We start from the raw sequence: 55,090 nt of genomic DNA, 5'->3' as shown, positions 1-55,090 counted from the left end.
GTCTTGCAGGTTCACCATGGCCACCCGAAAGAAAAAACTGCTCTTCCTTGCCGCCTTCCTTGGCTGTCTGCTGCTGGCCAGCGTTCCCTTGTGGACTTTGCTGTTTTACTGATCTGTTTTGATCGCTTGCGCCTGCCTCGAAAAGGTATCAGGCGTTACTAAAAAAACTTCCATAATTCGCTCTTCTTTTCTGCCCCATGCGGGCCGACGCGTCTTGCCCCGGCATGATGTGCGGCTTTGCTGCGGCACCAGCTGAAGGCTTTTCCCGGATTCTCTTCTTCGCGCTGCGGCTGACGTCATTACTGCAGAGGAGGAGCGTATGCCACAAGCCTTCATCACCATCGGGGACAAGACCAGCCACGGCGGCACGGTCATCTCCGGCGATCTCACTTTCATGGTTCATGGCAAGCCGGTGGCACGCGTGGGCGATCAGACGGTCTGCCCTCGGTGTCAAGGGACCTTTGCCATCACTACCGGCGCAGGCGACATGTTCTCGCTTGGCGCAGCCGTGGCGCGCCACGGTGACCGCACCGCCTGTGGCGCCACACTCATCGCCAGCCAGGCTACCAGCACGCATGCCGAGGGTCGGATCGCCAGTCCGGAATTCATGGCCGCTGAGGCCGAGGTGGCCAAGGCCGGTGCCGGGAATACCGCATCGGTCGACTCCGGCATCTGCCTGAGCTGCATGCGCGATGCTGCCATCAGCGGCGCCACCCTGCTGGTGCGCAGCTGATGGCCGCCGACATCATGGTTTCTGGCCGAGCGTGCCGACCTGCAGCGCGTGCCGGGCCGCAGCGAGGTAATCCGGCGCATGCGCGAGGCCTATGAGCATGGTTTGTCGCTCGGCTTCGGTGCGCTTTCCCACCTGATCTACATGATGTATCTGTCGGCCGATTGGCCGGGTCTGTTCCGTCGTCCGGGCACCGTGCGCTATCTTCGCCGTCCGGGCGCCACGCCCGAACAAAGGCTCGATGACATGATCGCCGTCCTGCACAAGCTGGCTGCGCCGCAAGATGGGGAGGGCAAATCATGATCGCTCCCGTCGTGGCGGTACCGCTGCTCAGCAGCGAGATTCTTGGATGGATAGGGCTGGGTGCATCGGCGGCTGCAGCCGGTGCCGGAGCGGCCATTTACAGCAGTTCGCGCAGGGCTGAAGAGGCCAAGTCTTCTCCTTTGAGCCAGGCCGATGTGTTGAAGAAAGATCAGTCCTGCAAGCGCTGTCCGCCCGCAGCGGGGAGCCTGGTGCCACGCAACTGGCACATGTCTGAAGAGGCGCGGGCCTATCAGGCGCGCGTGACCGGGTTTGCGCCCTATACCGAGTGGGCCTTCGATGACATTGATTTCGATGGATTCCAGCTCGGCCCATGTCTTCTGCAAGAGGCCAAGGCACGGTATGCGCAGTTTTTTGACAGAAAGACGGGTGAGCCCAAGTTCTTCTATGGATTGAAGGGGTACCCGAATCTGTTGAAACAAGCCGCCGCGCAGAGTGCGACGGTATTGAAGTCCAGTCCTGCCCACTTGTGCTGGTACGTGCAGGATCATTTGGTCTTTCGTCATCTGAACGAGGTCTTTCCTGCCAACAAGCTCCCCATCCAACTTTTCCATAAGCCATGATCATGTATCTTGTCATCAACTTTGCCTTTGCTTCAACGCTCGCCGCCTTGCCTAGCGCATCCGAACATTTCTCCATACTATGGAAAGTCGCGCTTCTTTTGGACGCCGTGGGCATGCCGCTGGACGACTGGTGCCCTCCAGCTGATACGCCGGAAGATGCCCGGCGCATCCAGGCATTTGAAAGAGACGGTCCTACACGCGCTGCACTGGCCATTGTGGAAGAGGAGGAGCGCTGTGATCCTGCCAACGGCTTTCGTTATCTTGGTATCTGGAACGGCTATGAAGAAGAAGGCGGCTCCGCCATCTTGCTCGGATTGCAGCAGGCCGATGGACCCGGCAATTCCACTTTCCGCCTGCAGGCGCAGGGGGTGCCATCCTTGAGTCGGAAGGCCAATCTGATCAAGGTGCTGACGGGGCTCTCGTTGCAATGGCAGCCTCCCTTCATCGCTGTCGACCCTGACGGATATGGCATGCGCCACAAGGTCTTCGCCGATCGCCCCGGCGCCGGATGGCTGCTGTATCTGCCAGGCAGGATCACGCGCGCCCAAGTCCCCGAGGCGGCCGAGCTGCTGCCGGTATTGAACGAGGACGGACAGCAACGCGGCACCATCATCGTCTCAGTGGCGGGCGATGCGTTTGACGATGAAAACCCCGATCACATCCAGGCCGCCAACGCCATCGAAATTCGCCTCGCCGACCAGGACCTGTTGCCGCGCTACTCTGCCCTGTAAGGCCGGCGCAAAAAAAAATCCCCCGGGTCCGACGACCAGGGGGCCAACATCATTTCATCGCGATTCAGGCAGACACACACCAGGCGGCATCCACAGAGGAACCGTCCCGCTCGCTCAATACGGCAGCCGCCGGGGCGGCAGGCTGGCGCTGCGGGCCAGCGGATGATGCCGCCAGCGGGCTTCGGCCAACAGATAGATCCCCGTCGCCGATATCGCGACGACGACCAGGGTAGAGAGAACGGCAGTCAGCAGGAAGGTGGTGAACATGATGATCTCCTCAAGACGACTTCATCTTAGGAGAAAGCACCTTGCCTGGCTCTAGTGATTTTCCCTAGAACCCATTTCATAAATAGGCGTGAGATGCGTTCTGTCCAGAAAGGGCGCTGGCAAGGCGCGCGACGCGTCGTGTGGCGGTGCCACACGCAAGGAGCGCAACGCGGCCAGCGCCCTTTCTGGACAGAACCCGGAGGGAGCGGCCCGTTTGGGCGAATTGCTGCGTTACGAATTTGGGTCAAGACGCCCAGTCTTGACCCAAATTCGCGCCTTGCACTTCATCCCAAACGGGACTCGCTCGCACTCACGCCTATTTATGAAATGGGTTCTAGAAAACACACAAGCCGCTCAGGCAATCCCTGAGCGGCTTGCAGGCCGGCAATGCGGTCATGCTGCCAAGGCAGCGAGTCGCCGCATCAGCTCATCAATAACGTTCCAGCCAGTGCGCGTAAGGTGCCGGCAGCGTCCAGGAGGGGCGCTCCACGCCCAGTTCCTTGGCGGCCTGGTAAGTCCAGTGAGGATTGACCAGGTGCGAGCGGCCCACCATCACCAGATCGAGCTGGCCATCCTTGACGGCGCGCTCGGCCAGTTCCGGCGTGCCGAAGCCCCAGGCCGACGACACCGGCACGCCAGCTTCCTCGCGTACGCGCTTGGCGATCGGGCCGAGGAAGGCCGGCCCCCAGGGGATCTGCACTTCCGGGATCGTGAAGCCCATGGTCACGCTGATCATGTCCATGCCGATCTCCTTGAACTGGCGCACCACGCCGATGGAGTCAACCAGCGTCTGCTCGTCGCGGCCATCGTATTCCAGCACGCCGAAACGCACCGTCAGGGCCAGGTGTTCCGGCCACACTTCACGCACGGCACGCAGGGTTTCCAGCAGGAAGCGGGCACGGTTTTCCACGCTGCCGCCATAGATGTCGTCACGCTGGTTGGAATGCGCCGAGAAGAAACTCTGGCCCAGGTAGCCATGGGCGAAGTGCAGCTCCAGCCATTCGAAGCCGGCGTCGCGGGCGCGGATGGCGGCATCGACGAAGTTCTGGCGCACACGTGCGATGTCGTCCAGGCTCATGGCCTTGGGGACCTTGGGCAAGCCCTTGCCGAAAGCAATCGCGGAGGGCGCGATGGTGTCCCAGCCGCGCGCATCGCCGGCAGCGATATGGTCGTCGCCTTCCCAGGGACGATTGGCGCTGGCCTTGCGGCCGGCGTGGCCGATCTGGATGCCGGGTACGGCACCGGCTGCCTTGATGGCTTGCACGACGGGTACGAAGGCTTGCGCCAGCGCATCGGACCAGATGCCGGTGCAGCCCGGCGTGATGCGGCCTTCCGGCGCCACGGCGGTGGCTTCCACGATCACCAGGCCGGCACCGCCACGGGCGATGCTGGCGTAGTGCGACAGATGCCATTCGTTGGCCTTGCCATCCACTGCCATGTACTGGCACATGGGCGGGACGGCGATGCGGTTGCGCAGGTTCAGGTCCTTGAGCTTGAAGGGAGTAAAGAGAGCAGACATGGGTGGCTTCTTGTCAATGATGAAGATGAAATCAACAAGCGCTGCACTGGCACAGCACTCGCTTCGGTTGTTCGTAAATATTCGAACTATGGAAGGAGTATAACCCAGGGTGTATCATCTTGCAGATGCGTCCCTACAAACATCCCGAGATTGCCGAGTTCGTGCTGGAGCGCGTGCTCTACGCGCTGAGCGATTCGATCCGCCTGGAAATCGTGCGCCACCTGGCGCGCGTGGAATGTGCGACCTGCGGCGAGCTCGATGGCGGTCGTCCCAAGTCCACCGTCTCGCATCACTTCAAGGTCTTGCGCGAAGCCGGCCTGGTGCGCACCGAGAGCAATGGCACCACCCACATCAACACCTTGCGCAGCGCCGATATCGAGCAACGCTTTCCGGGTTTGCTGTCGGCCATCCTGGCCCAGCACGACAAGCTGCCGAGCCGCCGCAAGAAAGCGGCCTGAAGCTGGCCCATCCGCTCAGAGCTTGCCGGCCTTGACGTCGGCGTCCACTGCCACGAAGGCCGTGGCCATCGCATACTGTTCTGCCTCTACCGGGGTATTGCCGCGAAAGTCCTCGCACACTACGCGCCGGAAAGCGACCGGGTTGTCATTGCGATGCAGCTGGTAACTACCGACCCAGGTGCCGTCGATCTGCTCCCTGCTGCTGACCCGGATGAAATAGCCGTGATGCTCGGCCACGTCATTGTCGAGCTGGGTATCGATCATCGCCCGTGCGTAACCCACGCCGGCCACTTGTGCCGATGCCACCGAAGCGAAGGGATTGCCGCGCAGGCCGGGGGCCGGTTCGCCGTCGATCTGCACGGTGCAAAGGACGTCGCCATCGCGTTGCTGCGTGCAGGAGACGCTGATGTGCTTGCCGCGATAGGTGGCGCCATAAGTGGGGAGCATGCGTGCTTTCAAGAAGAAGTGCCTGGGCGCTATAGTGGCGCGATCGTTCATCGTGGTCAATCGTCGTGCGGCCGGCATGGCGTGAGCGCGGCGTAAAAAGGGCCCGCATGTTGCCATGCGAGCCTTCTCCTTCACAGCGGCAATTGGCGCAGGAAATCAGGACCCGTGCTTGGCGAGGCCTTCCCGCATCCGCTTCACTTCCTTCTCCGACACCGCCCCTGCCTGGTTGCTCCAGCCCTGGCGCACGAAGCTGGCCAGTTCTGCCGCTTCCTTGTCCGAGAGGCGATGCGCGAAGCCCGGCATGACCAGGATCGACGGTGCCTTCTCGGTGGAGGGCGTGCGCGCGCCAGCCAGGATCACGTGCAGCAATGCGCTGGGATTGTCGGCATTGACCACGGTCGCCCCATCGAGCACCGGGAAGATGCCCGGCGCGCCCTTGCCGTTGACGAAGTGGCAGGCCGCGCAATTGTCCAGGTACAAGCGCTCGCCCAGGCTCAGGTCCTTGGCGGCCGTGAGTTTCTTCGTGGTCGCCTCGACCCCTTGCGGGGTGACGCGACCGCTGCTGGCCGAGGCCACCGGCGAGAGCGTCTTCAGATACGCCGCGATGGACTGCAGGTCTTCCGGCTTCAGGTGCGCGGTGCTGTGTTCCACCACCAGGCTCATCTCGCCGGCCACCGAGGCGGTCTTGTTGCGGCCGGTCTGCAGGTAGTCGACGATGTCCTGTGCGCTCCAGTGTGGCATGCCGCGCAGCGACGGTACCGCCCAGCCGTTGAGGTCGCCGCCCGAGAGGAATTGCGCCTGGCTGCTGTCGCTGGCCTTCTCGTTCATGGCGAACCCGCGCGGGGTGTGGCAGCTGCCGCAGTGGCCCAGGCCCTCGACCAGATAGGCACCACGCTTGATCTCCGCGTTCCAGCCGTCCTGCTCCTTGAACGGCTTGTCATTGGCGAAGAAGACATTCCACAGCTTCATCCCCCAGCGGATGTTGAAGGGGAAGCTCATGCTGCTGGCCGGCGGCGTGGAGGCCACCGGCTTCACCCCTTGCATGAAGTAGGTGTAGAGGGCATGGATGTCCTCGTCACTGACCTTGGCATAGCTGGGGTAGGGCATGGCCGGATAGAGCTGCGTACCATCGGCACGCATGCCATGGCGCACGGCAGCGGCGAACTGCGCCTCGCTGTAGTTGCCGATGCCGTGTTCCTTGTCCGGCGTGATGTTGGTGGAGTAGATGATGCCGTGGCCGCTGTCAATGGCCAGCCCGCCCGAATAGGCCGGCTTGCCGGCGGCGCTGTGGCAGGCCATGCAGTCGCCGGTGCGGGCCAGGTACTGGCCGCGCGCCACCGCGTCCTGGTCGGCCGCGTGCGCCGGATTGAGCGCACCCAGCGTACCCAGCGCAGCCAGCGACAGGACCAGGGCGGCAAACGATGAAGTCAGTTTTTTCATGTTCTCTCCCCCCTTACACCTGGACCAGCGGGCCGGGGTTCTTCAGGTACTGCGTCTTGATGGCTTGCGCCGCCATGAGCGTGATGGCGCCGATGGTGTCGGTCGGATTGGCCTGGAAGTTCTGCGGGAAGGCATTGCCGCCGGGGACGAAGACGTTGTGTACATCCCAGGATTGCAGGTACTTGTTCAGGGCTGAGTCGCGCGGCGAATCACCCATGATGGCGCCGCCCACGTTGTGGGTGGAGACGTACTTGGTGATGTCCCAGTGCGAATCCAGGGCCAGGAAGCTTTCCGACATGTGATCGGGATTGAGCTCCTTGGCGATCTTGAGCACGATGTCGCGCAGGTAGCGCTGCAGCTTCAGTTCGTTCTGGCGCCAGTCGAAGGTCATGCGCAAGAGCGGCTGGCCCCAGGGGTCCTTGTAGTTCGGATCGAGGTCCAGGAAGTGGCCGCGATAGGACATGCAGGTGGTGGTGATGCTGATCTTCATGGAATGGTCGTACCAGTCGATCATGCCCTCCTTCCAGCCGCGCCCCCAGCTCGGCGTACCCGGTGGCAGCGCCGTGCCGATCGGCGCGCCCGAGGCTTGCGAGCTGTGGATCTTGGCGCCGCCGATGAAGCCCAGCTTGATGCCATCGTCGAAGTTGCCCGGGGAGATGTCGTTGAACATTTCGCCGCTGGCGCCGGCCGTGGCGAAGGAATTGAAGTGCTTGTCCTTGAAGAACAGCGTCGCGCCACCGTTGGAGAGGAAGGCATAGTTGCGGCCGATGACGCCGGTCTCGGTGATCGGGTCATAGGGCTTGCCGATCCCCGAGAGCAGCATCAGGCGCACGTTGGCAAACTGGAAGCCGGAGAGAATCACGATCTTGGCCGGCTGGAACACTTCCTTCATGTTCTCGTCGATGTAGGTCACCCCGCGCGCGGTCTTCTTGTCGGCGTGCAGATCCACGCGGATGACGTTGGCGTTCACCTTGTAGTCGAAGTTGGGCATGCGCTTGACCACATCCAGGATGGTGGTCTGCGGCGATGCCTTGGAGTAGTTCAGGCAGGGATACTTGCTGCAGAAGCCGCAGTAGTTGCAGGGGGCGATCTGCGCGCCATATGGATTGGTCCAGGCCTGCGAGACATTGGCCGAGGGGTTGGGGAAGGGGTGGTAACCCATCTTGCGCGCCACGTCGGCGAACAGGCTGCTGTTGTAGGTGTCGTGCAGCGGTGGCAGCGGATAGGGGTTCGAGCGCGGTCCTTCGAAGGGGTCACCGCCCGGCTGGATCTGGCCGCGCAGGTTGCCGGTCTTGCCCGACTGGCCGCACACCTTCTCGAAGAAATCGAAGTGCGGCTCGATCTCGTTCCAGGTGAAGGGGAAATCCTTGATGCGCATCTCCGGATCGAGCTGGCCGTGCTTGTAGGCCTGGTCGGCGTAGGTCTTGAGCTTGAGGTCGGTGGGCGTGGGACGGATCAATACCGCCGTCCAGTGCAGGCCCGAGCCGCCCACGCCGGTGCCGGGCGCAAAGGCGCCCCACTTGCGGGTCGGCAGCGCCTGTTGCGCGGTGTTGTAGCGCACCGTCAGGGCAGCATCGCGCGGCATGGCGAAGACTTTGTTGCGGGTTGCGTAGCCGTACTGGTCGGCTGGCTTGGGATAGGCGAAGTCCTCGGGCGGACGGTCCGGGCCGCGTTCGAGGGCGCGTACCTTCAGGCCGGCCTGGGCCAGTTCGATGGCCATGAGGGAGCCGGCCCAGCCGAGGCCGACGATGACGACGTCGACGTTGTCGTTGGTGATGTCAGGCATGGAGATCAATCAGTAAGAGGTTGCAGGCGAGGGCGTTGAGATGGCGGGCCGCGCGCATCAGGCGCGCTTGCCCGACAGGCTCACGGGGCCCAGCGGATATTTCACGTTGTGCTGGTCCACCCATTCGGTATAGGCCGCACGCGCGCCGGGGAAGCCGATGGCGACCCAGGCTTTCATGTCCTTGTTGCCGCCATACATGGGATCGGCCAGATAGCCGTTCTTGGTATCGCCCAGCAACTGACCAAAGAATTGCGATGGCTTCATCGCCTTTTCGCCCAGCGCGCCAAAATCGACAGCGTTCTTTTGCAGTGCCGTCAGCAGGGCATCCTTGTCCCTGGCGTCCAGCTGCTCGAAGCGCTTGCCGTGCTGCTGCTGGCTGAGTTGCTGGGTCAGGTCGATGCCGATGCGATAGACCTGCTGCGGTGTGTAGGGAATCTGGAAACCCAGCGTTGCAGGCGCGTCCGTCTGATGCGGACCTTGCTGGTAGATGTCGTTGCCCAGGCCGGCGTGCAGTTGCTGGTCGATGAAGACCGGCACATTGGTTTCCAGCGCGCCCGGTCCACGCCCTTCGGCGGGGATCAGGCGGTCGCAGGCGGCCAGGATGAAGAGCCATTGCGCGGCATTGAAGAACACCGGCTGGTAGTGCTGCAGCTCGATGCCTTCCAGGCCATCGGCCCGGGCCTGCTTGAGTATTGGCAGCGAGACTAGCGGCACTGCCGCTGCGGTGGCCGCAAGGACGGCACGCCGCGAGGGACTGAACTTGGTGGTCATGATGGGAGCAAAGTGGAGTGGGTGGAAAACAGGCTGCACAAGGCGCCGGAGTCTGCGCGCACCGTGCAGGACCGCGCCCGCCGCCACCGATGCCGCCCCCGCGCGCAGGCACCGGCAGCGCCGGAAGCGGCTTGCGCAAGGTGGGATGTCGGGGCAATGGAATCGGTCATGGGTCGCAATCTCAGAGTGGGTCAACTCGTCTCCGATCTTGCGTCCAGCCTGCGGGGCTGGCATTTCTTGTCATTCCCGGTCCTGGCCATCATCAATCAGGCAAGGCGGGCGCTCTATGGATGAGCGCACGCATTCTAACACTTCTAGTTGTCAGATGTCTTAAGACGCTGCCGCAGGGCAAGATCATCCCGTCGCCGTCTTCGGCTACACTGCTCACCCTGATCGTTGTTGCCGTTGAACTTCATAACCGAGACCTGAGACCCGAGACACCATGCAGATTCGCGACGCCACTCCCGCCGACATCCCCGCCATCACCCTGATCTTCAACGACGCCGTGGTCAACACCACCGCCATCTGGAGCGACACGCTGGTGGACGACAAGAACCGCCAGGACTGGCTCGCTGCGCGGCGCCAGCTGGGCTATCCGGTACTGGTGGCCGTGGAGGATGACAAAGTGCTGGGTTATGCCAGCTTCGGTGACTGGCGGCCCTTCGATGGCTTCCGTCATTCGGTGGAGCATTCGGTCTATGTCCACAAGGATCATCGTGGCGCCGGACTGGGCATCGCCTTGATGGAGGCCCTGATCCCGCGTGCCCGCGCTGTCGGCAAGCACGTCATGGTGGCCGCCATCGATGCCAGCAATGTCGGCTCCATCGCCTTGCACAAGAAGCTGGGTTTCGAGCAGGTCGGCCACATGCCGCAGGTCGGTACCAAGTTCGGCAAGTGGCTGGATCTGGTCTTCCTGCAGCTGACGCTGGACCAGCGTACCGATCCGGACCGCATCGGTCGCTGATGGCCGTGGCGTCAAACACCAAGGGCCGCATTGCAGCGGCCCTTGGTGTTGGTGCTCAGCGATGACAGGGGGAGGGGCGACTTCAGCCGTTGTGCTTTTCTCGCTCTTGCTTCTCGCCTTCGTGTTTCTCGTTGGAATGCTTGTCCTGTTCGTGCCTGGCGGGCTCGTGCCTGGGTTCGGCGTGGGCTTGCTGTGCATGCGCCGCCGCTTTTTGCTCGTGCTGCTGCTGTTGCGCGCGGTCTTCATGCCGCGCTGTTGCAGGGGAATGCGCCGGCAGCAGAGGATGCGCATTTTCGTGCTTCATCGCCTCTGCCTTTCTTTCTTCGGCCTGCTCACGTTCATGCGCGGCCAGCTGTTCCTTCTGCACGTGCTGCTCCTGCTGTTGCTGCTGTTCGCGCCGGGCCTGCTGCGCCGCTTCCTGATGCTGGCGGGCGGCCTGGTCCTGCACGGCTTGCTGGTGCGCAGCGGCCCGGTTGGTCAACTCCATTTTTTGCTGCGCGGGCTGCGCATGCGGTGAGGGCATCGCACCGGGGCGGGCGTCGCTGGTCGTGAAGTGCGGCATGCTCATGGCAGCGGGGGCTATCGCTTCGCGGTGATTGTCGATGCGGGTCTGGTTGTTGACATTGTGTTCGTCGACATTGCGCACGTTATTGACGTTACTGACGTTGTTCACATTGTTGTTCACCACCCGCGTATTGTTGACCGTCACATTGTTGTTGGTCACGCGATTGATCACCGTCGTCGAGCGGGAGACATAGGTGGTGTTCTTGTACACCACGGCTGGCCGCTGCCAGTTGCCCGAGGAGCCGCCGTCACCACCGGAACCGCCCCAGTGCATGCCCCAGTCATGCCAGCCCCAGCCGGCATGGTGGCTGACGGCTTCACCCACGAACACGCCCACACCGAAGGACAGGGCACCGACCACGACTTCATTGGCCACCGGGCTGGGTGGACGGTACGCATAGCCCGGATAGACCGGCACCGGCGGACCATAGACCACCGCCGGATTGTAGGCCGGCACATAGACCGTATCGGGCTGGCTGGATTCGATCACGATGGTCTGCGGCGGCGGCGGAATCACCGGAGCGCCGGCATAGACAGTGCGTGGCGCGGGCGCATTCTCCACGCGGACCGTCTCGCTGCTGCGTGCGGTACTCACCACCTTCAGCTGCGAGGACGTCTTGAGATTGCCGGCCTGCTGCGCGCGCAGACGCAGGGCCTGGATGGCATTGAACACATCGTTCGGGTCATTGACGAAGGCCTCGCCCAGCGAGCGGGTCCAGTCCACATTGGTGGCCATCTGCGAGAGCACCGCCGGGAACAGGGTGAGCGATTTCACGCTGACATCCCAGGGCTGCTTGTCCTCGGCCGCCTCCAGGATGTCGCCCTTGAGCGCGCCATTCTGACCCAGCCACTGGTTGGCCGCGACGATCTGGTCAGGGTAGGTGGCCCCGGCCAGCACCTGCGCCACCAGCTTGTCCGGGAAGAGAGCGATGGGCGCCACCATCTGCGAGAGTTGTTGGGCCGTGGGCGGCGTATAGGGTGGGGTGGCCGGCGCCGCCGGCGCGGCCGCTGCCGTGGACGGAGCGGCATCCTGCTTCTGGCAGGCGGAGAGGGCCAGCACTGCACCCAGCAGCGAGGCGGAGAGGATGATGGCGGAAGATCTGTTTCTTGTTGTCATGATGTAAGTCCTCGATGCGTAGCGCAGCAGGGAAACGACGTGGCGATAGTCTGGCTAACGGCACATCACGCTGCCCAGTTGACGTCGGAATTGTGATGGGATGTAACTGCGCGATGACTGGCTAGACGTCGTACAGTATTAGGATTCGAGCATGGGCCTGTTGAAAGGTTCGAAACGGATGATCCGGCAGTGCGCACATCGCGGCATGCGGGAAGCTGACAAAGTACTGACCGGAAGTCCGCACCACAAAAGCCCATGCGGGCGATAGCCCTTGTCAGCAATTTGCAAGAAAGCGGTGCGCCGTCCGGAAAATGAGCGCAGAGATTGATCGTCATGAAAAGAAAAAAACTTAGTTTTTCATGCGATGGAGAATGGCCTGACGATCATCCGAATCGATTTGCCAAGGCAAGATGTCGTCCAGATGCACACATGACATAAAATGATGGAATCACCACAAACCATGAGTTTGATTCAACATCATGCTGGACCGCATCCATCTCTCCATCGTGCAGGAAGTCGAGCGTCAGGGCTCGCTCACGGCTGCGGCCGGCGTACTGCATGTCACTCAATCTGCCCTGAGCCATAGCATGAAGAAGCTGGAGCAGCAGCTGGGCACCGACATCTGGCTGCGCGAAGGGCGCCACCTGCGTCTCACGCAGGCGGGCCAATACCTGCTGGCCGTGGCCAACCGCGTGCTGCCGCAACTGAGCCTGGCCGAGGAACGCCTGCGCCAGTTCGCCCAGGGCGAGCGCGGCGCGCTGCGCATCGGCATGGAATGTCACCCCTGTTACCAATGGCTGCTCAAGGTGGTGTCGCCCTATCTGGCTGCGTGGCCGGACGTGGATGTGGACGTGAAGCAGAAATTCCAGTTCGGTGGCATTGGCGCGTTGTTCGGTTACGAGATCGACCTGCTGGTCACGCCCGATCCGCTGGACAAGCCGGGCCTGGTCTTCGAGCCGGTGTTCGATTATGAACAGGTGCTGGTGGTGGCTGCCGATCATCCGCTGGCGCAGGCCGATTACGTCAAGCCCAGGCAGTTGAACAACGAAGTGCTGGTGACCTATCCGGTGTCGGTGGACCGACTGGACATCTATACCCAGTTCCTGGCGCCGGCAGGCGTCGTCCCCCGTCGTCACAAGACCATCGAGACGACCGACATCATGTTGCAGATGGTGGCCAGCGGACGCGGCGTGGCAGCGTTGCCGCGCTGGCTGGTACTGGAATACGCCGAGCAGATGGCGATCGTGCCGGTACGGCTGGGCAAGCACGGCATCGCCAAGCACATCTATCTGGGCGCGCGAGAAAGCGACGTGGAAACTGATTACCTGCGGGCTTTCATCGAAGAGGCGCGCCGGGCGCAGGCATGAGAGCTGCTCGGGCCGCACCGGCGTCAGGATGCCCGTTGCGTCACCACGCCTGTGGACAAGACAGGCCGGCCCAGGCGCAGTCCAGTCGCAAATTGCACAATGGCAGTCACCCGGCTATAGTCTGTTCCGGTTTGGAGACAGCATCCCCCATGATAAAAACGAAACGGTCCGCGAATGCACGCGTCGGTCCGGCCCGCTGCGGGCTGGCCGTGCTGTGCCTGCTCGCGCTGACGCTGTGGCTGGGATTGCTGCCGGCCCGCGCGCAGTCGCAGTCGTCGTCGCCGGTGCCGCCCGCCGGTGGCGGCGGGTCGCTGCAGGTGCTGCACTGGTGGACCTCGGCCAGCGAACGCGAGGCCATCAACGTGGTGGTCAATCAGCTGGCCAAACAGGATATCCAGTGGCGCGACGTGGCCATTCCGGGCGGTGCCGGCATGGGGGCGGCCAAGGTCTTGAAGAGCATGGTGCTGGCCAATCGTGCACCCGAAGTGACGCAGTTGAATGGCGTGGTCTTCGGTGAATGGGCCGATCTCGGTCTGTTGCTGGCGCTGGACAATGTGGCCGCGCAGGGCAACTGGGAAAAGCTGATGTTCCCTACGGTCTGGTCGCTGCTCAACAATCACGGTCACGTGGTCGCCGCGCCTCTGGGTATCCACCGCATCAACTCGCTGTTCTACAACACGGCCATCTTCAAGCGCTACAAGCTCACACCGCCCAAGACCTGGGATGATTTCGACCAGATCGTCAAGAAGCTCCAGGGCACCGGCATCGTCCCGCTGGCACAGAGCGCCGAAGCCTGGCAACTGGCGTCCCTGTTCGAGAACCTGACGCTGGCCGAGAGCGGCCCCGCCTATTACCGCCGCCTGTTCGTGGACATGAACCCGGACGCCTATCTCGATGCGCGCATGCTGCACATCCTCAAGCGCCTGCGCAGCCTGGCCGCAGCCATGCCGCAACCCCTGCGCGAGCGACCCTGGACCGAAATGGCGCGCAGCATGGTCAGCGGCGAGGCGGCCATGCTCATCATGGGGGACTGGGCCAAGGGCGAGCTCAATGCCTGGGGCATGGAGGTGGACCAGCAGTTCGGCTGTGCGCCGGCACCGGGCACGGGCGAGTTCCACCTCTACAGTACCGATACCCTGGCCATGTTCGCCGGCAACCATGCGCACCAGTCGATGCAGGAAACGCTGGCGCGGCTGACCATGTCGCCGGCGGTGCAGTCCGAATACAATAGAATCAAGGGCTCGATTTCCGTGTTGCGCGCAGCCGATCCGCACATGGACCGCTGCGCACGCGATTCCTGGCGCACCTTCAGCAAGGGCCCGGCCTGGCAGGCCCCCAGCCTGGTGCATCGCATGGCCACCGACGATACGACCAAGGACGCCATCGTGGCCGAGGTGCAGCGCTTCTTCCTCGACCGCAACATCAGCGAAGAACAGACCCAGAAACGACTTGCGGCGATTGCGCGTACACTCGCCCGCAATCGTAACGATTAAGAATTTCGGAGATGGAGCAGCAACATGACGCGCAAGATATTGATCGTCGACGATGACCTGAAGACCCGTACCCTCTTGAAAGCCTATCTGGAGAAGAACCAGTACGAAGTCCGCCTGGCCGAGGATGGCGCGGCCTTCCTGAGCGAATTCCAGCGCTTTGCCGATGAGCTCTCGCTGGTCATCCTCGACGTGATGCTGCCCGACACCGACGGCTTCGCTCTGTGCAAGGCGGTGCGGCGCAAATCCAACGTCCCCGTCATCATGCTCACGGCCAGTTCGGACGAGACCGACCGGGTGGTGGGGCTGGAGCTGGGCGCGGACGACTACATCGCCAAGCCCTACAGCCCGCGCGAACTGCTGGCGCGGATCAAGGCCATCCATCGCCGCACCGGCATCGACAACAGCGCTGCACCGCGCTACTACCGCTTCGCCGGGTTCGCGCTCGATACGGTCGAACGCACCCTGACCGACAGCGCCGGCCAGATCGTGCCCCTGACCGGCATGGACTATCAGTTGCTGAAGTATTTCGTCGAACATCCCGGCGACGTGCTCGATCGCAACGTGCTCTGTGAAGAAACCCGCGGCCGCGATGCCGGTCCGCTGGACCGCTCGCTGGATGTGCAGATCAGCAAGCTGCGCCTGCGCCTCAATGACGGCGGTCGCCAGCCGCACCTGATCAAGACCGTGCGCGGTGCCGGTTACGTCTTCTCGGCCGACGTCAGTGCCGCAGCCGCCTGATACCGCGGCGCCGCCGCCGACCCAGGCGCAGGCCAGCCGTCCACCCGGCCTGCGCCATCGCCTGGCGGCCCTGCTGGACTGGATGTTGCCGGATTCCCTGCTGGGTCGCCTGTCGGTGGTGATGATCTTCGGCGTACTGGTCACGCAGGTGGCCGGTGGCCTGATCTGGTCCGTGCAGCTGCGCATCAAGTCCGAGGCCGAGACCCGCGTGGCCGCGCAGCATCTGGCCCATAGCGCCGCCTCGGCAATCCGCTACTTCATGACCCTGCCGCCCAACTATCGTCCGCTGATGATCCAGCAGCTGCGCGAGATGGGCGGGACGCGCTTCTTCATCAACGCCAACAGCAGCGCCGTGCCGGTCCGCTCCATCGGCGCCAGTCACCTGGCTGACCTGGCCATCGACGTGACCGCCCAGACCCTGCGCGAAGACCTGCCCTTCCTGCCGCAAGCGCGGCTCGCCTTCGCCTGGCCGGATGGCCTGCCGGTGGCCAGCGACGGTCTCACCGTCAACGACCTGCCCGACAACTGGGTGCAGCACATCCTGCTGACCAAGCCCAACTCGGCCCCGGTCCTGGTGATTCAGATGCCGGTCGAAAGCGGCCGCTGGATTTACCTGGCCGCGCTCATGCCCAACCCGTATTTCCTCGACAGTGACAATCCGTTGTGGCTGGACCGCCTGGTGCTGCAGGGCATGTCGCTGGCTGCCATTCTCTTGCTGACCATCCTCGTGGTGCGCTGGACCACCCGTCCCCTGGCCGCCCTGGCCGATGCCGCCGAAGCCTTCGGCAAGGGCGAGACCGTGCCCAGCCTGCCCGAGACCGGCAGCCGCGAATACGTCAAGACCGCGCGCGCCTTCTCCGGCATGCGCGAGCGCATCAAACGTTATCTGGAAGATCGCGAGCGCCTCTTCGTCTCCATCTCGCATGACCTGCGCACGCCCATCACGCGCCTGAAATTGCGCACCGAGCTCATGGATGACGATGCCATGCGCACCGATTTCCATGACGATCTCGATGAGCTCGACATGATGGTCAAGGGCGCCCTGCAATCGGTGAAGGACAGCGACATCCACGAGAACCGTACCGAAGTGCGGCTCGATGCGCTGGTGCTGCGCATGATCCGCGATGCCCGCCTGGCCGGCCACGAGATCGCCTTCACGCCCTGCGGCATCAACGTCATGGCCAAGCCGCTGGCCTTGAAGCGCGCCATCGGCAACCTCTTCGACAACGCCCTCCATTACGGGCAGAAGGTCGAGATCAGTATCCGTCCCTCGGCCGGCGCCGGCGGCGACCTGGTGGAAATCGAGATCCGCGACCACGGCCCCGGTGTGCCCGAAGACGCCATGCGTACGCTGTTCCAGCCCTACGTGCGACTGGAACATGGTCGTGCCAGCAATAGCGGTGGCATGGGCCTGGGGCTGGGCATCTCGCGCAACATCGTGCAGGCCCACGGCGGCGAGCTGCTGTTGCGCAACCATCCGGAAGGCGGCCTGATCGCCACCGTCATCCTGCCGGCACGATAAGCCATCACCGGGAACGGGCCTGACGATTCATCTGTCAGACAGATCAATCGCATCAAAATTTTGCATTTAATGAATCAATGAGAGAAGCGTAGACTTCAGCACACCACCCAGGAAGTGGCTGTTCCAGCAGTTTCCCCTCGATTCTTCCCGCAGAACACTTCTCCAAGGAGACCCATGAGCTATATCGCCGAACCCTCCCGCTACGATGGCCGCATGCCGTATCGCCGCACCGGTCGCAGCGGCCTCTTGCTGCCCGCCGTCTCGCTGGGACTGTGGCAGAACTTCGGTGGCGTCGACAACTTCGAGACCGGCCGCGCCGTCCTGCGCCGCGCCTTCGACCGTGGCGTCACCCACTTTGACCTGGCCAACAACTACGGCCCGCCGGCCGGCTCGGCCGAGGAAAACTTCGGCCGCTGGATGGCCAAGGATTTCCTGCCTTACCGTGACGAGCTGGTCATCTCCAGCAAGGCCGGCTGGCAGATGTGGCCCGGTCCCTATGGCGGCCCCAGCGGCGCGCGCAAGCATCTCATCGCCAGCTGCGAGCAAAGCTTGAAGCGCATGGGCCTGGACTATGTGGATATCTTCTACTCGCACCGCGTCGATGCCGATACCCCGCTGGAAGAAACCATGGGCGCGCTGGCCCACCTGCATCGCCAGGGCAAGGCGCTGTACGTGGGGATCTCTTCCTACTCGCCCGAACTGACGCGCAAGGCGGCGGCCATCCTCAAGAGCGAGGGTGTGCCGCTGCTGATTCACCAGCCCAACTATTCCATGCTCAACCGTGCCATCGAAGGCGGCCTGCTGCCCGCGCTGGAAGAACTCGGTGTGGGCTGCATCGGCTTCTCGCCGCTGGCGCAGGGCCTCTTGACCAGCAAGTACCTGGGCGGCGTACCGGAAGGTGCGCGCGTGACACGGGCGCCGTCGCTGCCGCAGCGCATGCTGTCGGACGACAATCTGGCACGCATCCGTGCATTGAACGAGATTGCCACCCGGCGTGGCCAGACGCTGGCACAGATGGCCATCGCCTGGGTACTGCGCGATGCCCGCGTGACGTCGGCGCTGATCGGTGCGCGCACCGTCGAGCAACTCGATGATTCGCTGGATGCGGTCAGGAAGCTGGACTTCACGCAGGAGGAACTGGCCAGCATCGACAAGTACGCCACCGATGGTGATGTCGATCTGTGGAAGGTGTCATCCTCGATCACCTGAGCTCGCATGGAGGAGAAAGAGCCTGTACCGTGGTCGCCGGTACAGGCTTTTTTCATGAGCGCTCGCCCGGCTCGGCGTCTTCCACCCGTTCCGGGCGCGACCACATCCAGGCCGCACCGGCGGCCATGCCCAGCGTTGCCAACACGATCACCCAGTGGCGCTTGACGGTAAAGAGCATGATGACCAGGCACAGGCTCATCATGAGGGAGGCACTGATCTTGGCGCGTCGTGCCACCACCCTGCCATGGCGCCAGTTGTGGATCATGGGGCCGAACAGGCGGTGCTGTTCCAGCCAGCGCTGCAGGCGCGGCGATCCCTTGCCGGCGGCCCAGGCGGAGAGCAGCACGAATTCGGTCGTGGGCAGGCCGGGAATGAAGATTGCCAGGATGCCGATGCCCAGGCTCGCATAGGCCAGCAGCAGCCACAGCCAGCGCGTGCGGCGCGGCGCCAGGCGGCTGGCTGGCACGTCATTGCACGGGCTCGCCAGGGGCGGCTTGCGTGGACCGTCCGTCATGGTTTCAGTCCAGAGCGAAGTGCCGTTTCAACAGCACCCCGAAGCGATGGAAGGCCGCGCTCGCACCGGCCACTACGGCATCCTGTTCCTGTGTCGACAGGCCGGGAGCGTCGAGGAAGCTGACGAAGCGGCGCCAGACCAGCGCGCGTCCTTCCGGATAGGCCGCCAGGTTGCGCGCACCGAAGGTTTCGGTCAGCCCCAGCTTCTCCTTGACCTCCTTGAGCAGGAAGGCCGCGCCCAGCGTCGAGCCTTCCGACACGTAGAGCCAGCCCAGCGCCGCAGGCATGACGACGTCATGGGTCGCGATGGCGATGTCGCCCGGCACCGCATCAAGGTCGGCGAAATCAGCGAGATCAGCGAGATCAGCCAGGGCAGCGGCTTCGCGGCCGCGCACCTGCAGATCGGGCACGGCGGCCTGGATGGCCGGATCGTCGAAGAGATGTTCGACATCGCGCTGGAAGTGATACTGGGCCGTCACGAAGCGCAGGTATTGTGCGCGGCTGGCAAAGGGTTGCGCCTGTTCCATCAGGGCGTGCATCTGCTCGTGCAGGGGCGCCGTCTCATTCTTGAGGCGGGTCGAGAGCAGGGCGGGGGGATGGGGCAGAGGATTCATCATGGTCGGGACGGGTCATCGGGTTGCCACCCTGGAGATCCGGTGGACGCATCATGCAGATGGTCCGGGGGCGGCGCGGCTGGCAGACCCGTCCTGCGGGAGGACGGAAGAGGCTGACTGCGTCGGCCATTTTAACGCAAACGGCCCGGCCCGCATGCGTGCGGCCGGGCCGTGAAGGTGCGGGGGAGGCCGACTACATCTTGAAGCCGCCGACCAGCACCGACAGGCGGTGTGCCTCGTCCTGCAAGGACTTGGCGGCGGCCGCCGCCTGTTCGACCAGCGCTGCATTCTGTTGCGTACCTTCGTCGATATGCGTGATGGCCAGGTTCACTTCCTGGATGCCGCCATTCTGTTCGCCACTGGCGTGGGCGATCTCGCTGACGATGACGCTCACGTCACGGATGCTGGAGACGATCTGTTCCATGGTCTGCCCGGCCTTGGCCACCAGCACGCCGCCATCGGCCACCTTGGTGACCGAGTTGTCGATGAGCTGCTTGATTTCCTTGGCGGCCTGGGCGCTGCGCTGGGCCAGCGAACGCACTTCGGAGGCCACCACCGCGAAGCCGCGTCCCTGTTCGCCCGCGCGCGCCGCTTCCACGGCCGCGTTCAGGGCCAGAATGTTGGTCTGGAAGGCGATGCCGTCGATGACCGTGATGATGTCGGCGATCTGGCGCGACGAGGCATTGATGGCTTCCATGGTCGAGACCACGTTGCCCACCACTTCACCGCCCTGGGCCGCGATCCTGGAGGCGTTGCCGGCCAGTTCGTTGGCACGGCGCGCATTTTCCGAGTTCTGCTGCACGGTCGAGGTCAGCTGTTCCATGGCCGAGGCAGTCTCTTCCAGTGCACCGGCCTGCTGCTCGGTACGGGCCGAGAGGTCCTGGTTGCCGGTGGCGATCTCGGTGGACGAGATCTTGACGGTATCGCTGCTGCGGCGCACGTCCTGCAGGATGCCGGTGATCTGGTTGACGAACTGGTTGAAGGAGCGCGAGATCTGGGTCACTTCGTCGTGACCGTCCTCGGCCAGGCGCAGGGTCAGGTCGCCATTGCCGGAGGACAGGCTGTCCATGGCCCGACGCACCCGCGAGAGGCGCTGGAACACGGCCGTGGTGATCACGCTCATGATGCCTGCGGCCACCAGTGCCACCAGCACCAGGGCGATGAGCGCCGAGCGGGTGGCATTGCGCATGCCGGCGGTGACGTCGGCCTTGTCCATGGCCAGCATCAGGGTCCACTCGGTACCCTTGATGGGGATGCCCTTGATGAGCTTGGCTGCACCATCGAGTTCCAGTGCGCTGACCTTGTCATCGGCGCCCAGCGCTTGCAGGCGTTCCGGGGTCAGCTCGGCATTCCACTCACGGGCCGGCTTGTTGACCCACTTGCCGTCGGGGTGGGCCAGCATCAGGCCGTCACGGTCCACCAGGAAGGCGTAGCTGGCCGGGGTCGGGTGAATGGCACGCACCACGTCGGAGACGCCGTCCAGAAACATGGCCGCCGCCACCACGCCCGCGCGCTGGCCGTTTTGCATCACCGGAGCGGTAAAGGACACCATCGGCTTCTTGGTGGCCACATCGGTATAGGGCTTGGTCAGCACCGGCTTGCCGGCCGCCACCGCCTGCTTGTACCAGGGCCGTGCGGTCGGGTCATAACCGGCCGGCAGACCCTTGGGGTCGGAGGTGAAGGCGGTCTTGTCTTCGCGCCCCAGGGTGGTGACGTAGAAGCCGCCACTCTGTTGCAGCATCTTGATGACGAATACCGGATCGGCACCCTGCACGCCTTCAGCGGCAGCAACCGTCATCGCCGTGCGGGTCGCCACCCATTCATCGATGGTGGAGCCGAAACCGCTTGCCACCGCCTGGGCGTTGCGCTCGATGGTGCTGTCGTTGTCGGTCTTGATGATGAAGAAGGAGACCGTCCCGACCACCGCCAGGCTGGCGACGAGCAGGAGGATCGTATAGAACAGGATGCGGGCCTTGATGGAGTTGAGCATGTGGAATCCCTGAAATCATTCTTGTTGGTGTTCTGTTCCAGCCCTGTTGACCCTGTGTGGACGGCATCCGGACCGGTGCATGAGTGTGGACCGCGCGGGCGTGCGGGAAACCGTCGAATACAGCGGGATTTCACCGTCTGATGCGGGCTTGGCCGATACCTGGGCGGTGGCGGGCCGACATGAAGAAAACTTAGTCCATGTCCGATCAGACCGCCCGCTATCCCTTGCAGACAGCAGCTTGATGTGAATGAAAATGAATTTTTACTAAGTTTTTCAAGATCCGGTCAGCGCTTCCTGACGAATTCATGACAGCAGTTCGCGCAGCAGATCCTTGCGCGGGCCGGCCTTGGGTTCGAAGGCCAGCGCCTGTTCCACATGCAGCAGGTGGTGCTCCATCAGTTCCACCGCCCGTTCGACATCACCGGCCCGGGCGGCGGCGATGAAGGCGCCGTGTTCCTCGCTGGAGCAGGCGGCGTCCCGGGTGGACTGGTAGAGCATGGTGATGAGGGCGCTGCGGCCGGCCAGCTTTTCCAGGATGTCGGTGAGCACGTCGTTGCCCACGATGCGCGCCAGCAGGATGTGGAAGTCGCTCAGCAGCGAAGAGCGCATCTGCATGTTGTCGTCCTTGACGGCCTGGCGTTCCTGTTCCAGATGCGCTTCCAGGCGGGCATAGTCCTCTTCGGTGGCACAGGCCACGAACTGGCGGACCATGGCCGCTTCCAGCGCGCGGCGCACGAAGAACAGGTTGCGCGTTTCTTCCACCGTGGGTTTGCTGACGAAGGCGCCCTTGTCGGGGACCAGGTCCACCAGCTTGTCCTTGGCCAGCATCACCAGCGCTGCGCGGATCTTGGTGCGGCTGACCTGGTAGACCCGCGCCAGCGCTTCCTCGGGCAGCTTGGCGCCGGGCGGCAGGCGCTGCGCGGCGATATTGGCCGCGATATCGCTGGCGATGGCGTCGGAACTGTCGGGGGCGGGCGCGGAATCGGTCATGGTGTTGGGGGACGAGTGGCCAGGAAGCCGCCATGCGGCGGCGCCCTATTGTAACCAGTAGCCAGCTCAGCCATCGCCGTTTCCCGCGCGCCAGTCCTGCCGGTCAGGCCCGACCCGGCTTGCCGGGCACGCCCAGCAGGTCCAGCGTGGGCAATTCCTCCACCAGCGGTGCCACGTGTTCACCATTGAGCACGGCGCGGGCACGTTGCTTGTCGATATCCTTTTCCCAACTGGCGATGACCACCGTGGCCACGCAATTGCCCAGCAGATTGCCCAGCGCGCGGGCGATGCCGATGAACCAGTCGATGGACAGCACCAGTACCAGCCCCACGACCGGAATGGCGGGAATGGTGGTCAGCGTGGCCGCCAGGATCACGATGGCCGACCCCGGCACCCCGTGCGCACCCTTGGAGGTGACCAGGGCGATGGCCAGGATCGCCGCCAGGTCGCCCCAGGACAGATGGGTATTGGTGGCCTGGGCGATGAACAGCGCCGCCATGGTCAGGTAGATCGAGAAGGCATCCAGGTTGAAGGAATAGCCGGTCGGGATCACCAGGCCGACCGTGGATTTCTTGATGCCCATGTGCTCGAGCTTGCGCATGATCTGCGGCAGCACGCTGTCCGAGGAAGTCGTGGCCAGCACCACCACCAGCTCTTCACGCAGGTAGCGGATCAGCTTGAAGATGGACAAGCCGCTGGCGCGCAGGATGCTGCCCAGCACGACCAGTACGAAGAACACCACCGCACCGTAGAACAGCAGTACCAGCAGGGCCAGTTGCTTCAAGGAGCCGATGCCGTACTTGCCGACCGTGAAGGCGATGGCGCCCAGCACGCCCAGCGGCGCCAGGCGGATGAAGAAGGACATGCACTTGAAGAAGGCATCCGACAGCGACGACACCAGCGCCACGACCGGCGCGCCTTTCTCGCCGATGAGCAACAGGGCGCAGCCGAAGGTCACCGAGATCAGCAGTACCTGCAGCACATCCCCGGAGGTAAAGGCGCTCACGGCGGTGGCCGGGATCAGCTTCATGATGAATTCGGCAAAGCCGGCTTCCCTGACCTTGCCGGCATTGGCCATGTAGCCCGACAGACTGCTGGCGTCCAGATTGCTGGGGTCGATGTTCATGCCCGCGCCGGGATGCACCACGATGGCCAGCACCAGGCCCAGCAGCAGGGCGATGGTGGTCACCACCTCGAAATAGATGATCGCCTTCACCCCCACGCTGCCGACCTTCTTGAGGTCGCTGGCCCCGCAGATGCCCTGCACCACCACGCAAAAGACGATGACCGGAATGATCATCTTGATCAGCTTGATGAAACCGTCGCCCAAGGGCTTCAAGCTCTGGCCGAAGTCGGGCCACAGCAGGCCGATGACGATGCCGGCCACCAGCGCCAGTACCACCTGCCCGAACAGGGATTTGAATAGTTTGCTCACCGTTGTCTCCTTGACTTGTCTTATTGAAATGTTGCCAACGCTGGTGATCTTTTTTGTCGCGGTGGCGCCAGATCACTATATTGCATACAATTTTTGAATACAATAAAAAAGACGAAATTTTTCGAGTCCTGCTCCATCCCGGAGCCGGTCGAGCAGAGGAGACGCGATGAAAGCCATGGACCCGTCCAGCCAGCAGGCCGGCCAGCAAGCGATGCAGTGGGCCGAGCTGCTGGCGCAGCACAGCGAGGCGCCCGGCATGCTGACCCGGACCTATCTCACGCCCACGCACCAGGCCGCCGCCGCCGAGCTGATGCGCTGGATGGAGCAATCCGGTCTGCGCGTGCGGCGTGACAACGCCGGCAACGTGATCGGGCGTTACGAGGCCGCGCCCGGCCATGAGCACCGACCGGCCCTGGTGACCGGTTCGCACTTCGATACCGTGCGCAATGCCGGCAAGTACGACGGCAACCTGGGCATCGTGCTGCCGCTGGCCTGCATTGCCCAATGGCATCGTGCGGGGCGGCGCTTTGCGTTTCCCATCGAGGTGATCGGTTTTGCCGAGGAGGAAGGTGTGCGCTTCAAGGCCACCCTGCTGGGCAGCCGCACCGTGGCCGGCACCTTTGACCAGGCCGTGCTGGAGAACCTTGATGCCGGGGGCATCAGCATGCGCCAGGCGATTGCGGCCGCCGGGCTGGACCCGGCGCGCATTGCCGGGGATGCGTGGTCGCCCGCCTCGGTGGCGGCCTTCGTCGAGCTCCATATCGAACAGGGGCCGCTATTGCTCAATGAGGGCTTGCCCGTGGGCGTGGTCACGGCAATTTCGGGTGCCAGTCGCTTCATGGCCGAGGTGCGCGGCCTGGCCGGACATGCCGGGACAGTGCCCATGCACCTGCGGCGTGACGCCGCCATGGCGGCCGCCGAGGTTGGCTTGTACATCGAGCGTCGCTGCGGCATCAAGCCGGGGCTGGTCGGCACCATGGGCATGCTGGAAGTGAACCAGGGCGCAGCCAACGTGGTGCCGGGGCTGGCGACCTTCTCCATCGACATCCGCGCCGAGGAAGATGCAGACCGCCTGGCCGCCGTGGCCGACGTGCGCGCCGAGATCGCGCGCATTGCCGCGCGACGTCAGGTGGAGATCGACCTGCGCCAGACCCACGAGGCCGCCAGCGTCCCCTGTGCCCCGCGTCTGCAGGCGGCGCTGGCCAAGGCCATCGAGACGGCCGGTTTGCCGGTACGCCACCTGCCTTCCGGAGCCGGTCACGACGCCATGGCCATGGCGCCGCTGGGCGAAGTGGCGATGCTCTTCGTCCGTTGCGGCAACGGCGGCATCAGCCATCACCCCGACGAAACGATGACCGTCGAAGACGCCTGCATCGCCGCCCGGGTCTTCGGCCATCTGGTCGAACAATTCCAGCCCTGAGTCCGCGCTCAGGCTTCTCACTGAAGGCTCATTGAAGGATTACGGAGTTTCCATGTCACTCATCACCATCGACGGCTTCAACCTCACCGCCGCGCAAGTCCTCAGCGTGGCCCGCGCCCCGCACCTGAAGGTTGCACTGGCCGATTCCTCGCGCAGCGCGCTCAAGCAAAGCCGCGACTACATCGAATCCACCTGGATGCACGATGAAGCCCCCATGATGTACAGCTTCAACACCGGTGTGGGCTTGCTCAAGGACACGCGCATCAAGGTCGAGCACATCGAGCTGTTCCAGACGCAACTGATCCGCGCGCACAGCGCAGGCATCGGCGAGCCGTTTTCTGAAGAAGTCAGTCGCGCCACCATGCTGCTGCGGGCCAATGCCTTCGCATCGAATTATTCCGCGCCGCGCGTGGAAGTGGTGGATCGCCTGCTGGCCTTCCTCAATGCCGGTATTCATCCGATCATGCCGCAGAAGGGTTCAGTCGGTGCCTCAGGAGATCTGGCGCCGCTGGCTTATCTGGCGGCGGCCATTGCCGGATTCGATGAGGCCGAAGTGATGTATCGCGGCCAACGCATGCGGGCCACGCAAGCGATTGAGCAGGCCGGTATCGCTCCGGTGAAATTCGACCTCAAGGCCAAGGATGCTTCGGCCCTCATCAATGGTTGCACCGCTTCGCTGGCCGTGGCCATCCTGGCGGCCCACGATGCACGCCACCTGCTCACCGACGCCTGCCTGTCGCTGGGGCTGACGCTGGAAGCGATGCGGGCCGAGATGTCGGCCTTCGATCCGCGCATTCAGATGGCGCGTCCGCATGCGGGGCAGATCAAGACGGCCGAAGTCATCCGCACTCTGCTCAACGGCTCCACCCGTACCACGCATGAAGCACGTGCGGTGCAATTGCCCGATGAACTGCGTCGCACCGATATCCCTTATACCGCGCGCATCCAGGACGTCTATTCGCTGCGCTGCGCACCGCAAGTGTATGGGCCGGTCTTCGATGCACTGGACTACATCGATACCATCATCGGGAAGGAGATCAACTCTGCCACCGACAATCCGCTGATCTTCAACAAGGAAGAGGGCGAAGGTTTCGAAATCATTTCCGGTGGCAACTTCCACGGCCAGTATCTGGCGCAGGCCATGGACTTGCTGGCCATGGCCATCACGGACCTGGGCAGCATCTGCGAGCGCCGTATCGCGCGGCTGATCGATCCCACGCTGTCGTGGGGTTTGCCCCGCAACCTGATGAGCGGCGTGCGTGGTGTCAACACCGGTTATCCGGTGGTGCAATGTTCGATGAGTTCGCTGGTGATGGAAAATCGTACCCTCTGCATGCCGGGCAGCGTCGACAGCATCCCCTCCAAGGGCAATAGCGAAGATCATATTTCCAATTCGACCTGGTGCGCGCGCAAGGCCATGACGGTGGTGCAGAACACGCAATACATCGTCGGCGTGGAAATGCTGTTGGCCGCGCAGGCGCTGACCATGACCGAAGAACTGCTCAAGGACTTCACGCTGGGGCAGGGCACGCAGGCGGCGTATGAGGAGATCCGTCGGCAGATTCCGGCCTGCCTGGAGGGCGATCGCTGGTTCCATGATGACGTGCAGGCGGCGCATGACTTCGTGGTCAGCGGATCGGTGCGGCAGGCGGTCATTGCAGCCATCGGCACATTCGTGTGACGGACATGCCGACCACGTGCGCAAAATCCAGTTTCGAGGTTCAGGCCCGCATTTCCACGACACCCGCAAACGCGATGCGCACCAGCAGCCCGCTGCCTCGCGGCGGGGCTTCCAGCGTCACGGTAGCGCGGTGCAGGGCGGCGATCTCGCGTACGATTGCCAGCCCCAGTCCGGTTCCGCCCGGATTGACGTGCTGGGTGGCACCGGCGCGGTAGAAGGGTTCGAATACTTTTTCGCGTTCGGCCTCGGCAATGCCGGGGCCGTTGTCTTCCACCTCCAGCAGCGCGCTGGTCGGCTGGCCCGGCTGACTCAGGGCCCGTACGCGCAAGGTGATCTGGCCGCCGCGTGGCGTATAGCGGATCGCATTGTCCAGCAGGTTCACCATCAGTTCATGCAGCAGCAGTGCATTGCCCTCGATGGCAAGATCGCCTTCATCCTCGAACGCCAGCCCGATGTCGCGGGCCACGGCTTGCTGTGACAGTTCCAGCGCCACCTGGCGCGCCGCATCGGTGAGCCGCACGCGCATGGTGCCGCCTTCGGCCGCCCCATGTTCGGCCCGTGCCAGCGTGAGCAGGCGATTGGCCAGGTGCACCGCCGAATCGGTAGTGCGCGCCATGCCTTCCACCAGCTCACGCAGCTCGGCGGGATCGAGCCGCGTGCGGCGCAGTTCGCGCAGGGTCAGTTCGGATTGCGTCTTCAATACCGTCAGGGGGGTACGCAACTGGTGCGAGGCATCGGCGATGAAGCGCCGCTGGGCGCTGATCAGGGCCTGCAGCCGACCCATGTAGCCATTCATGGCCTGCACCAGCGGGCGCATTTCCTTGTGCACCAGCGCCGGATCGAAACCGGAGAGATCGGTGGGCGCGCGCGACTCCACCTCGCCCTTCAACTGCATCACCGGACGCAGCACGAAGCGCACCGCAAACCATACCAGCAGCGCCGCCACCGTCACCAGCGTGCCCTGGCGCCAAAGTGTATCGAAGAGGATCTTGCGCGTCATGCCATTGCGTGCCTCCATGGTCTCGCCGACCTGGATCAGGGCGATGCCGCGCATGCTGTCGTCATACACCGGCTGCAGCAACGCGGCGATGCGGATGGGCTGGTTGTGATAATCGGCCTGGTAGAAACGCACCAGCGCCGGATAGGCTTCCGAGCGTTTGACGTTGGCCGGCACCGGCGGCAGGTCGTCGTAGCCTGAGACCAGCTCGCCCTTGAGTCCGGTGACCTTGTAGTAGATGCGACCCAGGGTATCGGTCTCGAAGCTGTCCAATGCCACGTAGGGCACATCGGCCGTGACATGCCCGTCGACGATGGAGACCCGTTCGGCCAGTGCGCGGGTGGACGCCAGCAGCGAGCGGTCGTAGGCGAGGTCGGCCACCTCCAGTGCATTGGTGTAGACCGAGACCGCATCCAGAGCCACCAGCAGCGTCAGCGGAATGATCAGCCACCGCACCAGCTGGCTGCGCAGGTTGCCCAGTCGCCGCGGGGCTTGCGTCATCACGCCGCCTGCAGCAGATAGCCCAGGCCGCGCAGGGTGGTGATGCCGACCCGGCCCGCCGCCTCGTGTTCCAGTTTCTTGCGCAGACGGTGGATGTAGATTTCGATGGCGTCCACGCTGGCGTTGTCATCCAGCGAAAACACCTGCTGGAACAATTTGTCCTTGGGTACGGTGTGGCCCTGGCGCATGATCAGCACTTCCAGCACCGCATGTTCGCGCGGGGTCAGCGCCAGCAGTTCGCCGTGATAGGTGAAGGTGCGCGAGACGGTATCGAAGCACAGCGCACCGCAGGCCACGGTGACCGCTTCCTGGCTCTGCGAACGGCGCAGCAGGGCCTTCACGCGCGCTTCCAGTTCTTCCAGCTCGAAGGGTTTGGCGAGGTAGTCATCGGCACCCATGTTCAGGCCGCTGACACGATCGGCCAGACCGCCGCGCGCGGTCAGGATCAGGACCGGTGTGCGGCTGCCGCGCGCGCGCATGCGCTTCAAGACTTCCAGCCCATCCATGCGCGGCAGGGTCAGGTCCAGGATCACCAGAGCATAGTCTTGCGTGAGCAGCAGGCTGTCGGCATCGGCACCGTTGTGCGCACACTCCACCGTGAGGTGGGCGTCGCGCAGGGCCTTGGCCAGCCAGCGGGAAAGTTCGATATGGTCTTCGACCAGCAGGATGCGCATGATGCTGCCTTTATATTTTTTACAGTGCGGTACGGCTTGTCTCCAGCGCGGATGCTAACAGATGGCCCGCCGCCTTTGAAACGTCCGGCGCGGCCATTGTGGAAACTGCGTAGCTTCGATCCCACACTGACAGCCTGGCTGAAAGCCGGCTGAAAGCCTTTTCTTGTACGATGCGCCCATATCAAGAATTCCAAGCTGGAGACACCACATGACTGCCCCCGGGTCCGGCCGTGCCGGTACCGTTGTTCCCATATTGTTGTTGCGCTGCTGCTCTCGGCCATGAAGGCCGGATGCCTGCATCGCTGGTATCACCGTCTGGCCGCATGCCTGCTGGCGTGTGCGCTGCCGTGCGCCTGGGCCACCGAGTGCATCGTCCCGGCCAAGCCGGGCGGCGGCATGGATGCCTCGTGCAAGCTGTTGCGCCGGGTGATGCAGTCCGAAGCGGGCCAGCAGGACTTCAAGGTGGCCTACCTGCCCGGTGGTATCGGTGCGGTGGCCTGGAGTTCGGTGGTCTCGCAGCGGCGCGGCGGGCCGGAAACCCTGGTGGCCTTTTCGGGTGGCTCGCTGCTGAGTCTGGCGCAAGGCAAGTATGGTCGCGCTGACGTGGGCGACGTGCGCTGGGTGGCTGGCATCGGCATCGATCACGGCATGATTGCGGTGCGCGGCGATGCACCCTGGCACAACCTGAAGCAGTTGCTCGAAGCGATCCGCAAGAATCCGTCGGCGGTTACCGTGGGCTTGTCCGGGACCGTGGGCAGCCAGGACTGGCTGAAGATGGCGCTGCTGGCGCAACACGCCGGCTTCACGCCGAGGCAGTTCCGTTTCGTTGCGCTGGAAGGCGGCGGTGATTCCTTTGCCGCATTGCAGGCCGGACATGTGCAGGTGATCTCGGGCGATACCTCGGAGGCCGCCTACTTCATGGCCGATGGCAAGGTGCGGATCCTGGCGGTGCTGTCCGAGCAACGCCTGCCGGGTCCGCTGCATTCGGTGCCGACTGCGCGTGAACAGGGCTATGACGTGGTCTGGCCCATCATTCGCGGCTTCTACATGAGTGCGCATGCGTCGCAGGAGGATTACCGGCGCTGGGTACAGTATTTTGACCGTGCACTGGCCGATCCCGCCTTCGATCGCCAGCGCAGCATGGGTGGCTTGCAACCCTTTGCCATGACCGGCAAGCCGCTCTCGGATTACATCGCGCAGACCGTTGCGCGCTATCGCAGGCAGTCCCAGGAGTTGGGCCTGGTGCGCTGACAAGCCCGGTTGCACACGCCGTCAGGCGTGCTCTGCAACCGGGCCGGCGCAAGGTCCGTTTCATCATCAAGGAGAACCCATGTTGCACAAACGTCGCCTGAGCATTGCGCTCGGCCTGGCCCTCGCTTTGCCCGTCACTTTCAGCAGTGTGGCCCATGCCGACACTCCCGCCGGCTATCCGGCCGATTACGCCAAGGTCATTGAAGGCGCCGGCAAGGAAGGCAAGGTCGTGATCTACAGCACCACCGATTCCAAGGCGGCCGAAGCGCTGATCAAGGATTTCGGCGCGCTCTATCCGGGCGTCAAGGTCGAGTACAACGACATGAATTCCACCGAAGCCTACAACCGCTTCATCTCCGAAGCCGCCGCCGGCGGCGCCACCGCCGACGTGATGTGGTCCTCGTCGATGGACTTGCAGGTCAAGCTGGCCTCCGAAGGCTATGCGGTCGCCTACAAGTCGCCCGAAGCCGCTGCCCTGCCGGCCTGGGCCAACTGGAAGGACACCGCCTACGGCACCACCTTCGAGCCGGCCGCCATCGTCTACAACAAGCGCCTGGTGAGCGAGGCCGAGGTGCCGAGCTCCCACGACGAGTTCACCAGGCTCCTGGTCAGCAAGCAGGACAAGTTCAAGAACAAGGTCACCACCTACGACATCGAGAAGTCCGGCGTGGGCTTCAGCCTGATGACCTATGACCTGAAGCACAATCCGCATTTCTGGGACTTCGCCAAAGCCATGGGCGGCGTGGCCGCACGCGTGCAGTCCTCCACCGGCACCATGCTCGAACGCATCTCCTCGGGTGAAAACCTGATCGGCTACAACATCCTCGGCCCCTATGCCCTGGTGCGCGCCAAGAAGGATCCGTCCATCGGCGTGGCCTTCACCAAGGATTACAACCTGGTGCTCTCGCGCGTGATCTTCATCAACAAGGCCGGCAAGAACCTCAATGCCGCCAAGCTGTGGGTGGACTACATCCTCTCCAAGCGCGGCCAGACCATCATCGCCAACGATGCGCAGCTCTTTGCCATTCGCGGCGATGTCACCGGGACCACCACCTCGGCGGAACTGACCAGGCAACTGGGCGCGTCCTTGAAGCCCATGCCGGTCTCCACCGAACTGCTGGACTATCTGGACCAGAAGAAGCGCCTGGACTTCCTGAAGCAGTGGAAGGAAGCCACCAAGAAGTAAATCATTTCCGTCCCGGGCCGGGTAGCGCGCAGGTCAGAGGCCGTCACGCCTTCGATACGACCCTGCTGGTCTACTCAGTCCGAACGGGAGTGTTCGTTCATTACATCGTGTCATCGCTTTGCGGAGTGCGGCTCTGGCCGTCTCCGTGGGCGGCGCATTGCCGTCGCCCGGCCTGTTCTGTTCCATCTGCCCACTCATGAGGCGCACCATGCAAACCACCACAACGCTGCCGCGCAGCGAGCAAGCCCTGCCGGCCCGCCGTTTCCGGCTGAACTGGCCGCGCGGCCTGGTCGTGCTGCTGGCAGCCCTGGCCATCTTCGTGCCGCTGCTGCTGATCTTCTATCAAAGCTTTCTGTCGGCACCCTTCTTCGCGCCGGTCAAGACGCTGACCCTGGATTCCTATCGTTTCATCTTCGACGATCCCGACTTCCGCCAGGCCTTCATCAACGGCCTGACCCTGGCCACCGGCCTGGCCCTGATCGCCGTCCCGCTGGGGGGCATGCTGGCCTTCCTGATGGTGCGCACCGACCTGCCGGGCCGCAGCTTCATCGCGCCGGCCCTGATGGTGCCGATCTTCGTCTCGCCCATGGTGATCGGTTTCGGCTATGTGGTCTCGATGGGCCCGGTGGGCTTCTACACGGTATGGGTCAAGAACCTGCTGTCGGTGGTCGGCTTCGAGGGCGATCCGTGGAATATCTATTCCTTTACGAGCATCGTCATCATCGCCGGCCTGACCCACGTGCCGCACGTCTATCTGTATGCCTCGGCGGCCCTGCGCAGTCTCGGCTCGGACGTGGAAGAAGCGGCCCGCGTGGCCGGGGCGTCGCCGCTGCAGGTGGCGCTGAACGTGTCGCTGCCGATGATCACGCCCGCACTGGCTTACTCGGGCGTGCTGGTGTTCTTCCTCGGCTTTGAAGTGTTCGGTCTGGTGCTGGTGCTGGGCGATCCGGAAGGCCACCTGGTCCTGCCGACCTATCTCTACAAGCTCACCAACAAGCTGGGTACGCCTTCGTATCACCTGATGGCGGCAGTGGCCGTGTGCCTGGTGGCGGTGACCATGCCGCTGGTGATGCTGCAACGCTGGCTGCTGCGCTCGGCCAACAAGTTTGTCGCCATCAAGGGCAAGGGTGCGCGCCAGAAGGCGCTGCCGCTGGGCAAGTGGCGCTGGGTGGCCTTCGCCCTGATTGCCGGCTGGCTGCTCTTTACCGTCATCATTCCGCTCTCGGGTATCGGCCTGCGCACCTTCGTCTCGCACTGGGGGGATGGCGTCAATCTGCTGGACGTGCTGACTTTCGAGAACCTGTTGAACGTCTGGGACCAGCCCTCGCTGGTGCGCGGCATCATCAATACGGTCTTGATCGGCGTCATCGGCGGCGCCCTGGCGGTGGCCTGCTATACCGCCATCGCCCTGGCCATGCACCGCAAGCAGGATGGCGTGACGCGCTTTCTCGACTACAGCGTGCTGGTGCCGCGTGCGGTGCCGGGCCTGCTGGCCGGCCTGTCCTTCCTGTGGGTGTTCCTGTTTGTGCCCTCGCTGCTGGATTCGGCCTTGAAGGGCATCGACAACCCCGTCGCCCTGTGGCTGGTGGATAGCTTCATCCCCGCCCTGCGCGCCCTGCGCTCGACCATCTTCTCGGTCTGGCTGGCCTACTCGGTGGTGTGGATGGCTTACGGTCTGCGCCTGATCAATACCGCCCTGCTGCAGGTCGGCCCGGAGCTGGAAGAGGCAGCCCGCGCCGTCGGTGCCTCGCGCTCCCGCGTCACCCGCGACGTCACCCTCCCGCTGGTGCGCTATGGCCTGGTGGGGGCCTGGCTGATGGTGTTCCTGATCTTCGAGCGCGAGTACTCCACCGGCGTCTATCTGCTCTCGCCCGGTACCGAGGTGATCGGTTCGATGATCGTCTCCATGTGGGCCGCCGGCGCCGTGGAACTGGTAGCGGCGCTGTCCTTCATCAATATCACGCTGGTGGCCGTGGGCCTGGGCATTGCGCTGCGCTTCGGCGTCAAGCTGCACGACTGAGCGGCACCAGCCTCCCTAAAGAGCATCCTGAGGAATCATCATGACCGAACTTTCCGTCAACGACCTGCACCTGGACTATGGTAGCGGCGCCTCCGCCAATCCCATCCTGAAGGGTGTTTCCATGCAGTTGCAACGCGGTGAAGTGGTGGCCCTGCTGGGCCCCTCCGGCAGCGGCAAGACCACGCTGCTGCGCGCCGTGGCCGGGCTGGAATCGCCCAAGGCCGGCACCATCGACATCGGCACCCGCCGCGTTTTCGAGGGCGCGCGCAACTTCGAGATGCCCGCCGAAGAACGCAACCTGGGCCTGGTGTTCCAGTCCTATGCGCTGTGGCCGCACAAGACCGTGGCTGACAACGTCGCCTATGGCCTCAAGCTGCGCAAGACGCCCTCGGCCGAGATCGCTACCCGCGTCAAGGAAGTGCTGTCGCAGCTGGGCCTGGGCCACCTGGGCGAGCGTTATCCGCACCAGCTGTCCGGCGGCCAGCAACAGCGCGTGGCCATCGCCCGGGCGCTGGTCTACAACCCGCAGGTGATCCTGCTGGACGAACCGCTCTCCAACCTCGACGCCAAGCTGCGCGAGGAAGCCCGCGCCTTCCTGCGCGAACTGATCGTGCGCCTGGGCCTGTCGGCGCTCATGGTGACTCACGACCAGGGCGAGGCCATGGCCATCTCGGATCGCATCCTGCTGCTCAACAATGGCCGCATCGAACAGCAGGGCACGCCGCAGAGCATGTATCAGACCCCCGATACCCTGTTCACCGCCGAGTTCATGGGCAGCAACAACAAGCTGGCCGCCGAGGTGGTCAGCCGCGAGGGTGAGCGCGTGACCGTGAAGCTCGATGGCGGCACCGCCGTGGCCACCCTGCGCGGACGCGACGACGCCCGTCCCGGCGAGCAGCTCACCGGCATCATTCGCGTGGAGCAGGTGCGCATCTCGGGCGAGCAGACCGGCAATGCGATCCGCCTGCCGCTGTCGACCTGCATGTACCTGGGCGACCGCTGGGAGTGCCTGTTCAAGGTCGAGGGCGGCCCGGCCGGTTCGGTCGGCCTGCGTGCCTACGCGCCGCAGCGCCTGGAGCAGGGCGAATACTGGCTGTCGCTGCCGGAACAGGCCCTGTGGGCATTCTGAAAAACTAAGTTGGCCGTTCCGGACGACTAAGTTTTCCGGACGGCGACACTTAGTTTTTTGACGATTCATCTCATCGATGAAAACCAGTGAGGAAGGCCACCCGCCATTGCCTCGCTCACCCGGAAAACCACATCACGAAAAGACCGGGTGCATGACCAGAAGACGTCGCGCGGCGGGGCCGCGCCGACGCTATCCAACGTTCTCAATCAAGGAGACCTCAGTGCAAAAGACTCATCTGGCGGCCAGCATGCTGGCCGCATTCGCCGCGTTCGCCACGACCTCGGTCCAGGCGCAAACCTCCGTCACCATCTATGGCCTGGTCGATTCGGGCGTGGAATACCTCACCAATGCCAACGCCGCCGGCAACGGCCTGGTGCGCTTGAATTCGGGATCCATGAACACCTCGCGCATTGGCTTTCGCGGTACGGAAGACCTGGGCGGCGGCCTCAAGGCCATCTTCCAGCTGGAAAACGGTTTCAAGCTGGATAACGGCGCCCTCGATGGCGATGCCAACCAGCTCTTCAACCGCCAGTCCAATGTTGGCCTGGAAGGCGGCTTCGGCCGCGTAGTCGTGGGTCGTTCCTTCTCCACCACCTATGACTTCATCCTGCCGTTCGACCCCATGGGCTACTCGGCCAACTATTCGTGGGTGACTTCGGCCGGTGCTACCGGTAGCCGCAAGGACGGCATGCTCACCGGCGTGTCCAACCTGGTCAAGTATCAGGGCCAGTTCGCGGGCGTGAAGCTGGGCGCGACGGTCGGCTTCGGTGAGGTGGCCGGCGAGACCCGCAACGGTGCCAAGTATGCCGTCGGCCTGGGTTGGGGGACCGGCCCGTTCAGCGTGGCTGCGACCTATGACCGCAACAACAGCACCAGCACCGCCAATACCCCCTATGACCGTGCCACCAGCGCCCACCTGGCCGCGGGCTACCAGCTCTCCGATGCGTGGAAGTTCAACCTCGGTTATCGCTACTACAAGAAGTCTCTGGCCACCGGTGCGGCCGATCTGCGCAGCGACTTCTACTGGGGTGGCGTGACCTGGAAGTTCACGCCGGCCATGAGCGTGATGGGTGCGATCTACTACCAGAACATCAAGAACGTAGCCAACGATGCCGATCCCATCATGTATTCGCTGCGCTTGAAGTATGCGCTGTCCAAGCGCACCGACCTGTACCTGAGCACGGCCTATGCCAAGGCCAGGAACAACCAGCTGGTGGGCCTGTCGCGTGATGATGCCGGCTTCGGCAGCAGCCAGTTCGGTACCACCCTGGGCATGCAGCACCGCTTCTGATGCAACGGTAATGCCCAGGCCCGGCACGCGCGCCTGGCGTGTCGGGCCACGATAGTCTTGAGCCGTCCTTGACCGGTGCACCCCTGCAAGTTGCAGGCGTGCGCCGTTTTTTCATCTGGACCAGGGGGACGGGGCATGCAGTTGCAGGCGATCGAGCAGGTCTTCATCGCAGGCTGTGCGGTTGCAGTCGGTGAGACTGGCCACCAGGTGCGCCCCCACCATCAGTAGGAAGAGCGTGCTCACCACGATCCTGCCCCAGGGGATGCGACGCGGTTCATCTTGCCGTTCCGCGCTTTGCAACAGCAGCAGCGTGGCCGGATATTCCGCGCTCTTGACGCACAGCAGCAAGGCGATCACCAGGATGGACACCAGGGCAAACAGGGCCGTCCAGGTATAGAAGTGCATGCCCTGGAACATCGGTCCCTGCGGCGTCTGCCCGGCCAGGGCCTCCAGCGAGATCTGGCGCAGCGCGATCAGCCCGGTCAGCAGCGCACCCACCAGCGCGACCCCATAGTGCGCGCTCTTGACCCCGAAGCGCAGATTGCGCATGAAGCCGATGCCGGTCAGGATGATGCCGGTGCGCTGCAGCAGGCACAGCGGACAAGGCGCCACCAGCAGTACCCACTGGTAGTACAGCAGCAGGCCCAGGCAGGCAGTGACGGCCAGCAGGCACAGGCAATTGAGAAAGATCCCGCCCGGCAGGACGGGTTCGCGCGGCGTGAAGACGACGGAACGATCCATGAGACGGTGCCATTACAGGACGAAACCCAGGTGACCCTGGGTGGTTTGACTGAACCACCACAGGGTGACCCCGGTGCTTGCCAACCATAGCTTGTTGCTCAATGATTTCCAGCCCAATGCAATGCCGAGGACGGTCAGGAAGGCCAGCAGAAAAGGAAGATAGAGGAACATGGGATGACCCGGAGTTGATCCCGATTCATATCCGGGAGTTTGTTTGTGTGCTTTGATACCAATCGTAGCCGAATGCCCGCGCAAATCTCGCGCCAAAACATCGAATAAAATCGAGATTTACCGAGAATATTCAGCTTCAGCGCGATTTCACTGAAACCCATCAATAGAGGAGACAACAATGCAGGCATCAGCAAGCGGCCCCTGGTCCGGTCATCAGGAGGTACGGCGAGTGGCGGTGGTGGGGACGGGCGTCATCGGCGCCAGCTGGGTGGCCTATTTCCTGGCGCGGGGGCTGGAGGTGTCGGCCACCGACCCGATGCCGGGCGCGGAGGAAAAGCTGCGGGCCGCCGTGGCGCGCCACTGGCCCAGCCTGGAAGAGCTGGGCCTGGCGCCGGGCGCCTCGCCGGAGCGACTGCGCTTCTCGGCGTCGCTGGAAGAGGCGTTGCAGGGGGCGGACTTCGTGCAGGAAAACGGCCCCGAGCGGGAAGATCTCAAGATCGATCTGTTCCAGCGCATGGATGCCGTCCTGCCGGCCCATGTGGTGCTGGCGTCGAGTTCGTCGGGCCTGCTGATGAGCAAGGTGCAGGCGGCCTGCCGCCATCCGGGGAGGGTGGTGCTGGGCCATCCTTTCAATCCTCCGCACCTGATCCCGCTGGTGGAAGTCATCGGTGGTGCGCAGACCTCGCCCGAAGCGGTGCAGGCCGCGCTGGCGTTCTATACCGCCATCGGCAAGAAGGCCATTCATGTGCGCAAGGAGGTCAAGGGTCACATCGCCAACCGCCTGCAGGCCGCGTTGTGGCGCGAGGCTTTCCACCTGGTCGAGCAGGGCGTGGCCAGCACCGAGGACATCGATACGGCCATCGCCTATGGCCCCGGCCTGCGCTGGGCGCTGATGGGGCCGTATCTCAACCTGCACATGTCGGGCGGGGAGGGCGGCATCGGGCATATGCTCGATCACCTGGGGCCACCCATCGAGAGCTGGTGGGCCGACCTGGGAGCGCCAGCCATCACGGATGCACTCAAGGCGCAGATTGGCGCGGGCGTGGCACAACAGATGCGCGGCAAGACCTCCATCGACCTGGCCGCCGAGCGTGACCAGTTGCTGGTGCAGTTGCTGGCGGCCAAGAGCAAGACCCAGGTCATTCCTTGAAAACTAAGTATTTGGAATTCTTTCTCTAAGTCGGCTTTCCTTAAAAACTTAGAAAAATTGATCGGTGTTCATTCGGTCTTCATTGTGAAAATAACCAACCGTTCGGACTGAGTAGCGGCCACGCCGCGTATCGAAGACGCTGTGCAGCATGATGATGATTTCACCCGCGTAGCCCCTTCGAGTCGGCCCCGAGGGACCTGCTCAGTCCGAACGGTTTCTGATGGCCCTCATTCATTTGTGCGAGCGCTTGCGCCGGCTCGGCGCCATTTCCCGCATCAGTGCAATGAAGCGTTGCGCCCCCAGCCCCAGCGGCTGATCCTTGTTCCACACCACATCCACCCACATGCGCTGCTGGTTGCTGATGTTGTCGAAATCGATGACCACCAGCGTACCGGCCTCGATCTGCGCCTGCACCAGGCTGTGCGGCAGGTAGGCCCAGCCCAGGCCCTCGCGTACCAGCGAGAGTGTGGCCAGGTGATTGTCGGTGCGCCACAGATGCCGTGCCAGGAAGAAGCGCGGGTCCGAGATGCTGGCATCGCGGCTGGCCACGGCGATCTGACGGATGTCATACAGGTCCTCGTAGCGCAGCTTGCGCTTCTTGCGCAGCCGTGCGGGATGATCAGGCGCGATCACGGCCACCATCATTTCGCTGCTGAATTCCTGGAAGGCTTCGCGATCATTGCCGGCGTGGCGCTCGAAGACCAGCGCCAGCTGCGCCGTATTGTCATAGAGCATGCGCATGGCATCGGCCTGGGGCGAGGACAGCACTTCCACCTCCAGCGAGGGAAACTCCCGGGCCAGCACCGCCAGCGGTTTGGCCCAGGGCACCGACAGCAGTTCCGGGGCGACCGCCAGGGTCAGCTTGCGCTCCAAGCCCTGGTGCATGGCCAGCGCATGCGCATCGAGCTGGCGCAGGGTGCTGGCCAGCAGGCGTGCATCCGGCTCCAGGGCGCGCGCCAGTTCGGTAGGGCGGGCATCGCGCGCGGTGCGGTCGAACAGGACCAGGTCCAGCTCGGCTTCCAGCTGGCTGATGGTCATGCTGACCGAGGACGGCACCCGGCCCAGCAGGCGCGCCGCTGCCGAAAACGAGCCACTGTCGAGCACTGCCAGAAAGACCCGGACGTTGTCACTGGAGAAAGCCATGGCATGTTCCTTCTGCAAGCCGGTCGGCCACCTGCCAGAAAAACTGAAAGAAGCCGACTTCATTCATCAAAAACTTCATCATAGAATGCTTTCCATCACGCGGCCAGACCGGGTCCGCCTCAGGGGGGCAAAGGGAGCTGGCGCGCTGCTGTCTTCAGGAGCACATCATGCAGGGATTCAAACGCAAGCTGGTCTATGCCTGCCTCTTCGAGGGGCTGGCCATCATTTTCACGACGGTCGGGCTGACCGTCTTCGCCGGTCATGACGGTGCGCATTCATCGGCGGCTGCGGTGGCCTCGTCGACGATAGCCTTCGTCTGGAATTTCATCTTCAACGGTCTGTTCGAGCGCTGGGAAGCCCGCCAGCCGCGCCGTGGCCGCAACTTCGCGCGCCGTGCGGCACACGCCCTCGGTTTCGAAGGCGGCCTGGTGGTGATGCTGGTGCCGCTGTTTGCCTGGTGGCTGGACATGAGCCTGTGGGATGCGCTGGTGCTGGACTTCGGGCTGATCGTCTTCTTCATGATCTACACTTACCTGTTCAACCTGGGCTTTGATCGCGTTTTCGGTCTGCCGAGCTCGGCCATGCCGGTCAACGCGCAGGCCGGTCCGGCACGCTGAGCGCGCGATGTCCGTGGACGCTTCCCTGGTGTATCGCTTGCAACAACTGATCGCCGCCGATGCGCATCGGCGCCCCTTGCTGGAGGCCGTGCGCAGCCTGGTACTGCCAGATGCGTGGATTGGTGCAGGCTTCGTCCGCAATGCCGTATGGGACGCGCTGCATGGCCGTGCGGCCACGGCCCCGCACAGCGATATCGATGTCATCTGGTTCGATCCGGTGCGCTGCTCGCCAGAACATGATGCCGAACTGGAGGCTCGACTGGCAGCGGCCTTGCCCGGTCCGCAGTGGTCGGTCCGCAACCAGGCGCGTATGCACCTGCGCAATGGTGATGCTCCCTACGCCAGCGCCACCGATGCCCTGCGTTACTGGCCCGAGACCGCCACCGCCGTGGCGGTACGGCTGACTCAGACGGGTGATGTCGTGGTGGCCGCGCCGCTGGGCTTGCAGGACCTGTGGCAAGGGGTGCTGCGCCCGGCAGGCGCTTTTGCTACCGTCAAGCGGGCGCAGTTCGTCGCGCGTGTCCATGGGCGCGGCTGGCTCGAGCGCTGGCCGCTTTTGCGTCTCGCCGCTGCCGAGGATGCAATAGAATAGGGCGCTCCTCTCCTTCTGTCTCCTTCTATCGTCAGCGCGCCCGCCATGTACATCCCCGCCCATTTCGCCGACAACGACACCACCAGCCTGCACCAGCTCATCGCCACCCATCCCTTCGGCGTGCTGGTCTCGCACACCGCCAGCGGACTGGATGCCAATCACCTGCCCTGTCATCTCGATGCCACTCAGGGCGCGCTGGGTAGGCTGCATCTGCATGTGGCGCGCGCCAATCCGCTATGGCGCGAACTGGCCGATGGCGATGCGGTACTGGTGGTGTTCTCGGCCGGCGACGCCTACATCTCGCCGAGCTGGTATCCCAGCAAGCACGAGGCACATCGCCAGGTGCCGACCTGGAACTACAGCGTGGCGCATGCCCACGGGCGCGTCACCATCCGTGACGACGAGCGCTATCTGCGCGGTGTGGTGGCGCGCCTGACGCGCACCCATGAGGCCGGAGAAACAAGGCCGTGGAAGATGTCCGATGCGCCCGCCGACTTTACCGATACCCTGCTCAAGGCCATCGTCGGTATCGAGATCGAGATCACGCGCCTGGAAGGCAAGCGCAAGCTCAGCCAGAACAAGGACGTGCGCGACATCGACGCTGCCGGCCGTACGCTGCTCGAGCGTGGTCAGGCAGAGGTCGGCGAGGCCATGCTGCAGGAGGCTGCCCGCAAGCCATCCTGAGCGGCGGCAATGAAACTGAGCAATCCTCACGTCGTATCGCGCACCTGTGTAGAATCCGGGAACCGGGCCGCTGTGCGCCCTTATCGGATTTTCTGATGTCATCGCGCTCACCCATGACTGCCCTGACCGCTTCCCCCACGTCCTCCTCGCGCAGCGATTCGCTGGGCTGCTCGGCCACTCGCCTGAAGCAGAGCCAGGAACTGCAGGGCAGTTACTTCAGCTTCTATCGCAAGCGGGTCGAGGGCGGCGAGGTCTCGCAGGTCCATACCCCGGCCTCCGATCGTGGTTTCCTGGTGGGTATCTCGATGGCCCCGCAACACCGCCGCAACATCTTCCGCGGCCGCCAGGGGGCGCAGTTCGAGTTCGGGCGCGGTGCCGTCTACATTCGTGATTTTTCCGAAGACTACCGGGCCGACCTGCAGACGCCCTTCGATTTCCTGCTGGTGGAGCTGCCGCTGTCCTGGTTCGCCACGGTCAATGAGGATCTGCGGGCAGGCAAGGCCAGCGGCCTGGCCACCGTCACCGGTCATGACGATCCGGTGCTGGCCCATCTGGCCGCTGCCCTGGCACCGGCACTGGCGCAGCCCGATGCCGACCAGCGCCTGTTCGTGGACCAGCTCGGCCTGGCCATGGGAACCCATCTGCTGCGGCGCTATGGTGGCGTCAGCCCGCCTGGTCAACGCCATATGCGGCTGTCGCGGCTGCATGAAGAGCGCGCCAAGCAGATGCTGTTGCAGAAGTCCAGGGACGCCCTCTCCATTGCGGACATCGCGCGCGAGTGCAACATGTCGGCCAGCTACTTCCTGCGCGCCTTCAAGGCCAGCACCGGTCACACGCCGCACCAGTGGCTGCTGATCCAGCGCGTCGACATGGCGCGCCATTACCTGCGCCTGACCCAGCTCTCGCTGGCCGACATCGCTGTGGCCTGTGGTTTCTACGACCAGAGTCATTTCACCCGTGTGTTCTCACAGATCGTCGGCAGCAGTCCGGGCGCATGGCGCCGTCGGTTGGGCTGACGGCCGGCCCACATCGCATCACGGCACGCGCGGCAGGTCGAAACCGAACGCGCTGCCTTGCGGCGAGGCCGCCGTCACGCGCAAGCGGCCGCGATGGGTCTCGATGATGGAGCGGCAGATGGCCAGACCCATGCCCATGCCGTTTTCCTTGGTGGTGTAGAAGGCGTCGAAGATGCGTGGCATGGCCTCGGGGGCGATGCCTGCACCGCTGTCCTGTATCGTCACCTTGACCCGCTGTTCATTGCAGCAGGTGGTGCTGATGCTCAAGGTGCGCGCGTTTTCCGGCACGCCGGTCATGGCATCGATGGCATTGACCACCAGGTTCAGCAGTACCTGCTGCAACTGCACCGTATCCCCCAGCACATGGACCTCGGCAGGGGAGAGCGAGAGGACCAGATGCACGTCGCGCTGCTCCAGTTCGCTGCGCGAGAGCGTCAGGATATGGCGGATCAGTGCGTGCAGGTCGATACGTTCGAATTGCGTCGCGTGCTTGCGGGTCAGGTTCTGCAGCCCGCTGATGATGCCGGCGGCGCGCTGGCCTTCGCTAATGATGTCGCGCAGGCTGGCACGCGCATGCTCCAGTTCAGGCGCGCTTCGGTCCAGCCAGCGCAGGCTGGCGCCGGCATTGGAGACGATGGACATGAGCGGCTGGTTGATCTCATGGGCGATGGAGGCCGTCAGCTGGCCCGCCGTGTTGGCGCGCGCCACGCGCTCCATGTCCACCTGGGCGGCGCGGATGGCGTACTCGGCCTGGCGCCGCACGGTGATATCGGTGGCCGTGCCCATGTATTCGGTAAAGGTACCGTCGACCCACACCGGCTTGCCGATGCCGGAGAGCGTACGTACTTCGCCGGTATCCTGGCGGCAGATGCGGTGCTCCAAGCGGATGGTGCCACCCATGGCGACGGCGGCGTTGACGGTGTCGATCACTTCCTGGCGGTCATCGGGGTGCATGAGCGCTGCGAACTCGTCATAGGTGATGCAGTTGCGGCCCGGCGGCAGGCCATAGATGCGACACAGTTCGTCGGAGCAGAACATCAGGTCTTCGCGCACCAGGTAGCGCATGCTGCCGGCGTGGTTGAAACGTTCGCCCTGCTTGAGCAGTTCCTGGCTGGTGCGCAGCTCGCGCTCGGCGCACAGCAGCATTTCCTTTTCCAGCAAGGCCCGGGCATGGTCGGCGGCATTGCTCAGCAGCACGGCGGCATGTGCTGCGATGTGGCGGGCGCAGCGTGTCATGGCCTGGCCGGGCGCATCGTCATAAAACAGCAGCAGTGCGCCATGCGACTGGCCACGATGACTCAGGATCAGCGTCAGTGCCGCCTGCAGATCATCCGGTCCGGCAATGCAGTAGCGCTGGCTGTTGCAGACCTCCAGTCCGTCACGCCGTGCCTCGGCCTCGATCAGGTCCAGGCCTGCTTCATGGCGCACCAGCAGGCAGCGCCGCGCGCCGGCAAGCTGGCAGAGGGCACGTGTGATGGCCGGCTTGAGCAGGACAGGGTCGAGCAGCGCCGACAGTTCGCACAGGGTTTGCAGCAGGGCATCGTCGTCGGCGGGACGCGGGTCGGACGGCAAGGGATTCTCCTGGCATGAATGTGGGCTCAAGGGCGCATTGTGCCGCATTGCCGGTCAGGGTGTCAGGGTGGTCCGTAGAGCCGGGTGGCCGTCAGGAGTACCAGCAGGGTATCGGCATCGACCGGCTTGGCCAGCAGTGCGATCCCCATGGCAGTGGCGCGCTGTTGCTGCAGTGCCGTGGCCTGCGCCGACAGCAACAGCAGCGGCAGGTCCGGTCGCAGCAGGCGCAATTGCTCGGCCAGTTCGAAACCGCTCATCCTCGGCAGGTTCAGATCGACGATGGCGCAGCCCGCCACGGGCAGGCAGGTACTGGAGAGAAAATCCTCGCCGCAATCGAAACTGCAATGACGGTGGCCGGCGGAGTCCAGCAGGTTGCACAGCGCTGTGCGAACGCCGGGATCGTCATCGATCACGGCGATGGGGCGGTGTGATGCGGGCATGGTCTCCCCCTGGCTCATCATCGTCAGCGCTGTGGCCTGCGATACCTGGCCTACTGCTGGTCCGGCGGTGGCGTGCCGGTGATCTTGGGCATGCACTCGCGGTGGAACCAGGACGCCGTCAGCGCTTCCCCGGCCAGCTTGCGACGCGCGATGGGGACCAGTTGTTCGCCGATGAGCATGCCCAGCAAACCGAGCAGGGCGATGATGGGCGGAGCCGGCGACTGCACGTGCAGGGCGGCATAGATCAGTCCGGCCAGCAGGCCCATCAGGAGGGAGATCAGATAGGGTTTCATGCGTACTCCAGGAATCAATGGCCCAGCAGGGGCCCCAGGCCGTTGACCAGGCGCTCGGCCAGCACCATGCCCAGCAGGCCGATCAGGGCGATGCCCGGTGGCGCCGGTGAGCGCACCTTGAAGAGCGCATAGACGAGACCGATCAGGATGCCGGCCCCCAGTGAAATCAGATAAGCGGACATGGCCCGGCTCCTCATGAAGGTGGGGCGCCGCCGCCTCCGGCCGATCGACGGCTGCAGGGCGGCGGCGCCAGTGGCTGCGGGCGCTTACTTGGCCGGGACCGGGGCCAGGGTCTTCTGGTTGCCGTGCGGGCGCTGTTCGGCCTTGTGCACCATGGTGTAGGCGTAGTCCACACCCATGCCGTAGGCGCCGGAGTGCTCGCGCACGATGTCCATGACAGCGCTGTAGGTTTCCTTGCGGGCCCAGTCACGCTGCCATTCCAGCATCACCTGTTGCCAGGTCACGGGGATGACGCCGGCCTGGATCATGCGCTGCATGGCGTAGTCATGGGCTTCCTTGGAGGTGCCGCCGGAAGCGTCGGCCACCATGTAGATCTCGTAGTCGCCTTCGGCCATGGCGCACAGGGCGAAGCTGTTGTTGCAGACCTCGGTCCACAGACCCGCCACGACCACCTTCTTCTTGCCGTTGGCCTTGAGGGCGTCGCGCACCTTCTGGTCGTCCCAGGAGTTCATGGAGGTACGCTCCAGGATGTCGTGCTCGGGGAACACCGACAGCAGTTCCGGATAGGTGTAGCCGGAGAAGCCCTGGGTTTCCACGGTGGTGATGACGGTGGGGATGTTGAACACCTTGGCCGACTTGGCCAGGGCGACGACGTTGTTCTTCAGTGCCTGGCGGTCCATCGATTGCACGCCGAAAGCCATCTGCGGCTGATGGTCGATGATGATGAACTGACAGTTGGTCGGGGTCAGCACGTCGAGCTTGGTATTGGTGGTCATGATGATTCCGTAGGTGGATGATGGTGGAGGAGTGTGCCGGCCTGGCGGCGGGAGCGGCGAAGCAGACCGGTGGACAGCGGGAGCGAGGCTGCCGGAGGCGATCATAGGCAAGCGGGGGGAGCGCTGCCATTATCTGTTCGTATAGCTAGACGCTGGCTGTGCGTTTTTGCACACTGCAAACACCGATAAAAGCATCAACAAAAGCGCAGGGGATGAGCAGTTCGCGGCAAGCGGCCTCACTACCTGCGCAATTCGCCCTCTCCATCGCCTTAGTCCATGCCCGGAGCCTCCATGATGACCGCAACCAGCGTGACCCCTGATCTGATCCTCTTGAACGGCAAGATCCACACCGTCGACAAGCAAAACCCCATCGCCGAGGCCCTTGCCATCGGCGGCGGAAAATTCCTCGAAGTCGGCAGCGCCGCCGACGTGATGCGTCTGAAACAAGCCACCACCCAGGTCATCGACCTGGGCGGGCGCACCGTCATCCCCGGCCTGAATGACTCCCACCTGCACCTCATTCGCGGTGGCCTGAACTACAACCTGGAACTGCGCTGGGAAGGCGTGCCCTCGCTGGCCGATGCGCTGCGCATGTTGAAGGACCAGGCCGCGCGTACTCCGCATCCGCAATGGGTGCGTGTGGTGGGCGGCTGGACCGAATTCCAGTTCGCCGAAAAGCGCATGCCCACGCTGGAAGAATTGAACGCCGCCGCGCCCGATACCCCGGTCTTCGTGCTACACCTGTATGACCGCGCCCTGCTCAACCGCGCCGCGTTGCAGGCCGTCGGCTACACCAGGGACACGCCCAATCCCCCGGGCGGCGAGATCGTGCGCGATGCCTCGGGCAACCCGACCGGCATGCTGATCGCCCGTCCCAATGCCATGATCCTGTATGCCACCCTGGCCAAGGGACCGACCCTGCCTCAGGAATACCAGGTCAACTCGACCCGCCAGTTCATGCGCGAGTTGAACCGCCTGGGCGTGACCAGCGCCATCGATGCCGGCGGCGGTTTCCAGAACTACCCGGATGACTACCAGATCATCAACAAGCTGGCCGCCGAGGGCCAGTTGACCATCCGCATTGCCTACAACCTGTTCACGCAGAACAAGGGCGGTGAGCTGGCCGATTTCCAGAAGTGGACCGGCCTGGTCAAGCCGGGTGACGGCGACGATTTCCTGCGCCATAACGGCGCAGGTGAAATGCTGGTGTTTTCCGCCGCCGACTTCGAGGACTTCCTGGAGCCGCGCCCCGACCTGGCCGAGGGCATGGAAGAGGAACTGGAGCGCGTGGTGCGTCATCTGGTGTCCAATCGCTGGCCATTCCGCCTGCATGCCACCTATGACGAATCGATCGCGCGCATGCTCGACGTGTTCGAGAAGGTCAACCGCGACATTCCCTTCGATGGCCTGCACTGGATGTTCGACCACGCCGAGACCATCACCGAGCGCAACATCGAGCGCGTCAAGGCGCTGGGCGGCGGCATCGCCATCCAGCATCGCATGGCCTTCCAGGGCGAGTACTTCATCGACCGCTACGGTAGCGATGCTGCCGAGCACACGCCCCCGATCGCCAAGATGCTGGAGATGGGCGTGCCAGTCGGCGCCGGTACCGATGCCACCCGCGTGGCCAGCTACAACCCCTGGACGGCACTGTACTGGTTGGTCTCCGGCCGTACTGTTGGCGGCACCCAACTGTACCGGTCAACTGGCAGGTTACCTCGCGAAACTGCACTGGAACTGTGGACCGCAGGCAGCGCCTGGTTCTCCAGCGAACAGGCAAAAAAAGGCCGCATCCGGGCCGGCCAGCTGGCCGACCTGGCGGTGCTGTCGGCGGACTTCTTCAGCGTGCATGAAGACCAGATCAAGGCCATCGAATCGCTCATGACCGTGGTCGATGGCAAGGTGGTCTATGGTGCCGGGCCGTTCTCCTCCTACGGACCCGGCGAGATCCCGGTCTTGCCCGAGTGGTCGCCGGTGGCCAAGGTGCCGGGGCACTACCGCGCCGTTGCCGGGGGCGATGCCGCCCGCCAGAAGAAGACCGCGCTGCCGCATGCCTGCGCGGGCTCCTGTGGTGTCCATGGACATGCGCATGACGTGGCGCGCAAGTCCAGCGTTCCGGTGTCCAATTTCGCCGGATTCTGGGGCGCGTTGGGTTGCAGTTGCTTTGCGTTCTGACGGGAGCCGATCATGCAAACGCGCCATCCCGCCCGCCGGCCGGGTTTGCCGGTCCCGCCCCTGGACGTGGGGCTGTTGTTCCTGCGTGTGGCGGGCAGCTTCATGCTCTTCTACGTGCATGGACTGCCCAAGCTCACCCATTACGCCCATGAGCTGACCGTCATCGAAGACCCCTTCGGCCTGGGCCCGACGGTCTCGCTCTGGTCGGCCATCCTGGCCGAGGCGCTGTGCCCGGTGCTCATCGCCCTGGGCCTCTTCACCCGCCTGGCCTGCCTGCCCGTCATCGGGGTACTGCTGGTGGCCATGCTGGCGGTGCATCCTGACTGGAGCATTGCCGAGGGCCAGTTCGGCTGGCTGCTGCTGGTGATCTTCACGGCCATCGCGTTGTGCGGTCCCGGCCAGTGGCGGCTGGGCCAGGCTGCGGCGCAGCCTTAGGAGCTGCCCGGCCACGGCGGTCGGTGTCGTCCCATCCCTGTTCTCAAGCCGCCCTGCATGCAGGGCGGCTGCTGTCCCCCTGCACGCTGGCCGCGCAAGCGGCAACGTCCACATTACTTCACAAGGAGTCACACCATGAGCACCCTCACCACCCGCGACGGTACTGAAATCTATTACAAGGACTGGGGCAGCGGCCAACCGGTCGTCTTCGGCCACGGCTGGCCGCTGGATGGCGACATGTGGGAATACCAGATGAACTTCCTGGCCGAGCGCGGCTATCGCGTCATCGCCTATGACCGCCGTGGTTTCGGTCGTTCCGGCCAGCCCTGGAGCGGCTATGACTACGACACCTTCGCCGACGACCTGGCCGAGCTGATGAACAAGCTGGACCTGCAGGGCGCCACCCTGGTCGGCTTCTCCATGGGCGGTGGCGACGTGGCCCGCTACATTGGTCGCCACGGCAGCCAGCGCGTGGCCAAGGCGGCACTGCTGGGTGCGGTCACGCCGATCTTCGGCCAGGCCCCGGACTTCCCGCAGGGCGTACCGGCCGAGGTCTTCGCCGGTATCAAGGAAGGGCTGTTGAAGGATCGTGCGCAATTCATCAGCGATTTCGCGGCGGTCTTCTTCGGCACCAATCGTCCCGGCAAGGCCAATGCGGTCAGCGCGGGCGTGCTGGCACAGACCTTCAACATCGCCATGCTGGCTTCGCTCAAGGGCACGCTGGATTGCGTGACGGCCTTCTCCGGCACCGATTTCCGGGCAGACATCAAGAAATTCAACTTCCCGACCCTGGTGATCCACGGCGACGACGACCAGGTCGTGCCCTTCCAGACCACCGGCAAGCTGGTGGCCGAGATGGTGCCGGGGGCACAGCTGAAGATCTACGGCGGTGCACCGCACGCCCTGTGCGCCACCCACAAGGATCAGATCAACGAAGACCTGCTGGCCTTCCTGAAGGGGTGAGCACCATGAGCCTGGACGCAACCCAACGCCAGCAGCTGGAAAAGCGCCGGCTGGCGCCGCTGGCCACGCCCGGCGCACTTTCGGCGCTGGCCACGCAGGAAATCGGCGGGGCGCTGACCATGTTGCTGGCGGATATCTTCGCGCTGTACCTGAAGACCAAGAATTTCCACTGGCACATGTCCGGCCCGCACTTCCGTGACTACCACCTGCTGCTGGACGACCAGGCGCAGCAGATCATCGCCATCACCGATGCGGTGGCCGAGCGGGTCCGCAAGATCGGCGCGACCACGCTGCGTTCCACCGGCCATGTCGGCCGGCTGCAGCGACTGGCCGACAACGATGCCGATTTCGTCACGCCCTCCGACATGCTGGCCGAACTGCGCGAAGACAATCTGCGCCTGGTCGGTTTCATGCTGGCCACCCACGCGCTGTGCGACGAGCATGGCGACGTGGCCACGGCCAGCCTGCTGGAGAACTGGATCGACGAGGCCGAGCAGCGGGCCTGGTTCCTGTTCGAATCGGGGCGCACTTCGATGTGAGTCCTGTAGGCCGGGACTGGAAAAAGGCAGAGCTTGACGGCTCTGCCTTTTTTGCGTTTTCCTTCACCCAGCTTCGGATGCGCCGGCCTGTGGGCGGCGGCTGGAGCGGATTGTTGTTTTTTTATTCACTTTGACCGATTTTTCGCGTGATCCAGCCCATCTCCCAGCGATTCATGAAGCGCATTCGTCTGCAGGACGACATCCTCCTGGCACGTGCGACCCAGTCGCCTGCCGGGGGCGTCCCGGCAGGTGTCGCGCCGGTGATCGACATTCCCGGCGAGGATGCCTTTTCGGTCATCGTGCAGTTGCAGGATTTTCGCCATCACAAGCTCTGGCGCGCCGGGCAGCTGGTGCATGCCGGTGGCCACCGCCTGGGGGAGATGGCCATTACCGACCTGCGCGAGCAGTGGCGTTGCCAGCATCTCTCGGGCTACGACAACGTGCGCCTGCAGTTGCCGCGTACCACGCTGGAGCGCTGGAGCGAGGAGCATGGTCGGCGCATTGGCCTGCTGCAACAGCGGCAGGGCGTACGCGATCCGGTGGTCTGGCATCTGGTCCAGGCCATGTTGCCGATGCTGGGGGAGGCGGCCGGACAGGTCGAGCAGGGCGAACAGGGTGATACGGTCTTTGTCGACAGCGTCATGCTGGCCCTGCATACCCATCTGGCGCAGCGTTACGGCGGCCAGCCCTTGGCGCGCAGCGGCGGCCGCCTGGCCGGGTGGCAGCAGGTGCGGGTGCGCGACTACATGCTGGCGCATCTGGGGCAGCCGGTGCGCCTGGCCGAGCTGGCGGCGCAATGCGGGCTGTCGCGCGCGCATTTCTCACGCGCCTTCAAGCTCAGCTTCGGCTTGCCCCCGCATGCCTGGCTGCAGCGCCAGCGCATCGCTCTGGCCTGCCGTCTGCTGCGCGAGGGCGACAAGAGCATGTCGCTCGTTGCGCTGGAATGCGGGTTTGCCGACCAGAGTCACTTCAGCCGGGTGTTCAAGCAGGTGATGGGGGTGGGGCCGATGGGGTGGGTGAGGGGATAGGGCTGGCCTCATTCACCCAGCACGGAAATATGCGTGCGTACGTCGGGAGTCAATAACGGTGCGATGGTCTGTTCCGCATAGATCCTGTCGCCACGGCCGGTTACCACGACCAGATGGACCTCAGGATCTGCCGGCCGTGTCGGTTGTCCCGGCCGGATGGCCTTGATCGTTCTGCCCAGCGCAGAGCCATGTCTGGGGCGACAGGCGCGAATGTACTGTTTCCATTCGTTCCAGAGTTGCTCGACGCCATCCTTGTGCTCTGCGTAGCGGACGTCGATTCCACACAGGTCATCTCCCTTGCTGACCAGGAAATCAATGTGCTCGCCGGAGCAGGAAGGCGTGACGTGAAAGAAGGCGTTGCCGGAACGCTGCAACATCTGCGCAACCAGGCCCTCTGCAAATTGATGTGCGATTTCATGACGGCGGGAATGTGGCATGGTGGTTCCTCAGAGGAGCCGCCGCAATGGCGGATTGTTGCGAAGTGCCCAGACGCGGGAGACTTCGTTGTAGATCGCGATCTTGACGGCGTCCTCGGCGAGGTCATGCCGTGGCTCCAGGCGTGTGATTCCTGTCGGGAGACCCGCATCGATTCCCTTCACGTAGATTCTTTCCCGCCGTATCGTACTGCGGTCCACGATGCCTACGAAGAAAGGTGTCTTCATCGCCTGCGCACGGGCGACCGCTCGCGCGCTGAAACGTAGCGCATAGGCGCCTGTGGTATCCGGGGCCTTGAGGGTGGTCTTGACCTGCAAGAAGAAGAAAGGCCCGAGGCGCTGGGCATTCGCATCCAGGAGATACACAACATAGTCATAGGTCGGTTCCTTGCCCCCGAAATGGAGTGCTTCAAACAGGCAGCCGACTTCATCGGATAGAAAACCAGGTGGCATTGAGGTCGACGGCTGGACCGGACGCATCAGTTCAATACCGCAGAGGTATTCACCCCCTGCGCCAATGACGTTCTTGAGATTGCCCATCGTGAATGTGCGAGCAGTGATGAAGACTGCCCGAGCCCTGTCAAAACTGCACAGATTAATGATGGGAATAAAGGAAAGGGACAGGAGCGCGGCAAAAAGTCGGATAGATTCGAATGCCTTCGAATCCCATCATCCGTGCAGGTCGGTTGTGTCCGGACGGACGAGTAGACCGGTAAGGACAGCCCCCGCTTGCCGCGTTAGCGCTGCCGCGCCGATTGAATCTGCAAGCGCTCCGCTGCGCGCACCAGGTCGGCCAGGGTTCTGGTCTGCATCTTGTCCATCACGCGACGCTTGTGGACCTTGACGGTGATTTCACTGATGCCCAGCTCGGTGGCGATCTGCTTGTTGAGCAGCCCGCCGATGGCCAGTTCCAGCACTTCGCGTTCGCGCGGCGTGAGCTTTTCCAGGCGCAAGGTGTTGGCGGCCTGCTCCACCCGTTGGTGCAGGTTGCGCCCGGCGATGGTCAGGGCATCCTGCACCGCACCCAGCAGACGTTCGTCTTCGATGGGCTTGGTGAGGAATTCATGCGCGCCCGCCTTCATGGCCTGTACCGTGACGGGGATGGTGCCGTAGCCCGAGATGAAGATGACCGGAATGGCATCACCGCGCTGTTCCAGACGCCGTACCACCTCGAAGCCGTCCGAGCCCGGCATCTTCATGTCCAGCAGCAGGCAGCAGGGTGCGCCCGGCAGGGTTTCCCGCAGGAATTCATCGGCCGAGGCAAAGCCGCGTGCCTTCAGACCGGCCGAGGCCAGCAGTCTCAACAGGGCGGTCCTGACCATGCCATCGTCATCAACGACGTATACGGTGCTTTCCATAGTGCCATCCGTCTTGCCGGTTGCAAAAATCCTGGGCCGAACAGGTGCGCGGACCCGCCCGCATCCGCGGGCGCCACAGGCCATGTCGTGCCGTTGTTCAGTTCGCATGATCGGCATTCCGGCCAGGCTTGGATTGTACAAACGTGCTGTTTTTTGTAGAAAATGCCTTTGCTGCATCCCGGCAGACGATCTTGTTGTCGGTCAGGCAAGGAGTCGGTCCCGGTCAGGCTTGTCTTATCCACAGGGATAATGGGCGCACGGCCGCAGCGGTGCTAAGGTGTGCGGCCTGGCTCCCCGCCTCACCACAGCGAGATCCCCCATGCAAGCCGCACAACGCAACCGCCTCCAGTCCTCGGGACTGGCCTTTCTCGCCGCCTATGTCGATACCCTGGGCTTCATCGCGCTGTTCGGCCTGTTCACGGCCCACGTGACGGGCAACTTCATCCTCATCGGTGCCGCCCTGGCCGACAGTGCGCAGATGTCCATCCTGCTCAAGTTCCTGGCCTTCCCGGCCTTCATTGTGGGGGTGGCGGTGGCGCGCCTCTACATCGCCGCCATCCAGCGCCGCGCGGGTCGGGCGCTGGGCTGGTCGCTGCTGCTGCAACTGCTGCTGCTGACCGGATTCATGCTCTGCGGTATCGCCGCGGCCCCGGTGCAATCGCCCACGGCAGGCTGGGTGATGGCCGCCGGACTGCTGGGTACGGCGTCCATGGGCGTGCACAGCGCCATCAGTCGCCTGCTGCTGGCGCACCTGGCACCGACTTCGCTGATGACCGGCAATGTCACCCAAGTGGTGATCGATGTGGTGGACATGCTGCGCGGTGCCGCCGATGCCGGGACCACCGAGCGCTGCATCAAGTTCGTGTGGCCGGTATTGTCCTTCGGCGCAGGGGCCATCGCCGCCGCCTTCGCCTATCACGCCATCGGCTTTGCCGGGCTGATGGTGCCGGTGCTGATCCTGGTGGCGCTGGTGGTGTGGGAATTCCGCCAACCGCTGCCGGCCAAGGCGGCAGGGCTGTGAACAAGGCGCGGCTGGAAGCCTTCAGCGATGGCGTCATCGCCATTGCCATCACCATCATGGTGCTGGGCCTGCAGACACCGCAGGGCGCCAGCCTGGCCGACCTGGCGCCGCTCATGCCGCCGCTGTTGAGCTATGTGCTCAGCTTCGTCTATATCGGCATCTACTGGGTCAATCATCATCACCTGCTGCAGCTGGCCACGCAGGTGGATCGCCGCGTGCTGTGGGCCAATCTGCACCTGCTGTTCTGGCTGTCGCTGCTGCCCTTCGTCACCTCGTGGGTGGCCAACCATCATCGCCAGAGCGTGCCGGTGGCTTGCTATGGCGTGGTGCTGCTGATGTGCTCGGTGTCTTTCCTGCTCTTGAAGCGCGCCTTGCGCCACAGCGAGGCCGCGCATCCTTCGCTGGCGGCGCTGCTGGGCCATGGACGCAAGAATGCGCTGTCCATCCTGCTCTATGCGGTCGCCATTCCGCTCTCGCTGGCAGCACCGCTGGGCGCCACCGCCATCTACGTGCTGCTGGCCCTGTTGTGGTTCCTGCCGGATCATCACGTGGGGGCGGCGCGTCCCGACTGAGGGCGCGGGATCAGCCGCCGAGCTTGTCCCACAGCGGCTGGCCGTTGAAGTCGCGGATCACCGCATGGGCGCCGGCGGCACGCAGGCGCGCTTCATCCAGCCCGCCCAGCATGCCGAAGGTCCACACTCCGGCGCTGCTGGCGGCTTTCACACCCGAACTCGAATCCTCGAAGGCCACCGCCTGTTGCGGTGTTCCGCCCAGCAGTCGTAACGCGGTCAGGTAGGGCAGCGGATCGGGCTTGGCACGTTCCAGTTCGTCGCCAATGACCAGCGTATCGAAACGACCGGCCAGGCCGGTGGCGTTGAGCATCAGCTCGGCATTGGCGCGCGGTGCATTGGTGACCACCGCCGTGCGCGCGCCGATGCGGGCGATATGGTCGAGCAGGCGCTCGATGCCGGCCGTAGGGGCGACCTGCCGGTCCAGCTGGGAACGGAAGAGTTGTTCCTTCTCTTCGGCCAGCGGTTGATATTCCGAGGCCGGCATGCCGGGGAACAGGTGACCGAAGATCATGGCATTGGAGGCACCCATGATGTGGGTCTTGTAGTAATCGAGATCCACCGAACGGTTCCAGCGCGAGAGGATGGTGTTGAAGGCAGCGTGGTGCAGGGCATCGCTGTCCATGAGCGTACCGTCGAGGTCGAACAGGAAGTGGGTGATGGGAGTCGTGGCCATGGGATCCGTAGCAGAGTCAAGCGGCTGTGCCGCACGGGGAGCCGCCCATTCTATAAGACCCGGCGCGCCCATGCCGAGCAGTTTTTCGTAGCGATCCCGGTACGCCTGCATGGTCCTTCTCCTGCATGCCGACTACCGGTATGCCTGCTCTCCTACGCCACCTGCCGAACTGCGCCGATGGCGTCACCGCCGCCGCGCCCCTACAGTCTTCCCGTGGCAATGCCGCCCGGCCCTGCGCTCGCCGCAGAGATCAATCCATCCAGAATCCACCGAGAATTGCGAGCAGACTCATGACCACCTCCAGCATTCATTCCCTTCCAGCGGCCAGTGTCGAGGCCGTCAACAACAACGGTTCCGGCGTCTCCTGGGGCGCCATTCTGGCGGGCGCCTTCGCCGCCGCCGCGCTGTCGTTCATCCTGGTGATGCTGGGCTTCGGCCTGGGCTTCTCCTCCATCTCGCCGTGGTCCGGCCAGGGTATTTCGGCCAAGGCCATCGGTTACTCCACCGCCGGCTGGCTGCTCTTTACCCAGATCGCGGCCTCGGCCATCGGCGGTTTCCTGGCGGGCCGCCTGCGCGTGAAATGGGCGGGTCTGCATACCCGTGAAGTCTATTTCCGCGATACCGCGCATGGCCTGCTGGCCTGGGCCGTGGCCTCGCTGGCCACCGCCGCCCTGCTGGGTTCGGCCGTGGGCAGCGTGATCTCGGGCGGTGCCAAGACCCTGGGTGCCGCCGGTGGCGCGCTGGGGACCGGTACTGTTGCGACCGCAGCGGCCATGGGCCCGGACGGCGCACAACAGGCAGGCAACCTGGCCGATCGC

Annotated in this window: 57 protein-coding genes (1 of these 57 running past the window's edge); 31 read left to right on the top strand and 26 right to left on the bottom strand. The window is 64.0% G+C overall.

Features of this window, described 5'->3' with window-relative positions:
• Window positions 1-319 precede the first annotated feature (319 nt).
• The 4 genes from GWL_RS19055 to GWL_RS19040 all read left to right on the top strand — a co-directional run bounded on the left by GWL_RS19055 (window position 320) and on the right by GWL_RS19040 (window position 2,345).
• The gene (locus GWL_RS19055; protein WP_008333369.1) at window positions 320-733 is read left to right on the top strand and encodes a PAAR domain-containing protein; all 414 of its coding nucleotides are present in this window, start codon (window positions 320-322) and stop codon (window positions 731-733) included.
• A 78-nt stretch (window positions 734-811) separates the two neighbouring features.
• The gene (locus GWL_RS19050) at window positions 812-1,033 is read left to right on the top strand and encodes a hypothetical protein (protein WP_008333360.1); all 222 of its coding nucleotides are present in this window, start codon (window positions 812-814) and stop codon (window positions 1,031-1,033) included.
• Window positions 1,030-1,614 carry a restriction endonuclease fold toxin 5 domain-containing protein gene (locus GWL_RS19045; protein ID WP_008333359.1) on the top strand — a complete coding sequence of 195 codons (585 nt, stop codon included), beginning with the start codon at window positions 1,030-1,032 and terminating at the stop codon, window positions 1,612-1,614. The genes GWL_RS19050 and GWL_RS19045 overlap by 4 nt, the downstream gene beginning before the upstream one ends.
• Window positions 1,615-1,616: 2 nt before the next feature.
• Window positions 1,617-2,345: an Imm52 family immunity protein gene (locus GWL_RS19040; RefSeq protein WP_034351670.1), complete on the top strand. Its 729-nt coding sequence runs from the start codon at window positions 1,617-1,619 to the stop codon at window positions 2,343-2,345.
• A 114-nt stretch (window positions 2,346-2,459) separates the two neighbouring features.
• Here GWL_RS19040 and GWL_RS23730 read toward each other — a convergent pair whose 3' ends face one another.
• Both GWL_RS23730 and GWL_RS19035 read right to left on the bottom strand, forming a co-directional pair.
• Window positions 2,460-2,612, bottom strand: a complete 153-nt coding sequence (locus GWL_RS23730) for a hypothetical protein (protein WP_008333357.1) — start codon at window positions 2,610-2,612, stop codon at window positions 2,460-2,462.
• Window positions 2,613-3,042: 430 nt separating this feature from the next.
• A complete protein-coding gene (locus GWL_RS19035) occupies window positions 3,043-4,131 on the bottom strand; it encodes an NADH:flavin oxidoreductase/NADH oxidase (RefSeq protein WP_008333356.1) in 1,089 nt (362 codons plus the stop codon).
• 125 nt (window positions 4,132-4,256) lie between these two features.
• Here GWL_RS19035 and GWL_RS19030 point away from each other — a divergent pair, with 125 nt between their 5' ends.
• Window positions 4,257-4,589, top strand: a complete 333-nt coding sequence (locus GWL_RS19030) for a helix-turn-helix transcriptional regulator (protein WP_008333354.1) — start codon at window positions 4,257-4,259, stop codon at window positions 4,587-4,589.
• A 15-nt stretch (window positions 4,590-4,604) separates the two neighbouring features.
• Here the strand turns inward: GWL_RS19030 and GWL_RS23965 are convergent, their stop codons facing one another.
• From GWL_RS23965 to GWL_RS19010, 4 genes are all read right to left on the bottom strand, one after another.
• Window positions 4,605-5,036: a hypothetical protein gene (locus GWL_RS23965; protein ID WP_008333348.1), complete on the bottom strand. Its 432-nt coding sequence runs from the start codon at window positions 5,034-5,036 to the stop codon at window positions 4,605-4,607.
• Window positions 5,037-5,192: 156 nt separating this feature from the next.
• Window positions 5,193-6,476, bottom strand: a complete 1,284-nt coding sequence (locus GWL_RS19020; RefSeq protein ID WP_008333345.1) for a cytochrome c — start codon at window positions 6,474-6,476, stop codon at window positions 5,193-5,195.
• A gap of 13 nt (window positions 6,477-6,489) precedes the next feature.
• On the bottom strand, window positions 6,490-8,262 hold the full coding sequence (locus GWL_RS19015) for a GMC family oxidoreductase (RefSeq protein WP_008333344.1): 1,773 nt from the start codon (window positions 8,260-8,262) through the stop codon (window positions 6,490-6,492).
• A 57-nt stretch (window positions 8,263-8,319) separates the two neighbouring features.
• Window positions 8,320-9,033 carry a gluconate 2-dehydrogenase subunit 3 family protein gene (locus GWL_RS19010; RefSeq protein WP_008333343.1) on the bottom strand — a complete coding sequence of 238 codons (714 nt, stop codon included), beginning with the start codon at window positions 9,031-9,033 and terminating at the stop codon, window positions 8,320-8,322.
• Between the two features lie 442 nt (window positions 9,034-9,475).
• Here GWL_RS19010 and GWL_RS19005 point away from each other — a divergent pair, with 442 nt between their 5' ends.
• Window positions 9,476-9,997 (top strand): GNAT family N-acetyltransferase, encoded by a 522-nt coding sequence (locus tag GWL_RS19005; RefSeq protein WP_008333341.1) that lies wholly within the window; start codon window positions 9,476-9,478, stop codon window positions 9,995-9,997.
• An 82-nt stretch (window positions 9,998-10,079) separates the two neighbouring features.
• On the opposite strand, the gene GWL_RS19000 is transcribed toward GWL_RS19005, so the two are convergent.
• The gene (locus tag GWL_RS19000; protein WP_008333340.1) at window positions 10,080-11,678 is read right to left on the bottom strand and encodes a DUF3300 domain-containing protein; all 1,599 of its coding nucleotides are present in this window, start codon (window positions 11,676-11,678) and stop codon (window positions 10,080-10,082) included.
• 479 nt (window positions 11,679-12,157) lie between these two features.
• Here GWL_RS19000 and GWL_RS18995 point away from each other — a divergent pair, with 479 nt between their 5' ends.
• From GWL_RS18995 to mgrA, 5 genes are all read left to right on the top strand, one after another.
• On the top strand, window positions 12,158-13,045 hold the full coding sequence (locus tag GWL_RS18995; protein ID WP_008333338.1) for a LysR family transcriptional regulator: 888 nt from the start codon (window positions 12,158-12,160) through the stop codon (window positions 13,043-13,045).
• 149 nt (window positions 13,046-13,194) lie between these two features.
• Window positions 13,195-14,538 carry an ABC transporter substrate-binding protein gene (locus GWL_RS18990; RefSeq protein ID WP_008333336.1) on the top strand — a complete coding sequence of 448 codons (1,344 nt, stop codon included), beginning with the start codon at window positions 13,195-13,197 and terminating at the stop codon, window positions 14,536-14,538.
• A gap of 24 nt (window positions 14,539-14,562) precedes the next feature.
• The gene (locus GWL_RS18985) at window positions 14,563-15,276 is read left to right on the top strand and encodes a response regulator (RefSeq protein WP_008333332.1); all 714 of its coding nucleotides are present in this window, start codon (window positions 14,563-14,565) and stop codon (window positions 15,274-15,276) included.
• A complete protein-coding gene (locus tag GWL_RS18980; RefSeq protein ID WP_008333330.1) occupies window positions 15,260-16,798 on the top strand; it encodes an ATP-binding protein in 1,539 nt (512 codons plus the stop codon). The genes GWL_RS18985 and GWL_RS18980 overlap by 17 nt, the downstream gene beginning before the upstream one ends.
• Window positions 16,799-16,972: 174 nt before the next feature.
• Entirely contained in the window at window positions 16,973-18,007 is a 1,035-nt protein-coding gene (mgrA, locus tag GWL_RS18975; protein ID WP_008333329.1) for an L-glyceraldehyde 3-phosphate reductase, read from the top strand.
• Between the two features lie 52 nt (window positions 18,008-18,059).
• On the opposite strand, the gene GWL_RS18970 is transcribed toward mgrA, so the two are convergent.
• The 5 genes from GWL_RS18970 to GWL_RS18950 all read right to left on the bottom strand — a co-directional run bounded on the left by GWL_RS18970 (window position 18,060) and on the right by GWL_RS18950 (window position 23,549).
• Window positions 18,060-18,521 carry a YbaN family protein gene (locus GWL_RS18970; protein WP_034351473.1) on the bottom strand — a complete coding sequence of 154 codons (462 nt, stop codon included), beginning with the start codon at window positions 18,519-18,521 and terminating at the stop codon, window positions 18,060-18,062.
• A gap of 4 nt (window positions 18,522-18,525) precedes the next feature.
• On the bottom strand, window positions 18,526-19,137 hold the full coding sequence (locus GWL_RS18965; RefSeq protein ID WP_008333327.1) for a biliverdin-producing heme oxygenase: 612 nt from the start codon (window positions 19,135-19,137) through the stop codon (window positions 18,526-18,528).
• A 190-nt stretch (window positions 19,138-19,327) separates the two neighbouring features.
• Window positions 19,328-21,124 carry a methyl-accepting chemotaxis protein gene (locus GWL_RS18960; protein ID WP_008333321.1) on the bottom strand — a complete coding sequence of 599 codons (1,797 nt, stop codon included), beginning with the start codon at window positions 21,122-21,124 and terminating at the stop codon, window positions 19,328-19,330.
• Between the two features lie 303 nt (window positions 21,125-21,427).
• On the bottom strand, window positions 21,428-22,114 hold the full coding sequence (locus GWL_RS18955; protein WP_008333317.1) for a GntR family transcriptional regulator: 687 nt from the start codon (window positions 22,112-22,114) through the stop codon (window positions 21,428-21,430).
• 103 nt (window positions 22,115-22,217) lie between these two features.
• Window positions 22,218-23,549, bottom strand: a complete 1,332-nt coding sequence (locus GWL_RS18950; protein WP_008333315.1) for a C4-dicarboxylate transporter DctA — start codon at window positions 23,547-23,549, stop codon at window positions 22,218-22,220.
• A gap of 166 nt (window positions 23,550-23,715) precedes the next feature.
• Between GWL_RS18950 and GWL_RS18945 the strand changes: the two genes are divergently transcribed.
• Both GWL_RS18945 and hutH read left to right on the top strand, forming a co-directional pair.
• Window positions 23,716-24,969, top strand: a complete 1,254-nt coding sequence (locus tag GWL_RS18945) for an allantoate amidohydrolase (RefSeq protein WP_008333314.1) — start codon at window positions 23,716-23,718, stop codon at window positions 24,967-24,969.
• 52 nt (window positions 24,970-25,021) lie between these two features.
• The gene (gene hutH, locus GWL_RS18940; protein WP_034351471.1) at window positions 25,022-26,650 is read left to right on the top strand and encodes a histidine ammonia-lyase; all 1,629 of its coding nucleotides are present in this window, start codon (window positions 25,022-25,024) and stop codon (window positions 26,648-26,650) included.
• A 40-nt stretch (window positions 26,651-26,690) separates the two neighbouring features.
• Here the strand turns inward: hutH and GWL_RS18935 are convergent, their stop codons facing one another.
• Both GWL_RS18935 and GWL_RS18930 read right to left on the bottom strand, forming a co-directional pair.
• Window positions 26,691-28,148: a sensor histidine kinase gene (locus GWL_RS18935; protein ID WP_008333311.1), complete on the bottom strand. Its 1,458-nt coding sequence runs from the start codon at window positions 28,146-28,148 to the stop codon at window positions 26,691-26,693.
• Complete coding sequence (locus GWL_RS18930; protein ID WP_008333309.1) at window positions 28,148-28,822, bottom strand: response regulator; 675 nt, start codon at window positions 28,820-28,822, stop codon at window positions 28,148-28,150. Before GWL_RS18930 ends, GWL_RS18935 begins: the two co-directional genes overlap by 1 nt.
• A 279-nt stretch (window positions 28,823-29,101) precedes the next feature.
• Between GWL_RS18930 and GWL_RS18925 the strand changes: the two genes are divergently transcribed.
• The 5 genes from GWL_RS18925 (at window position 29,102) to GWL_RS18905 (ending at window position 35,699) form a co-directional block, all read left to right on the top strand.
• Window positions 29,102-30,073: a tripartite tricarboxylate transporter substrate binding protein gene (locus tag GWL_RS18925; RefSeq protein ID WP_008333306.1), complete on the top strand. Its 972-nt coding sequence runs from the start codon at window positions 29,102-29,104 to the stop codon at window positions 30,071-30,073.
• 79 nt (window positions 30,074-30,152) lie between these two features.
• On the top strand, window positions 30,153-31,259 hold the full coding sequence (locus GWL_RS18920) for an ABC transporter substrate-binding protein (protein WP_008333305.1): 1,107 nt from the start codon (window positions 30,153-30,155) through the stop codon (window positions 31,257-31,259).
• Between the two features lie 208 nt (window positions 31,260-31,467).
• On the top strand, window positions 31,468-33,279 hold the full coding sequence (locus GWL_RS18915) for an iron ABC transporter permease (RefSeq protein ID WP_008333299.1): 1,812 nt from the start codon (window positions 31,468-31,470) through the stop codon (window positions 33,277-33,279).
• Window positions 33,280-33,319: 40 nt separating this feature from the next.
• Window positions 33,320-34,408: an ABC transporter ATP-binding protein gene (locus GWL_RS18910; RefSeq protein WP_008333297.1), complete on the top strand. Its 1,089-nt coding sequence runs from the start codon at window positions 33,320-33,322 to the stop codon at window positions 34,406-34,408.
• 220 nt (window positions 34,409-34,628) lie between these two features.
• The gene (locus tag GWL_RS18905; RefSeq protein ID WP_008333296.1) at window positions 34,629-35,699 is read left to right on the top strand and encodes a porin; all 1,071 of its coding nucleotides are present in this window, start codon (window positions 34,629-34,631) and stop codon (window positions 35,697-35,699) included.
• A gap of 111 nt (window positions 35,700-35,810) precedes the next feature.
• Here GWL_RS18905 and GWL_RS18900 read toward each other — a convergent pair whose 3' ends face one another.
• Entirely contained in the window at window positions 35,811-36,440 is a 630-nt protein-coding gene (locus tag GWL_RS18900) for a disulfide bond formation protein B (RefSeq protein ID WP_008333294.1), read from the bottom strand.
• A 12-nt stretch (window positions 36,441-36,452) separates the two neighbouring features.
• On the bottom strand, window positions 36,453-36,611 hold the full coding sequence (locus GWL_RS23725) for a hypothetical protein (RefSeq protein ID WP_008333293.1): 159 nt from the start codon (window positions 36,609-36,611) through the stop codon (window positions 36,453-36,455).
• A gap of 178 nt (window positions 36,612-36,789) precedes the next feature.
• Here GWL_RS23725 and GWL_RS18895 point away from each other — a divergent pair, with 178 nt between their 5' ends.
• Window positions 36,790-37,761 carry a 3-hydroxyacyl-CoA dehydrogenase NAD-binding domain-containing protein gene (locus GWL_RS18895; RefSeq protein WP_034351469.1) on the top strand — a complete coding sequence of 324 codons (972 nt, stop codon included), beginning with the start codon at window positions 36,790-36,792 and terminating at the stop codon, window positions 37,759-37,761.
• A gap of 231 nt (window positions 37,762-37,992) precedes the next feature.
• Here GWL_RS18895 and GWL_RS18890 read toward each other — a convergent pair whose 3' ends face one another.
• A complete protein-coding gene (locus GWL_RS18890; protein ID WP_008333291.1) occupies window positions 37,993-38,904 on the bottom strand; it encodes a LysR family transcriptional regulator in 912 nt (303 codons plus the stop codon).
• Between the two features lie 167 nt (window positions 38,905-39,071).
• Between GWL_RS18890 and GWL_RS18885 the strand changes: the two genes are divergently transcribed.
• The 4 genes from GWL_RS18885 to GWL_RS18870 all read left to right on the top strand — a co-directional run bounded on the left by GWL_RS18885 (window position 39,072) and on the right by GWL_RS18870 (window position 41,813).
• Window positions 39,072-39,521, top strand: coding sequence for a PACE efflux transporter (locus GWL_RS18885; protein WP_008333290.1), 450 nt, complete (start codon window positions 39,072-39,074; stop codon window positions 39,519-39,521).
• 7 nt (window positions 39,522-39,528) lie between these two features.
• Entirely contained in the window at window positions 39,529-40,113 is a 585-nt protein-coding gene (locus tag GWL_RS18880; protein ID WP_008333289.1) for a nucleotidyltransferase family protein, read from the top strand.
• A 45-nt stretch (window positions 40,114-40,158) separates the two neighbouring features.
• Complete coding sequence (locus tag GWL_RS18875) at window positions 40,159-40,797, top strand: FMN-binding negative transcriptional regulator (RefSeq protein WP_008333282.1); 639 nt, start codon at window positions 40,159-40,161, stop codon at window positions 40,795-40,797.
• A gap of 113 nt (window positions 40,798-40,910) precedes the next feature.
• Complete coding sequence (locus tag GWL_RS18870; RefSeq protein ID WP_008333280.1) at window positions 40,911-41,813, top strand: helix-turn-helix domain-containing protein; 903 nt, start codon at window positions 40,911-40,913, stop codon at window positions 41,811-41,813.
• 18 nt (window positions 41,814-41,831) lie between these two features.
• Here the strand turns inward: GWL_RS18870 and GWL_RS18865 are convergent, their stop codons facing one another.
• The 5 genes from GWL_RS18865 to GWL_RS18850 form a co-directional block, all read right to left on the bottom strand.
• Window positions 41,832-43,385: a sensor histidine kinase gene (locus tag GWL_RS18865; protein WP_008333278.1), complete on the bottom strand. Its 1,554-nt coding sequence runs from the start codon at window positions 43,383-43,385 to the stop codon at window positions 41,832-41,834.
• A gap of 62 nt (window positions 43,386-43,447) precedes the next feature.
• Window positions 43,448-43,825, bottom strand: coding sequence for a response regulator (locus GWL_RS18860; RefSeq protein ID WP_237713606.1), 378 nt, complete (start codon window positions 43,823-43,825; stop codon window positions 43,448-43,450).
• 50 nt (window positions 43,826-43,875) lie between these two features.
• Window positions 43,876-44,118 carry a DUF1427 family protein gene (locus tag GWL_RS18855; protein WP_008333276.1) on the bottom strand — a complete coding sequence of 81 codons (243 nt, stop codon included), beginning with the start codon at window positions 44,116-44,118 and terminating at the stop codon, window positions 43,876-43,878.
• A gap of 14 nt (window positions 44,119-44,132) precedes the next feature.
• A complete protein-coding gene (locus GWL_RS23115; RefSeq protein ID WP_008333275.1) occupies window positions 44,133-44,300 on the bottom strand; it encodes a DUF1427 family protein in 168 nt (55 codons plus the stop codon).
• A gap of 84 nt (window positions 44,301-44,384) precedes the next feature.
• Window positions 44,385-45,074: a hydrolase gene (locus GWL_RS18850; protein ID WP_008333274.1), complete on the bottom strand. Its 690-nt coding sequence runs from the start codon at window positions 45,072-45,074 to the stop codon at window positions 44,385-44,387.
• A 291-nt stretch (window positions 45,075-45,365) separates the two neighbouring features.
• Here GWL_RS18850 and GWL_RS18845 point away from each other — a divergent pair, with 291 nt between their 5' ends.
• The 5 genes from GWL_RS18845 to GWL_RS18825 all read left to right on the top strand — a co-directional run bounded on the left by GWL_RS18845 (window position 45,366) and on the right by GWL_RS18825 (window position 50,214).
• Window positions 45,366-47,249 (top strand): amidohydrolase, encoded by a 1,884-nt coding sequence (locus GWL_RS18845; protein WP_008333272.1) that lies wholly within the window; start codon window positions 45,366-45,368, stop codon window positions 47,247-47,249.
• 12 nt (window positions 47,250-47,261) lie between these two features.
• Window positions 47,262-47,684: a DoxX family protein gene (locus tag GWL_RS18840; protein ID WP_008333270.1), complete on the top strand. Its 423-nt coding sequence runs from the start codon at window positions 47,262-47,264 to the stop codon at window positions 47,682-47,684.
• A gap of 135 nt (window positions 47,685-47,819) precedes the next feature.
• Complete coding sequence (locus GWL_RS18835; protein WP_008333269.1) at window positions 47,820-48,647, top strand: alpha/beta fold hydrolase; 828 nt, start codon at window positions 47,820-47,822, stop codon at window positions 48,645-48,647.
• Between the two features lie 5 nt (window positions 48,648-48,652).
• Window positions 48,653-49,186 carry a Dps family protein gene (locus GWL_RS18830; RefSeq protein ID WP_034351661.1) on the top strand — a complete coding sequence of 178 codons (534 nt, stop codon included), beginning with the start codon at window positions 48,653-48,655 and terminating at the stop codon, window positions 49,184-49,186.
• A gap of 173 nt (window positions 49,187-49,359) precedes the next feature.
• On the top strand, window positions 49,360-50,214 hold the full coding sequence (locus GWL_RS18825; RefSeq protein WP_034351466.1) for an AraC family transcriptional regulator: 855 nt from the start codon (window positions 49,360-49,362) through the stop codon (window positions 50,212-50,214).
• A gap of 8 nt (window positions 50,215-50,222) precedes the next feature.
• On the opposite strand, the gene GWL_RS18820 is transcribed toward GWL_RS18825, so the two are convergent.
• The 3 genes from GWL_RS18820 to GWL_RS18810 form a co-directional block, all read right to left on the bottom strand.
• Entirely contained in the window at window positions 50,223-50,651 is a 429-nt protein-coding gene (locus tag GWL_RS18820; RefSeq protein ID WP_008333266.1) for a hypothetical protein, read from the bottom strand.
• A 9-nt stretch (window positions 50,652-50,660) separates the two neighbouring features.
• The gene (locus GWL_RS18815; RefSeq protein WP_008333265.1) at window positions 50,661-51,188 is read right to left on the bottom strand and encodes a hypothetical protein; all 528 of its coding nucleotides are present in this window, start codon (window positions 51,186-51,188) and stop codon (window positions 50,661-50,663) included.
• A gap of 197 nt (window positions 51,189-51,385) precedes the next feature.
• Window positions 51,386-52,006: a response regulator transcription factor gene (locus tag GWL_RS18810; RefSeq protein ID WP_008333264.1), complete on the bottom strand. Its 621-nt coding sequence runs from the start codon at window positions 52,004-52,006 to the stop codon at window positions 51,386-51,388.
• A gap of 319 nt (window positions 52,007-52,325) precedes the next feature.
• On the opposite strand from GWL_RS18810, the gene GWL_RS18805 reads away from it, so the two are divergent.
• Together GWL_RS18805 and GWL_RS18800 are read left to right on the top strand one after the other, a co-directional pair.
• The gene (locus tag GWL_RS18805; protein ID WP_008333262.1) at window positions 52,326-53,027 is read left to right on the top strand and encodes a YoaK family protein; all 702 of its coding nucleotides are present in this window, start codon (window positions 52,326-52,328) and stop codon (window positions 53,025-53,027) included.
• Entirely contained in the window at window positions 53,024-53,599 is a 576-nt protein-coding gene (locus GWL_RS18800) for a TMEM175 family protein (protein WP_008333261.1), read from the top strand. Before GWL_RS18805 ends, GWL_RS18800 begins: the two co-directional genes overlap by 4 nt.
• A gap of 10 nt (window positions 53,600-53,609) precedes the next feature.
• Here GWL_RS18800 and GWL_RS18795 read toward each other — a convergent pair whose 3' ends face one another.
• Complete coding sequence (locus tag GWL_RS18795; protein WP_034351464.1) at window positions 53,610-54,272, bottom strand: HAD family phosphatase; 663 nt, start codon at window positions 54,270-54,272, stop codon at window positions 53,610-53,612.
• Window positions 54,273-54,562: 290 nt separating this feature from the next.
• Here GWL_RS18795 and GWL_RS18790 point away from each other — a divergent pair, with 290 nt between their 5' ends.
• On the top strand, window positions 54,563-55,090 hold the 5' portion of the coding sequence (locus GWL_RS18790; RefSeq protein WP_008333255.1) for a hypothetical protein. Its footprint extends 522 nt past the window's final position; the window shows 528 of its 1,050 coding nt (coding positions 1-528); the start codon lies at window positions 54,563-54,565; the stop codon falls past the right edge of the window.

This window comes from Herbaspirillum sp. GW103 (assembly GCF_000261365.1).
Lineage (GTDB): Bacteria > Pseudomonadota > Gammaproteobacteria > Burkholderiales > Burkholderiaceae_D > Herbaspirillum.
The sequence above is the reverse complement of the archived record's forward strand: the minus strand, read 5'-3'. Positions and strand labels throughout refer to the sequence as shown.

Bases quoted from the DNA above. Each gene is read 5' to 3' on its own strand.
- GWL_RS19055 (WP_008333369.1), top strand. From the start codon at position 320: ATGCCACAAGCCTTCATCACCATCGGGGACAAGACCAGCCACGGCGGC.
- GWL_RS19050 (WP_008333360.1), top strand. From the start codon at position 812: ATGCGCGAGGCCTATGAGCATGGTTTGTCGCTCGGCTTCGGTGCGCTT.
- GWL_RS19045 (WP_008333359.1), top strand. From the start codon at position 1,030: ATGATCGCTCCCGTCGTGGCGGTACCGCTGCTCAGCAGCGAGATTCTT.
- GWL_RS19040 (WP_034351670.1), top strand. From the start codon at position 1,617: ATGTATCTTGTCATCAACTTTGCCTTTGCTTCAACGCTCGCCGCCTTG.
- GWL_RS23730 (WP_008333357.1), bottom strand. From the start codon at position 2,612: ATGTTCACCACCTTCCTGCTGACTGCCGTTCTCTCTACCCTGGTCGTC.
- GWL_RS19035 (WP_008333356.1), bottom strand. From the start codon at position 4,131: ATGTCTGCTCTCTTTACTCCCTTCAAGCTCAAGGACCTGAACCTGCGC.
- GWL_RS19030 (WP_008333354.1), top strand. From the start codon at position 4,257: ATGCGTCCCTACAAACATCCCGAGATTGCCGAGTTCGTGCTGGAGCGC.
- GWL_RS23965 (WP_008333348.1), bottom strand. From the start codon at position 5,036: ATGCTCCCCACTTATGGCGCCACCTATCGCGGCAAGCACATCAGCGTC.
- GWL_RS19020 (WP_008333345.1), bottom strand. From the start codon at position 6,476: ATGAAAAAACTGACTTCATCGTTTGCCGCCCTGGTCCTGTCGCTGGCT.
- GWL_RS19015 (WP_008333344.1), bottom strand. From the start codon at position 8,262: ATGCCTGACATCACCAACGACAACGTCGACGTCGTCATCGTCGGCCTC.
- GWL_RS19010 (WP_008333343.1), bottom strand. From the start codon at position 9,033: ATGACCACCAAGTTCAGTCCCTCGCGGCGTGCCGTCCTTGCGGCCACC.
- GWL_RS19005 (WP_008333341.1), top strand. From the start codon at position 9,476: ATGCAGATTCGCGACGCCACTCCCGCCGACATCCCCGCCATCACCCTG.
- GWL_RS19000 (WP_008333340.1), bottom strand. From the start codon at position 11,678: ATGACAACAAGAAACAGATCTTCCGCCATCATCCTCTCCGCCTCGCTG.
- GWL_RS18995 (WP_008333338.1), top strand. From the start codon at position 12,158: ATGCTGGACCGCATCCATCTCTCCATCGTGCAGGAAGTCGAGCGTCAG.
- GWL_RS18990 (WP_008333336.1), top strand. From the start codon at position 13,195: ATGATAAAAACGAAACGGTCCGCGAATGCACGCGTCGGTCCGGCCCGC.
- GWL_RS18985 (WP_008333332.1), top strand. From the start codon at position 14,563: ATGACGCGCAAGATATTGATCGTCGACGATGACCTGAAGACCCGTACC.
- mgrA (WP_008333329.1), top strand. From the start codon at position 16,973: ATGAGCTATATCGCCGAACCCTCCCGCTACGATGGCCGCATGCCGTAT.
- GWL_RS18970 (WP_034351473.1), bottom strand. From the start codon at position 18,521: ATGACGGACGGTCCACGCAAGCCGCCCCTGGCGAGCCCGTGCAATGAC.
- GWL_RS18965 (WP_008333327.1), bottom strand. From the start codon at position 19,137: ATGATGAATCCTCTGCCCCATCCCCCCGCCCTGCTCTCGACCCGCCTC.
- GWL_RS18960 (WP_008333321.1), bottom strand. From the start codon at position 21,124: ATGCTCAACTCCATCAAGGCCCGCATCCTGTTCTATACGATCCTCCTG.
- GWL_RS18955 (WP_008333317.1), bottom strand. From the start codon at position 22,114: ATGACCGATTCCGCGCCCGCCCCCGACAGTTCCGACGCCATCGCCAGC.
- GWL_RS18945 (WP_008333314.1), top strand. From the start codon at position 23,716: ATGAAAGCCATGGACCCGTCCAGCCAGCAGGCCGGCCAGCAAGCGATG.
- hutH (WP_034351471.1), top strand. From the start codon at position 25,022: ATGTCACTCATCACCATCGACGGCTTCAACCTCACCGCCGCGCAAGTC.
- GWL_RS18935 (WP_008333311.1), bottom strand. From the start codon at position 28,148: ATGACGCAAGCCCCGCGGCGACTGGGCAACCTGCGCAGCCAGCTGGTG.
- GWL_RS18930 (WP_008333309.1), bottom strand. From the start codon at position 28,822: ATGCGCATCCTGCTGGTCGAAGACCATATCGAACTTTCCCGCTGGCTG.
- GWL_RS18925 (WP_008333306.1), top strand. From the start codon at position 29,102: ATGAAGGCCGGATGCCTGCATCGCTGGTATCACCGTCTGGCCGCATGC.
- GWL_RS18920 (WP_008333305.1), top strand. From the start codon at position 30,153: ATGTTGCACAAACGTCGCCTGAGCATTGCGCTCGGCCTGGCCCTCGCT.
- GWL_RS18915 (WP_008333299.1), top strand. From the start codon at position 31,468: ATGCAAACCACCACAACGCTGCCGCGCAGCGAGCAAGCCCTGCCGGCC.
- GWL_RS18910 (WP_008333297.1), top strand. From the start codon at position 33,320: ATGACCGAACTTTCCGTCAACGACCTGCACCTGGACTATGGTAGCGGC.
- GWL_RS18900 (WP_008333294.1), bottom strand. From the start codon at position 36,440: ATGGATCGTTCCGTCGTCTTCACGCCGCGCGAACCCGTCCTGCCGGGC.
- GWL_RS23725 (WP_008333293.1), bottom strand. From the start codon at position 36,611: ATGTTCCTCTATCTTCCTTTTCTGCTGGCCTTCCTGACCGTCCTCGGC.
- GWL_RS18895 (WP_034351469.1), top strand. From the start codon at position 36,790: ATGCAGGCATCAGCAAGCGGCCCCTGGTCCGGTCATCAGGAGGTACGG.
- GWL_RS18890 (WP_008333291.1), bottom strand. From the start codon at position 38,904: ATGGCTTTCTCCAGTGACAACGTCCGGGTCTTTCTGGCAGTGCTCGAC.
- GWL_RS18885 (WP_008333290.1), top strand. From the start codon at position 39,072: ATGCAGGGATTCAAACGCAAGCTGGTCTATGCCTGCCTCTTCGAGGGG.
- GWL_RS18880 (WP_008333289.1), top strand. From the start codon at position 39,529: ATGTCCGTGGACGCTTCCCTGGTGTATCGCTTGCAACAACTGATCGCC.
- GWL_RS18875 (WP_008333282.1), top strand. From the start codon at position 40,159: ATGTACATCCCCGCCCATTTCGCCGACAACGACACCACCAGCCTGCAC.
- GWL_RS18870 (WP_008333280.1), top strand. From the start codon at position 40,911: ATGACTGCCCTGACCGCTTCCCCCACGTCCTCCTCGCGCAGCGATTCG.
- GWL_RS18860 (WP_237713606.1), bottom strand. From the start codon at position 43,825: ATGCCCGCATCACACCGCCCCATCGCCGTGATCGATGACGATCCCGGC.
- GWL_RS18855 (WP_008333276.1), bottom strand. From the start codon at position 44,118: ATGAAACCCTATCTGATCTCCCTCCTGATGGGCCTGCTGGCCGGACTG.
- GWL_RS23115 (WP_008333275.1), bottom strand. From the start codon at position 44,300: ATGTCCGCTTATCTGATTTCACTGGGGGCCGGCATCCTGATCGGTCTC.
- GWL_RS18850 (WP_008333274.1), bottom strand. From the start codon at position 45,074: ATGACCACCAATACCAAGCTCGACGTGCTGACCCCGACCAACTGTCAG.
- GWL_RS18845 (WP_008333272.1), top strand. From the start codon at position 45,366: ATGATGACCGCAACCAGCGTGACCCCTGATCTGATCCTCTTGAACGGC.
- GWL_RS18840 (WP_008333270.1), top strand. From the start codon at position 47,262: ATGCAAACGCGCCATCCCGCCCGCCGGCCGGGTTTGCCGGTCCCGCCC.
- GWL_RS18835 (WP_008333269.1), top strand. From the start codon at position 47,820: ATGAGCACCCTCACCACCCGCGACGGTACTGAAATCTATTACAAGGAC.
- GWL_RS18830 (WP_034351661.1), top strand. From the start codon at position 48,653: ATGAGCCTGGACGCAACCCAACGCCAGCAGCTGGAAAAGCGCCGGCTG.
- GWL_RS18825 (WP_034351466.1), top strand. From the start codon at position 49,360: ATGAAGCGCATTCGTCTGCAGGACGACATCCTCCTGGCACGTGCGACC.
- GWL_RS18820 (WP_008333266.1), bottom strand. From the start codon at position 50,651: ATGCCACATTCCCGCCGTCATGAAATCGCACATCAATTTGCAGAGGGC.
- GWL_RS18815 (WP_008333265.1), bottom strand. From the start codon at position 51,188: ATGGGCAATCTCAAGAACGTCATTGGCGCAGGGGGTGAATACCTCTGC.
- GWL_RS18810 (WP_008333264.1), bottom strand. From the start codon at position 52,006: ATGGAAAGCACCGTATACGTCGTTGATGACGATGGCATGGTCAGGACC.
- GWL_RS18805 (WP_008333262.1), top strand. From the start codon at position 52,326: ATGCAAGCCGCACAACGCAACCGCCTCCAGTCCTCGGGACTGGCCTTT.
- GWL_RS18795 (WP_034351464.1), bottom strand. From the start codon at position 54,272: ATGGCCACGACTCCCATCACCCACTTCCTGTTCGACCTCGACGGTACG.